Raw genomic sequence first — 57,671 nt, forward strand, 5'->3', positions numbered from 1 at the left:
CTCACCTGAGTCTCGGGAATCATTACGGCACTTGCACCACTGGCAATCGCAGAATCTAAGGCAATAAAACCAGAATCTCTTCCCATAACCTCTACAAAGAATAATCTTTTATGTGAGTTTCCAGTATCACGAATTTTATCTATTGCCTCCACTACGGTATTTCTTGCGGTGTCAAATCCTAAAGTAAAATCAGTTCCTGCTAAATCATTGTCAATTGTTCCGGGTATTCCCATACTTGGGATTCCAAATTCCTTGTAGAATACAGAAAGTCCTTTAAAAGTTCCATCTCCACCAATAGCCACTAAAGCATCTATTTTGTTTTCTTGACAATTTTTATATGCTTTTTCTCGTCCTTCTTGAGTCCTAAAACGCGTAGATCGAGAAGACCTCAAAATGGTTCCTCCTCTATGTAAAATATTCCCAACATCTCTATTGGTAAGTTCTGAAAATTGATTATCAATAATCCCCTCATAACCATCATAGAACCCCAAAACTCGAATCTGATAATAACTTGCAATTCTTACTAAAGCACGAACTGCAGCATTCATTCCAGGGGCATCTCCTCCAGAGGTAAAAATTCCGATGGTCTTGATTTTATTTTCTGATAATGTTGATTTCTCCATTTTTCATCAATTTTATAATAGTAGATGCTTTACTTTTTTCTTTAAGATCTTGCTTGTGTGCTACTATATAATCTACCTGAGATTTTATTTTCTCATCAATACTATCAAAGTATTTCGGACTTGCATTTCCGCTCACATTTGCCGATGTAGAAAGAATGGGTTGTTTCAATTTCTGAATTAAAAACTGACAAAATTTATCCTTAACTAATCGAACAGCAACCGTATTGTCTTTTGCTACCAAGTGCGCAGGAATTCCTTTAGGACCTTCGAGGATCAGCGTAAGAGGCGTATCATAACAGTCCATAAGCTCCCAAGCCACTTCTGGTATTTCTTCAAAATGACGTTCTAGTTGTATTTCACTAAAAAATAACAAAATACATTTTTTATCTAAATCTCTGCTTTTAATTTGGTAAAGTTTTTCGAAAGCTTTTGTACTTTCCATAGCACAACCTAATCCCCAAATGGTATCTGTTGGGTATAAAATAACTCCGTCTTCTTGACAGGTTTTTACGGCTTTCGCCAAATCTTCTTTTTCAAATCTTCTCTCCATTCAGTATTATTTCCAATAAAGGTTCTACTTCCCATCCATCGGATTTCCAATGAATCTTTGCTTGTTGATATTGTTCTTTTCTCGAACACAATAGTTTTCTGGCTCCTGCCCAAACCTTTTCTATATCATTTGATAATAAAGGACGACTTGCGTGGATTTTAGACACTTGCTTTTCTAAAAAATCTTCACTTCTATCTAGATAAACCGTGGTAATTTCATCCTTTAAAAGTGATTTCTGATTTTCTTCAAAACAAAAAGTTCCTCCTCCTAAAGCCAAAACACAGTGCTCTTTTTGCGCTAAAACATGAGTTAAATAAGCTGTTTCAAGTGCCCGAAAATAATGCTCGCTATCTTGAATGAGAAGTGAGATTGGCTTTCCTTCATACTCTTCTATAATCTCATCTAGATCTATAAAAAGAACCTCAAGTTTTTCAGCCAAAGCTTTCCCCAGAGTGGTTTTTCCCGCACCCATAAATCCTACCAGCACTATTTTTTTTAAATTCCTCATCATTTCTTTAACAAAAGTACGTTTTTAATAACGAAATATCACAGAGTAAACTGATCATTCCGTTTACTTACTAATCACTTATTTGCAATGATATTTAGTAAACCATACATTCACTTTCAATACCATTTTTTTCCTTTGCTCATCAAAAAAAATACAAGAACTGACAAAGAGAGACAAATCATCGAAAGGAAAAACAATTTCAAAATGAATAAAATATATTTGTAAAAAATTTGAAACCGATGAGAAAAACCATTTTATCTGTAGTTACATTTTTTGTAATCGTTTCTTCCATTATTCTTTATTTTCATTTTAATGCTGTAAGTGTAATTTTCTTTGCTGTGAGTATCATTGTGGCTATAATGGCTTATTATGATGCATTTCAGAAAAAACATTCTCTTTTACGTACTTACCCTCTCATGGCAAGGCTACGCTGGGTTTTTGAAGCAGAAAGAGATAAAATAAAGCAATATTTTATTGAATCAGACTTAGATGGAACACCTATAAATAGAGAAAAAAGATCTATTGTTTATCAACGTTCTAAACAGCAATTAGAAACAGTTCCTTTTGGGACTCAGCATGATGTTTATTCCAAAGGATACGAATTTGTAGAGCATTCATTATTCCCAAAAAATCATCATGATATAAAAGGTCAGCGAGTGAAATTTGGCTCAGATAAATGCACACAGCCTTATGAGGCATCTATTATGAATATTTCTGCCATGTCCTTTGGTTCGCTAAGCAAAAACGCTATTATGGCACTCAACCAAGGAGCTAAAATGGGAAGTTTTGCACACAACACGGGAGAAGGAGGAATTTCCCCTTACCATCTTCAAGGTGGAGATCTTATTTTTCAGATCGGAACAGGATATTTTGGGGCAGGAAAAACGGTGGATGAAAAACGTGTTTTTGACGAAGAAATATTTGCTAAAAATGCACAGAAACCAGAAGTAAAAATGATAGAAATTAAGCTATCACAAGGTGCAAAACCAGGACATGGAGGAATTCTTCCTGCCAAGAAAAACACGGAGGAAATAGCGCATATTCGTTCTGTTAAACCATTTACTCGTGTAGATTCTCCCCCTTGTCATTCATCTTTTGAAGATTTTGATTCGATGATTGCCTTTATAGAGAAGGTGAGATCTTTGAGTAATGGAAAACCCGTTGGGATTAAATTTTGTGTAGGAAATCATGAGGAAATTGAAGAGATGATACAGTATTTTGCTCAACAGCAGAGTTACCCAGACTTTATCAGCGTAGATGGTGCAGAAGGAGGAACAGGTTCTGCCCCAATGGAATTCTCTAACTATGTGGGTACACCTCTTTTGGATGGATTAACCATGGTGGTTTCTACTTTAAAAAAATATGGTTTAAAAGATCAAATAAAAATTATTGCAGCAGGTAAAGCAGTAGATGCGTTTGATGTGGTAAAACTCCTCGCCCTAGGTGCCGATACGGTAAATATGGCAAGAAGTTTTATGCTTTCTCTTGGTTGTATTCAAGCTCGTGAATGCAATAGAGATACTTGCCCAGTGGGAGTTGCCACACAGGATGATAATCTCGTTAAGGCTCTTGTGGTAGAACGTAAAAATATTAGAGTAAAAAACTATCATCATAAAACCCTCTTTGCTATTGAAGAAATGGTAGCAGCAATGGGACTTTCCGATATCTCTTCTCTCCAACCGAAATACATTAAAAGAAGAACCAAAAAAGGGGAAATTGTCTCTTTAGATCAGGTTTATTTTGAAAATCATCAGAGAGTTTTAGTGGAATCTTAGGGAGAATCTACCTTGATATTTTCAGAGAAAGAAGAATGAAATTCTTAGAATATTTGGGAACTGAAAAACTGTTTACTTTTTGTTTTTCAGTTCCTTTTTTTTTTTAATCCTTTGAAATATCCCATTGATACCGATACACTCATTACATCAATAATACCCATTTATCAGTGAGTAAATATCAAGAAAAAGAAATAAAAACCTATGGGTGAATTAACATCGTAAATAGTATAATCATTCTTCAATTAACGCAAGAAAAAACCTTACAAACAAAAATTATATCCTAAATAAGATTCTGATAATTCATTGGTAACAATAGAGGTAAAACGGAATTTTACGATGACATCTCTATTAGCAAATACAAAAAAACGGAGTATTTCCTTGGTGAGTTCCTGAAAAAGTGCAATTTCTTCAAATTCTTTTGAATCCTCAAAAAGCAAAGTCACTTCAAGGTCTTCAAACTCACTATAAAGATTCCCTGTTAAACCAAGATTGATTCCTAAGATACCTTCATTAATTGCTCCAAAAATAGAACCATCCAATTCTTTGCGAGTATATTTTATCTCACAATTAACACCCAAAATTGATTGAACCAGTTTTTCTAACTCTGGAAGATTTTCTTTTAATTCCTCAGAATTACATAGATTTAGAAAGAGTTTATAGTATTGTTCTTTACTAAACCTTATTCTGTTTTGAATAAGAGTTCTGGCAATTCTAAAGATATTTCTTGTGGCGTCTTTATTGGTAAAAAGGTGAAGAAAACGATTTGTATATTTTACTTTTTCTTGAAACAAAAAGGTATCAAAAGGGATAAAAAACGCTAGATTTTGTTCTTCCAATTCCCTATTTTTTTTGATTGCCTCTACCACCTCTTTATTACTCATTGTGGGATCACTGATAACCAAGGGGTGAAAAAATATTTCGGGTAGCTGATGATATAGACTATTTCTACTCAACTCTATCAACACATCTTCCTTTAATTGATCTCCCGCTATAAAAGGAAAAGAACTATCAATAACATCTTGGGAAAAACTACGACTATTCATTCCACAGCATTGAATCCAAAATTGGTGATGCTCTCCTTCTTTTCCTAATAAATCTTGAAGTTCTTCATAATACACTTCTCCAATAAAATGAGGAAGTTTACTGGATTTTATTTCTTCTATTATTTCTTCCATTAGTTCGTCTTTTCCCAGATTAAACTATCCTGATCATAATGCAACAGCACCTCGTCGTTTTCTACAATATTCTGTGCAACAATCATTCTCGAAATCGCTTTTTTGATATAAGTTCTCACAACTCCAGCAATGGGTCTTGCTCCATATTTTTTAGAATATCCTTTGTCCGCCAAATAGGTAATTGCTTCGGGACTCAAGGATAGTTTGATGTCTTTTTCTTTTTCTAGCTGCTCCTGAAGTCTCGCAACATGCAATTTAAAAATCATCTCAGACACTGCTTTATTGATGGGTGCAAAAGGAACTACTTCTGTCAATCTTCCTAAAAATTCTGGTCGGAAATAAGGACTCATAATCTCTATTAACTGACTTGACTCTGGCTGTTTTCCTTTTTCAAATTCTTCTGCTATCCACTCACTACCAATATTGGAGGTGAAAATGATAATTGAATTCGAAAAATCCCCTTCTCTGTTTAATTTATCATGAATTTTCCCTTCATCCATTATTTGTAAAAAAACATCGTACACAGAACTATGTGCTTTTTCTATTTCATCAAAAAGAACTACCGAAAATGGTTTTTGGCGAATCTTGTTCACCAGCATTCCTCCTTCTTCATACCCAACATATCCTGGAGGAGCTCCGTAAAGTAAAGCAGCAGAATGCTCTTCTTTAAATTCCGACATATCAAAACGAATCATGGCATTTTCATCATCAAAAAGTAATTCGGCTAGGGATTTTGTGAGTTCTGTTTTCCCTGTTCCCGTTGGTCCCAAAAAGAAGAAAGATCCTATAGGTTGGTTGGGATTACTCAATCCACTTCTTGACTCAATAATTGCATCGGCTAAGGTAGCTATAGCATGATTTTGTCCTTTTACTCGCTCTTTTAAATGTTCTTCTATATGCAGAAGCTTATCTTTTTCTTCTGCCTGAATTTTTCCTATTGGAATTCCTGTAGTTTCTGCAACTATTGTGGCAATATCATTTTCGTTTATTTTTTTGATTGGGCTCAGATGATGTTCCTTTATTTCCGTCAATAAATGCTCTGTATTTTCTAGAATATCCTCGGCGTTTTCAAGTTCTTCTAATTCTTTCTTAGATTGAATTTTTGCCAGAATTACAGGGCTAATTTTATCTTTTATTTGATGATGAAGATATCGCAATGTTATATTCGCATCGATTTTTTTAAGATCTACTTTTTCCAATTCTTTTTCAAGGCTTTCTATCGTCTGAGAGAGTTGTCTATTACTTCTGCTGATGGAAGCCAAAGTTTGATCTAATAGGCTAATGGCTGTATTGGGAAGTTTTTGTTCTTTAAAATACCTCTTGGAAAAATGTACAGCTTGCTCTATGGCATTCTTCTCAATACCTATTTGATAATAAGCGGTCAGTTTTATTCGCTGATTTTCCATGCATTGACTAAGATACAAAGGTGATAATTCTGCAATTTGTATAGGAAGTATTTTATTCTGAATGCTATGATTTTCTATTTGTTGTCGATAGTAATCGGTACCTGTGATTGCTAAGAGTCTAACTTTTCCGAGCCTTAATTGGGCGGAAAGAAGATTGATAATGGCTTTACTATTTTGAATTCCTTCTGTAAGAATAGGTAAATCATCTATTACCAAAAGACAATTCTCAAGCTTAGAAACTTTATCAAAAATAGCACTCAGTTTTTTAGACAATTCAGCACTATTACCACTAGCTGCCAGTATTTTAGAACTTTCCACTCCAAGAATAATCATTTCTTTGTACAAAGGGTCTTTCGTAGTGGCAACAAAATGAATAAGTGCATGTATAATAGAAGTTTTACCTACTCCACTGTCTCCATAGATAAGAAAACCTTTATTTTCCCTTTGCTCAAGATTATCAAGTATTTGTCGCAATTCTTGGTCTCTTCCTACAATAATTTCTCCTTTTTCAATGAGTTTATTTTGCAACAGGTTTTCACAAAAAGGAATTTCTCCTACTCCTTCTTCACCTAGTTGAAATGTGTTTTTATATTGCGCTTGATCAATCGCATTGAAGTTTTTAAGAATCTCATTTTCGGTAATTTCCAAGGTGTTTAGTTGCTTGGCATCATATACTACTCCTACCCGTATAATGGAAAGAAAAACACATAATGCATCAATATGATCAGTTCCTAATTTTATCTGCGATCTTTCTGCTTCTTCCAGTACCTTTAATACTTCTTTATCAGCCTCTACACCTTCATTGTGACTATTTTGACTCTCGTACACCTCCATTCTTACCTCAAACCATTCTATTAGGTATCCTACATCATTATGAATACTACCTAGAATTTCTATCAAACCAGTGGGTTCTGTAAAAAGAGCATAAGCAAGGTGAGCTACTCCATAGGTTGTGTGATCTTTTTTGTGGGCTAATGCTTTTGCAACAGCAATTGCCGATTGTAAACTTAGGCTAATATCACTCATGGTATTTGGTATCATATTTTTTTTGTTTTTTTATACTCAACACAGCTCATTAAAGCCGCTTGAATTATGAAAATTCGAAATGTTTTATTCTGCTTAATCCTTTTAAAAAAGGCAGGAAGAATTGATTAAGCAATACAGATATGAAAAGGTAGATTGTGAACAGAACGATATTCCAGCTCCTTTTTTATAGACGCTGCAAGGCGTTTTTTGTTTTCATCATTAAAATCATTATTTTTTTCTAAAGTAATTTCCACTTTAGATACTCGGATAATTCCTTGTTTTTTCTCATGTGAAATCGCTACGCCCGAACTTACTTGAACATCTTCCACAATTTTACCTAGAAACATTTGCACAAAAGACTTTATATCCTCTTTGGACACGATTCTATCTTTGGAAATGAGTCCATAACGCAAACTATTAATTTTTTCTTTTGCAGTCGTTTTATACAAACCTCCACTAGAAATAGCAACCGTATGTATTTTTGGATTCTCCCCTACTTGTCTATATTGTTCTAGAGTTGTAAAAGCTGGAATTCCATTGGCTCTGTGTGCCAAGGTTGTCCAATAATTACATTCTAAGGTATTGGACTCTTTAAAAGGTATAGAAACTAGGTATTGAGAACCTCCTTTATTATCCACAGCTTCGAAACCAAGACCAATTTTTTGTTCTATTTGATCGAGTTTCTTGTTCAGATCATTCAAATAGGCATTCACTAAATCATAACCCATTGCAGAAAAAGCACTTCCCTCCTGTCTTACGGTTTGGATTACATGGTCTAAAACAGCTTTTGCACTTCGATCGTCAAATTGCTCTAGACCTCCAAAATAAAGCGCATAAGAACCTTGAAGATTCGAAATATCATTTTGCAAAGTATTTCTATAAATTTTACCATTGTTATCTGTTAGTGAATCGATATTCAAGAAATAGTGATCATCCGTTGGTAAAGAGATGATTTTCCCGTTTTTATTTAGCTGATGAACATTGGTTTCCAATTTCTTATTAACCACAGGAAAAGTATTTAAAAAACAAGAAATCCCCTCTATATCATTACGAGAAAACTCAGCGGGAAAAGAGAGTTTTATCCAAACCAATTCTTTAACGAAGTCTTCTTGATCTTCTTCAAAAATTTGTTGAGGAAACTGTTGAATTGCTGTGCTGGTTTTTTGTGTAAAGTCTATCTCTAACTGATAGAGTTGATTTTGATAATATCTAAATATTTCTTCTGAATAAAAATCCTTCTGTTCCTTAAATTGAATATTTTTTAGTTTAAAAGAAAGTTGATTTCCTTGAGAATCAAACGCCTCTGTTAATTTTAAATACGGAAGAAGATCGGCATTTTGGGGCTGAATTGTAAAATCGATGATTTGCTTCTTTTTCGTTTTCACTTCCGTTATATCCAAACCGAGCCACAGGCAATATTCCTCAATTTCTTCTGGGATTTCTGGAGACAATTCTAAAGTCGTCTCTCTTGTGGACTCAAATAGTTTTATTTGAGTTTTAGAAACAGTGGTGGAAATATATGTTTGAACAAGATCTTGCTGAAAGAGTGGTGTAAAAATCACATCAATGTTCTCTTCACCATATATTCTTTTTTTATAAAAGAACATATCATCAGATTCTAATTGGTACTCAGAATTTGGTGGGTAAATTCTAACCAAAGAGTGAGCAGGTTTTGGCGAAGACCAACTTTCGTGCACCAATATTTTCGAAATACGTTCTAATAATTTGGCATCAGATATTCTGATTTCTTGCTCTAGAGTGGCAAATTCAAAGGCAAAAACATCTAAAAGTAATAAAATAATAGGATCTAGATGTTCTTTCTCTTTTATGTCCAAAAAATCAATGACTCTATCAGTAAGTTGTTTTTTTATTTTCGAAAAATCTTTCATAGTATTTATAATAATTATTGAGCTAAAGGACTAATGTATAAACTCATTCCAAACTGAAAATCTTGACTGTTTTCTAGAATCAATCCAGCAATATGAATATCGGCTTTTCTACGCACTTGAGAGTAGCCTTTATTCTTAAATTCATAATCCACTTCTGTCAAAGAAATTTTTACCTCAACGTCTTTTAATCGTTTTTCATTGATCAAAATACTCTTTTCCAAAGAACTTTTTACTTGCTCTTCCCATTTGTGAGTTTTGACCAATTGATTAAACTCTAATTCCCAAATATCGCAACCAAAGGTGTTATTTCCACTCACCTCTCCATAGCGACTTGTTATGAGTAAATACAAATGTTGAGCAATGGATTCCTCCATAGAACAAGATGGTGTTTTTGCACCTTTTGCAATGTTGTAAAAGTTAATTGGTAATTTTATATATTTCACAATATTAAGTATTTAGATGACCAATTTAACAAAAAAAGTTCAAAAAAATATTTTTGATTTTCTTCTTTTTTCCCTTATATTTACCCTATCAAAATATTGAAATTATAAAAGTGTTATAAGCAACACTTGCTTTTTAAAACATGAGATAATTATAAATTTTCCTCTTTCTCTTCCAAATAATTTTCCACTCAACAAAGGCTATTAAACACAGTAAAAAAAGACGTTTTTTATTCACTTTTTAGTTTGTCTATTTTGAGATTCATTTATGCTTTTTATGAGAAACAAGTTCTCCTTATTTATAATCTCATTAGGCTGAATTGAATGATTAGAAAAGTAACATTTAACCATTAAACCCAAATAAACATGTCAATTTACGAATATGGAATTGGAGGGAACGAAGTAAAAGTCGATGCAAATGAAGCCATCGCTGATATCCCCTCAAATCGAACACTACTGGTTCAAAAACTCACCAAAGATGCACCGATCACCCCTGAGGCTGTATATGGCTTAAAAACCATTGATGAGGTTTTTGAAAACTTCAAGCCAGAGGTAGAAGTGGAATTTCAAGATGAAAACGGAGCCGATGTAAAAGAATCCATCGCTTTTAAAAACCTTGGAGATTTCGGGATGAAATCCATCAAAGAAAATAGTGATTTCTTAAATATGCTGAATATTGAGCAAAACCAAAATGTAAAAATTGCCAAGCAACTTACTTCTAATAAAGCATTAAGAAAAGCACTAGAAGATCCTGAAGCAAGGGCTGCAATTGTTGCATTGATAGAAAACTCAATTAAGGAATTAGATTCAATTAAATAATAGTTTAAAAAAATTACAAAATGGCTGAAGCAAAAAAACAACAAAAAAGTCAAAGTTCCCAGCAAGGAGCCCAAGGACAATCTTATGATGCCCTCTCAGAATACGGAGGTTTTACCTTTGTAGAAAATATTATTGACGGATTCTCTAACCTGAACCCAAAAAGAAAAGCCAGAAGGAAAATCTTTATGTCAGATGAGCAATGGGAAGGAGAGCGACAAACGCTTAAAAACCGACTCAATGTTTGGCTGAATCTACTGAACAACGGGAAAGACATTGAGTCTATGAGAGATTTAGCAAACGAAAAGGCTGATAAAGCAGAAAAAGTGCTCAACAGAAACTTAAAAATTGCTCTAGACAAAACACGTGAGTTGGAAACTTCTTACCGTTCGGTTGCTTATTTTTTCAAAAATACAGAAAGTGATAAAGTAAAGAACCTTACGATTATCAATGCAGAATTAGATCAACTAAAAGATCTAGATAACCCCTTATTTGCCAATTATATTGCGAATGAACTTAAACAAAATTTTGATCGATTAGATTTAAGAAACAACTACGGAATCATGGTTTTACCAGGATATTTGGGATCCAATGCGGTACTAGATAAATGGTCTAAAATAGCCCACGATAACAAAGCTGTTCTATTAACTGATTTTAGAGATCTAGAATCTCCAGACGATGTGATCGATTTCTTCGACAATGCAAATCATACTGGTGGCGAAGTATTTAAGTCAAATACTTTAATGACTTGTAATTGGTTATTAGGAAGAAATAAAGAAGCATCTGTAGGAGAGGAAGAAAACCTTTATGTACCGCCATCATCTGCACTGGCAGGAAAAATATATGGTACGTTGATGTCTCAAGTAGTTGCTGGGAAAAAATTTGGAGGCTTAAATGAAGTTGAAAGCGTACATTTTGATCTTAAAAAGAGTGAAATCTCAGAACTAGAGAAAAAAGGATTGGTTCCAATGGTAAATGAATATAGTAAGGTAATGGCATTTTCTGCCAAAACATTATTCAACGGAGACAATTTAGGACTACAAACCTATTCTGTTGTAAGAGTTTTTGATCATATTACCAAAGTGCTTTTCGATTTCTTAAATAGAAGAGCTTTTGAAAACTGGAATACAAGAACAGAAGCAGATTTACGATCACAAATTGTTAAGTTTTTAGATGGAATTCAAGGACCTTCAAAACTTATCGAAAAATTTAAGGTGGTAAGAATCATGCAAGATCCAAATCAAAAAGATCGTGTGTTACTAGATATCCATATTACGCCATATTTCCCTGCAAAATCATTTGTAATCCAACTCGATGGTCACAAAGGAGATGGACCCGAAAATGCGGTTTGGAATAGTGAATATGTTCAGCAATAATAGTTCAAGATCCTATTAACAAATAGAATTTTAGATATTAAGCTTTCTTAAATTTTAGTAAGAAGCGAAGATAAAAAAAGCCCATGAAAATTATATTTCATTGGGCTTTTTTTAAGGCTTGTTAATACAATTATTTTTAATAATCGTAAGTCATTCTGATAAAAGATCCTATTTGAGCTTTCATATTTTTTCTATCAACAATAAAGTCTAAGAAACCATGTTCTTTTACGAATTCAGCAGTCTGAAATCCTTCTGGTAAATCTTTTCCAATTGTTTCTTTTACTACACGAGGTCCTGCAAAACCAATTAAGGCACCAGGCTCGGCAATATTAATATCTCCAAGCATTGCAAAAGAAGCAGTAACACCACCCGTTGTAGGATCTGACAATACAGAAATATAAGGAATTCCTTTTTCTGAAAGCTGTGTTAATCTAGCTGAGGTTTTAGCCATCTGCATAAGAGAAAATGCGGCTTCCATCATCCTTGCTCCACCTGATTTTGAAATCATGATAAAAGGCTGATCGTTTTTGATAGAGTGTTCAATAGCTCTTGCGATCTTCTCTCCTACCACAGATCCCATAGAACCTCCAATAAAGTTAAAGTTCATACAGGCAATAGTTACAGGATTCCCAAATAAATTCCCCGATCCTGATGTCAAAGCATCTTTTAGGTTCGTTTTCTTTTGAGTTGCCGAAATTCTATCAGTATATTTCTTGGTATCTTCAAATCCAAGTGGATCACCTGAAGTCAAATTTGCATCCAATTCTGTAAATTTCCCATCATCAAAAAGTAATTCGAAATATTCTTCGGAATTAATTCTTTCATGATGATTACAGTTTTTACAAACGTAAAGATTACTTACAAAATCTTCTTTATCTGTTACAACTTTACACTTAGGACATTTATACCACAATCCTTCTGGAGTTTCCATTTTGTCCTCCGAACGGGTAAATATCTTTTGTGATTGTCTTTTAAACCATCCCATAGGCTCTAGTTAAGAGTGTTTACATTGTTCAAGTCAGCGAATGATCTTTCTAATCTTTCGCTAAAAGTACCTTCTGCCAAGCGAATATATTTTCTTGGATCATAATATTTTTTGTTTGGAATATCATCTCCTTCAGGGTTTCCAATCTGACGTGCAACATACTCCTTTTTATCCAAGATATAATCTCTAATTCCTTCTGTAAAAGCATATTGAAGATCTGTATCAATATTCATTTTGATTACTCCATAAGAAATTGCCTCGCGAATTTCTTCAAGTGTACTACCTGATCCTCCGTGGAATACGAAATCAATTGGATTATTTTCAGCAATCCCATGCTTGTCTTTAATATATTCTTGAGAATCTTTTAAGATAGTAGGTGTAAGCTTTACATTTCCTGGCTTATATACTCCGTGTACATTTCCAAATGCAGCAGCTACAGTAAATCTTGGAGATATTTTAGAAAGCTCTTGGTAGGCATAATCTACGTGCTCTGGCTGTGTGTAAAGACGAGATTCATCTACATCAGTATTATCTACTCCATCTTCTTCACCTCCTGTGATTCCCAATTCAATTTCTAAAGTCATTCCCATTTTCTCCATACGCTCAAGGTATGGCTTACAAATAGCAATATTCTCCTCTAAAGATTCTTCAGAAAGGTCAATCATATGTGATGAAAACAAAGGCTTCCCAGTTTCTTTAAAGAATTTTTCACCTTCATCAAGAAGTCCGTCTATCCAAGGTAACCATTTTTTCTGACAATGATCTGTATGCATAATAACGGTAGCTCCGTAAAGTTCCGCTAAATGATGAACATGCTTTGCTCCTGCTACACAACCTGCTATAGCCGCTTTTTCGTCTGTATTATCCAATCCTTTTCCTGCAAAGAATTGTCCTCCACCCTTAGAAAACTGAATAATAACAGGTGCATTAAGTTTTGCAGCCGTTTCCATTACAGCATTTACGGTTGGTGATGATGTTACATTGACAGCTGGCAAAGCAAAATTGTTTTCTTTTGCCAGTTTAAATATGGCTTGAACGTCGTCTCCAAAGACAACACCTGGTTTTATTTTTGTAGTATTCATAGTTCTGGTTTGTGAAAATATATGCAAATCTAAAAAAATTATCTTGTACTATCCTTTTTGACTAAGAGTTATTCATGATCTAATTGATATTTTTTGACAATTTACTTTTCATTATTCATTAGTTATCAGAAATTTTAGCTTTCAACATTTCGATAAATGCGTCTTCCATTTCTTTTTAAAATTTCAAATTTTAAACCTGAGTATCTATTTCCTAAGTAAATTCGTAGTTTTGTAAAATTCAGGAAAAAACAAAATCTTTATTCTTTAAGGTTAAAATATATGTTTGAAAATTTATCAGATAAGCTCGACAAGGCCTTTAGTATTCTAAAAGGACACGGAAAAATTACGGAAATCAATGTAGCAGAAACGCTCAAGGAAGTCCGTAGAGCCCTTTTGGATGCCGATGTGAGTTTTAAAACTGCCAAAGACTTTACAAAATCTGTAAAGAAGAAGGCTTTAGGTCAAAATGTACTCACCAGTCTTCAGCCCGGTCAAGTAATGGTTAAAATCGTTCATGACGAATTAGCCGAACTTATGGGTGGTGAAACGAGTGAAATAAACCTTCAAAAAGATCTTACCATTGTTTTGATGGCAGGTCTGCAAGGTTCTGGTAAAACCACTTTTTCTGGTAAACTAGCCCATTTTCTTAAAAATAAGAAAAGTAAAAAGCCTCTTTTAGTTGCTTGTGATGTTTATCGTCCTGCTGCCATAGATCAGCTTACCGTGCTTTCTGAGCAAATTGGAGTTGATATTTTCAAACAGCCTGAATCTAAAGATCCAATTGCTATTGCAAAAGATGCAGTTGCTTATGCAAAATCTAATGGAAACCATGTAGTAATTATCGATACGGCAGGTCGTTTAGCCATTGATGAACAGATGATGAATGAGATTGCTTCTATTAAAGAAGCTGTAAACCCTCATGAAACATTATTTGTTGTAGATTCTATGACAGGGCAAGATGCTGTAAATACAGCAAAAGCCTTTAATGATCGTTTAGATTTTAATGGTGTTGTACTTACTAAGCTCGATGGTGATACTCGTGGTGGGGCCGCACTTACCATTAAAACAGTGGTAAACAAACCGATTAAATTTATCGGAACGGGTGAAAAAATGGAAGCAATTGATGTTTTCCACCCAAATCGTATGGCGGATCGTATCTTGGGAATGGGAGACGTTGTGTCTCTTGTAGAAAAAGCTCAAGAACAATTTGATGAAGCAGAGGCAAGAAAGCTTCAAAAGAAAATTGCCAAAAACCAGTTTGACTTTAACGATTTCTTATCCCAAATTTCTCAAATTAAAAAAATGGGAAATATCAAAGATCTTATGGGAATGATCCCAGGAATGGGAAAAGCTTTGAAAAATGTGGATGTTGACGATGATGCATTTAAAGGTATTGAAGCTATTATCCACTCAATGACACCAGAGGAAAGAGCAAACCCTTCTTTAATCAACGGATCTAGAAGAAGAAGAATTGCTAAAGGTTCTGGAAATAAAGTTGAAGATGTAAATCGTTTGATGAAGCAATTTGCAGATATGAGTAAAATGATGAAAATGATGCAAGGTGGTGGAATGAAATCTCTTATGGGGAAAATGCCTAAAATGCCAAAGATGTAGTATTCTACAACCTATATAATTTTAAAACTGCTGTTTCCAAATCTATGGATTTAGCAGTTTTTTTTTGTGATAAATAAAACAATATTCCCTATAAAAATACATACCTTAGTATTCACTAAAAATCAAAAAAAATGAGCCAATATTCTTATCAAAAAGAGGTGAATATCAAACCACCAAAAAAACTAATAATAACCATAGCTATTGCTGTTGGTTTAATCTTTTTCTTACTTAGAGCCACAATAACTATAGATGCAGGTACCGCTGGTGTTCTTTATAAAACTTTTGGAGACGGTGTTGTAACAGATGAACCACCGTTAGGAGAGGGATTTCATCTGGTTGCACCATGGAATAAAGTAATTGTTTACGAAGTAAGACAGCAAGAAGTCTTTGAGAAAATGAATGTTTTATCATCAAATGGACTAGAAATTACTTTAGAAGTTTCTGCTTGGTATCAGCCAGAGTATGAAAATTTAGGGAAATTACACAAAGAAAAGGGGGCAACTTATGTTACCAGAATTCTTCGTCCTGCAATAAGATCAGCCGCCAGAAGTGTGGTAGGAAGATACACACCAGAGCAACTTTACTCAACTAAAAGAGATGCAATTCAAGAAGAGATTTTGATTGAAACTAAAAAAATCTTAAAAAATCAGTTTACTCAGCTAAACGAAATCTTAGTAAGAGATGTAGAACTCCCAAGAACCATTAAAGAGGCTATTGAACGTAAGTTAAAGCAAGAGCAAGAGTCTTTAGAGTATGAGTTTAGACTTTCTAAAGCCCAAAAAGAAGCAGAAAGACAAAAAATAGAAGCAGAAGGAAAGGCAAATGCCAATAAAATTCTTAGTGCCTCTTTAACAGATAGAATTCTTCAAGAAAAAGGAATTGAAGCAACCTTAAAATTATCTGAATCGCAAAACTCAAAAGTCATAGTGGTAGGTGGAAAAGATGGCTTACCGATTATTCTTGGAAACCAATAAACCAGTGAGTAAATTAATACCATAATGGATGGTATCAATTGAAAATCTTATACAAAAAAATCCGAGGAAAATTCCTCGGATTTTTTTCTAAAAAGTTTCACAATTCTTACAGAGATCAATTTCTTTTTTTCTCCCCAAGAATAATAATTCTAGCCATTTTTTTCGTTTTGGAGAAAAATAAATATCAAAAAGACTCGAATCCTTTATATTCCCCATCACACCACGAGAATTCAAGTCGGTACAACAGACATTGATATCTCCATTAGGGAGTAATACTAATTGATGCATTAATTGTCCACAACCTATTTTATGTGGCTTTTTTCTGTGATTAGTAGAGTCTCCATCTATTTCCACTTCACCAGCCCAAGTATGAGGGTGCCTTAATTCATAAGTATCAATTTTATTATAAATATCTTGAAAAACTGGCGACATCCATTTTGTATTAAGCGGTTTACCGGGATCCAAAACAGAAATAATATGTGTTTTAATCGGTTGGTTTAGTTTTTTATTTTCTTCTAAAAAGTAACTTATATTTTTGAAAAAGAGATTCCATTTTGCCCGTATTCTCACCTCTTCAAATCGCTCTTCTCCTCCTCCATCCATACTAAAACGGATAATGTCTATTGCCTCACTTTCAATAATTTCTTTGGTTTTTTTCTTGTTTAAAGGAGTTCCGTTTGTCAACAAAGTAACTACCGGGAATTTTTGGCTTTTCTCTTTTGCCAAACGCTTGTATTTATTGAGTACTCCCAACATTTCACCTATCTGATTGTGCAACAAAGTTTCTCCTCCATTATGTAAATGGATATATTCTACGCCTCTAAATCTATGATCCTCAATAAGGTTTTTCATAAATTTTTCTAAGACCTCTGGCTTCAGAAGAATTTTGGGTTTAAGATGGTCTAAGGAACAAAATGCACAACGCAAATTACAAGCACTAGAAAATTCAATATTGATTTCTTTTGTAGTCGTACTGTTCTTTATCCAACCCCATTTATAATAGAAAAGGTAATTTTTGGCATATAAAAGACCTTGAATCGTTTCTAGAATTTTCCACACAAACGATCCTTTTTTTAAATTTCTAACAAAATAATCCCTGATGGCTATTAACATACTTTTTGTGTTTATTGATGAATAAAAAGTCTGTAATTGCTGTTCAGGTCCGGACATAAAAAAACAATTTACTTTTCAAAAGTATTCAATTCTTTACGCTGTTTTTGTCATCATTTTATAGGAATTTCATACAGTTGCATCCACACAAAGCTTAGATTTAAGTAATTTTAATACTTCAATTGATATTAACCAAAAAGCGATCAGGAATGAATGATTTTCAGGTAAAACTTAAACACGCGTATCCATATTTCTCCCCAAATCTTATAGAGTTAATGGAATTAGAAGGCATGATAAAAGAAATACCAAAAAATCAAGAAATTTTAAGCCAAGGAAAATATATCAAAGTAATACCCATCGTTCTTAAAGGATTGCTCAAAGTGTATAACCCCTATCAAGAAAAAGATCTATTACTCTATTATATTCAAGAAAATGAAAGTTGTGTGATGTCATTTTCTTCGGGTTTAAAGAATGAACCTAGTATGGTTTCTGCGGTTTCTCTACAAGACTCAACCCTACTACTGCTTCCTATAGATAAAGTACAGAAATGGATAAAAGAATACCCTGAATTTAACACTTTGTTTTTTAACCAATACAATAAAAGGTATCAGGATATGCTCTCCACGATAAATCATGTTTTGTTTGATAAACTCGATCATCGTTTATATGATTACCTAAAAGAAAAAGCTAGAATAAATAACTCTACCGAAATTAAAATTTCTCATAGAGAAATTGCTTCAGACTTAGGAACCGCAAGAGAAGTTATTAGTAGAGTGATGAAAAAACTGGAAAATCAAGGTTTTGTAAAACAATCTCATCAAAGCATTAAATTTTTAGGTAAGTAGTGACCCTAGTCACTGCTCAGGTTTTAAATGGTTTATAGTTTTGAGAAATCATTCAGACTTTATTTATAACAACTCTAAAAAAAAATACTATGAAGAAAAATATGGGATCTACCGACAAAATCATTAGAATTATCATTGCCATTTTACTTGTTGGTTTATATTATAATGGAACGCTTTCGGGAACTATTGGAATAGTAGCTGTTATTTTATCTATCGTTTTTGTATTAACAAGTTTAATCAGCTTTTGCCCTTTGTATCTCCCTTTTGGGATAAAGACTTGTAAGAAAAATTAGATTATAATAATCGGTTTTGTAAATGTATAATAACTTTTGGATTTTATAAAAAAACTCCATAACCTCTGTAAAACCAAAAACGGCTTCTTTGGAGAAACTCAGAAGCCGTTAAAAACAAAATATAATTACATTGTATTAGATAAAACTCTAACTTCATTAAATATAACACTAATTGAAGAGTAAAAAAGAGGAGTTTTATAAACGAATAATCAATTAAAACTTATTACCTATCCAAACAGTTTCGTTATTAGAATCTACAAGAATCAATTTACCTTCATTCGTCAGTACTAAACTAGAATTCTTGGTACACTGATTCGCTTTAGTGAATAATGTCCAATGATACCCACCTTTTGCATTTGTAATTTTTAGATTTCCATCATTTTGCATTAAAAGCCCCTTACCATGAAGAAAGTTTCTTTTATCATTTAATATTCTTTGAGCATACACATACATATTCCATACATGTTTGTTATCCTTTGTGTAGATAACTAAGTTTCCATCTTTTGCTTGGAAAATAACGTAAAAATTCTTGTTAGCAGAATAATACTTCTTATCAGCCACAATTTTAGCTCCTGGCTTAAGTATAACAGTGTTTTTTGTATCTATACTCCCTCCACCTTCTCTTTCGTTTTGAGGAATCCAGTACATGCGCTCAACATGTCCCATTGGAGAGGTATATTTAACTACTACCCTATTTTTCATATCTCTAACTACAGTTTGCACAACAGTTTGCAACAAACAACCGTACCAACCCTTTTTTACTTCCAATGGATGCTCTTTAGTAATGGATTCAGTTTTAGATTCCGAACCTCCCCAAGAGTGTGAGTAAGACCCTTCAACGCTTACTGAGCCATTAACCGTTGCTTTTCCTAAGAAATCCCATCCAGCTTCAAATCCAGCACTAATTCCAACAGCGATACCTAGACTATTATCATAATTACTTTCCGTTGACATTTCAGTTGAAACTGATATGGTTAAGGATTCGTCTTTCGCTTTTGCCTCCAAACCATCCAAAAATTTGTATTTGGTTGTTTTAGTTACATAATAAACTGGATTCTTTTGAAATTGCTCTATTTGAGAATCATAATTTTTATCTTGAACAGCAAAAAATGGAATAGTATCCTTGACAATTTCTTGAAAACTACTTAACCAACTTGGAGATGGTTGTTCAGGTCTATCAAGGTATTTGGGGAGTCTTTTTTTGATTTTGGTATTCTTTTTTATACCTTTAAATTGCAAATTTATTGCGAAAGCATCCCCATCTGGAAAACTTCCGTGACTGTCATCACCAGTATTTGCAAAAAAGGTGTTTGGGGTAAGGCAAGCTGTATTTTCATCAGCAGGAGGAGATGTCATAATTGGCTTCCACATAGAAATATCTACTTTAGCATCTGAAAGGGCATCATCCCAAAAGGCTAATTTCTTTTTTGGATTATTGGATAGATCTTGGTAATCTGCTTTGGTCACTATAGAAACAGTCTCACCTCTGTTTTGAAAAACCTCTTTTACACATCTAAAATTAGGATCGTGGAATTTTGAACTACTTGAAGCAACCATTCCTAAAGCTACATATCCAGATTTACAATTGGCTTTAAAAATATTAACACCTTTGTCTGCTCCAGAACCAGCGTCATCCCAAATTTTCGTAAAACTATTAGGTTTAGAAAATAAATGCTCATAACCTCTTTTTGGCTTCAAAGTTATTGTTACAGGCTTCTTGTTGCTTGGATAGTTATATTTTCTAGAAATTATATGTCCAAAATGAAAGTATCCAGATGAAGTTACAGGCTTCCAAATAGCTACATATCTTCGAGAACCACTTCCTGAATCATTCCAAATAGAAGTGGATTTATTCTGAATCTTTATTTCAAAATAATCCGAGCTCAGACCTTGAGCACTAATAGTATCACAAGCAGTAAAAGACAAACCAGCTAGTAATAAAAAGTTTTTAAGTTTCATGTTTTTTTTTCAATAATACCATAAAATAAATAACTATTGTTATAATATAAACAAGAAAGTTACGAAGTGTAAGATATATGTTACGAATGGTAAATGAGAGATCAAAATATTGGTTTAGGGCTTGATAAAAGCTTTTATGTATATTGTGAAATAAAACAACTTTATGAAATCAAATTATACCTTCTTAACCCTATTTCTGTTCATATTTTCATGCGAAAATTATGAAAAAACAACCGTAAAAACATTCCAAGAACCTAAATACGCTCTTGTTTTGCACGGTGGTGCTGGTTATATAACACCTGAAAATTTATCCGAAGAAAAACAAAAAAGTTATAAAAATGCTTTAGATTCAGCAGTTAGTATTGGTGAAAATATCCTAAAAAACAATGGAGCAGCCCTAGATGCTGTAGTAGAAACTATTTCCTATTTAGAAAACAATCCCCTATTTAATGCAGGACGAGGTGCTGTTTTTACTCACGAAGGGAAGAATGAACTTGACGCTTCCATCATGCTCGGTTCCAATAAAAATGCTGGTGCCGTTGGAGGAGTCACTAAGGTGAAAAATCCTATTAAAGCAGCCAAAGCTGTTATGCTTCAATCTCCACATGTAATGCTAGTAGGTAAAGGTGCCGATCAATTTTCACTGGAGCATAATTTGGATACCGTTTCTCAAGAATATTTTTATACGGAAAGAAGTTGGCAAGCTTTACAAAATCGTTTACAAAAAGAACAAACAGCCGCTTTAGAGGATCAAAACCCAGATTGGAAATACGGTACTGTTGGTTGTGTAGCTCTAGATTACAAGGGAAATATTGTAGCTGGAACTTCCACTGGTGGAATGACGAATAAGCGTTGGAATAGAATTGGTGATTCGCCAATAATAGGTGCCGCTACTTATGCCGATAATCATACTTGTGGCGTATCTGCAACAGGACATGGTGAGTATTTTATACGGTATGCAGTGGCTCATGATATTGCTGCTCAAATGGAGTATGCTCAAAAATCATTGGAAGAATCTGCTCAGAACACCATCAATAATAAACTTGTAAAAGCTAAAGGAGACGGAGGGATTGTCGCTTTAGATAAAAATGGAAATATTTCTATGGTTTTTAATACTCCAGGTATGTTTAGAGCCTATGCAAAACCCAATGAAAAGAAAATATTGATGTTTCAATAGAAAAAAAAGGAATTTGATTAATCAAATTCCTTTTTAGCATCTTGTATTTTTTGCCAGAGCTTGTCTTTTAACTCACTCAACCCTTGTTGTACCACCGAGGAAATAAACAGAGTTTCGATTCCATCGGGAATTTCTTCTTTCATTTCTTCCATGAGTTCTTCATCAAGCATATCAGACTTAGTAATAGCCAGTAATGCATGCTTCTGCAATAATTCCTTCTTGTATTTAAAAAGTTCATTTTTAAGAACTTCAAATTCTTTTTGGATATCTTTTGAATCTGCAGGAATCATAAAAAGTAATACGGCATTTCTTTCTATATGTCTTAGGAAACGATAACCTAATCCTCTTCCTTCACTTGCACCCTCGATGATTCCAGGAATATCAGCCATCACAAAAGAGTGTAATCCTTCTCGGTATTTTATTACGCCCAAATTTGGTGTTAAGGTAGTAAATTCATAGTTAGCAATCTTTGGTTTTGCAGCTGAAACTACACTCAAAAGTGTTGATTTACCAGCATTTGGAAAACCTACTAATCCTACATCCGCCAGTACTTTTAGTTCAAGAATATTCCATCCTTTTTCCCCAGAAGTACCTGGTTGAGAATATCTTGGAGCACGATTTGTGGGACTTTTAAAATGGTCGTTTCCTCGTCCTCCAAGACCTCCATAACGCAATATTTGCATTTCTCCATCTTCTTGAACTTCAAAAATTACCTGACCCGTTTCCTCGTCTTTAGCAATTGTTCCTAAGGGAACATCGATTACTTCGTCCCAACCATCTGCACCATGCTTACGGTTTGACCCTCCATTTTCTCCTTGCCCTGCTTTTATATGCTTTCTGAATTTAAGAGGCAACAAGGTGTACATCTGCTTGTTTCCTCTCAAAATAATGTGACCACCACGTCCTCCATCACCTCCATCGGGTCCACCTTTGGAGTCTTCTTTTGAACGCATAAAATGAGTAGAACCTGCTCCCCCATTCCCTGCGGCACAGTATATTTTGACGTAGTCAATAAAATTTGAACCTTCTGAAGACATGCTTTCGTATTAAGCGTTTATTTTTTCAATTTTGGAAACAAGGCGATTGGTTATTTCTTCAATAGATCCAATACCTTCAATACCAGCGTATTTATTCTGAGCTTCATAAAAATCTTTTACAATAGCTGTTTCTTTGTTATAAACACTGATTCTGTTTTTGATGATTTCTTCATTGGTATCATCTGCTCTACCACTCGTTTTTCCTCTTTCTAGGAGTCTTTTTACAAGTTCTTCTTCTGGAACTTCAAGTGCCAACATCATAGAAATTCCTGAATCTTTTGTTGCCAAAAATTTATCCAAGGCTTCTGCTTGTGCCGTTGTTCTTGGGAAACCGTCAAAGATGAATCCTTTTGCATCAGCGTTTTGATTTACCTGATCTTCAAGCATTCCGATAGTAATTTCATCAGGCACCAAATTTCCTTTGTCTATAAAAGCCTTGGCTTTAAGACCCAGTTCTGTTTCATTTTTGATATTATATCTAAAAATATCTCCTGTAGAAAGATGTTTTAATTCAAATGCTTCTACCAATTTTTCAGATTGTGTTCCTTTTCCTGCTCCTGGAGGTCCAAAAAGTACAATATTTAACATCGTGTTTTTATTTAGTTGGTAAATATCATTAAGATTTCTACCTTTTTGTTGATAATCTAATCCATATCCTACAACAAATAAAGGGTCTATTTCTTTCACCACATATTTCACAGGATATTCAAAGGAATAACATTCAGGTTTGAGTAATAAAGTAGCTATTTCAACACGCTTGACATCCATTTTTTGTAATTCTGGGATCAAAGCTCCAATGGTGTTACCAGTATCTACTATGTCTTCTAAAATAATTACAGTTTTCCCAGCAATTATAGATTTATTAGGTAGTAGATCAAAACGCACTTCTTCTTGATTCAAATTTCCATGATAGGAACTTGCTTTTGCAAAATACCACTCAGATTCAAGATCAATTGTTTTCATTAAATCTGAAGCAAAACGAATAGCTCCACCCAAAACAACTAAAAAAATAGGAGATTCTTCATCTCTAAAATCTTTTTGTATCTGATTAGCTAAAGCTTTTATTCCTGCTTGAATTTCTTGGGAACTCAAATAGGGTTTAAAAAAAAGGTCGTTTATACGAATGTGATTCATCATGCGAATTTAACCCAAATAATGCAATAGAATCATCAGATATCAGCTAAATGTTTGTCAATCTTTAAGAAAAAATTAAAAATGGCTTCTTATACCTTACAGATTTAGGTATATTTGATGTCATGAATAAGAATTTATTTAAAGGCTCACTTCAAACCATTATCCTTAAATTATTAGAAAAAGAAGGAAAAATGTATGGTTATCAGCTTTCTAAAAAAGCCACTGAAATTTCGGATGGAAAAGTAACCATTACTGAGGGAGCTCTATACACTACACTTCACAGAATGGAAGCTGATGATATTATTGAAAGTGAAATTCTAGAAGTAGCAGGTAGAAAAAGAAAATATTATAAACTCACTTCCCGTGGAAAGAAAGAAGTTGTGAACAAAACTGATGAGCTCCTTGCTTTTATTCAAAATATGAATGTTTTTTTAAAAATGAATTAAATAATGAGAACCGTAAACCGAGAAGAAATCCAGAAAATTGAAGCTTTTTTGGAGAAAAAGGACATTGTCTATTATGATCTAAAGATTGAATTGATTGATCATATTTGTCAGGTAATAGAATCAAAATGGGAGAAAAATCCCGAAATAACATTTGAACATGCTTTTCATGAGGTGTATAAATCATTTGGAATATTTGGTTTTTCAGAAATCCTTGAAGAAAGAGAAAAAGCACTAAAAAAGCACTACTGGAAAATTACTTTCAAAGAATTATTAAAATGGTTTAGAATACCACAAATTTCTTTAGTTTTTCTGGTTGGTTTTGCTATTTTTCAAATTCTAAAAAGTCCCATTAAAGTTCCTTTTATTCAGTATGGAATTCCCATTCTGTTTCTTTTCAGTTTGTATAAAATGTATCTGTTCAGAAAAGAATCCAAAAGAAATAATAAACAAATTGTCATGGATCGAGTTATCCTCAATTCTATGAGTATTCCGAATTATCTGGCAATTCAGTTATTAGTACTTCACCCGCCAAGTCGCCTAATAGGATATATACTCTTTACGCTTATTTTTACTGTTTATTTATTTCTTAATTACCACCAACTTTTCGTGTTACCTAAAAAGAAAGAGCAACTTTTCAAAAAACAATATCACCAGCTTTACAAATTAACTTAAACAAATAACAATACTTCAACGTTTATATCAAAAAAAATATAGCTTTGTCTAAGCTGAAATTATATTACATTATTAACACCCATAATTATGAAAAAAATTATTTTTCTAAGTCTAACTTTGAGTTTAGGAATTCAATTACAAGCCCAAGAGATTTATCAAGGTCCTCTAAAAAAAATTACCCAAAAGGAGTATTGTGGATCTTATGATTTGATGGAACATATTGATAAAAAAAATCCCTCATTTATTGAAAAATCAAATAAAGTATTGACCAGCATTCCTCAAGGAGATGTACAACTTAAAAGTTCTGCTAATCAATATATTTACACCATTCCTGTGGTTTTTCATGTTGTTTATAATAATGCAGAAGAAAACCTCCCTGACTCAGTGATTCACAATCAGTTGAAAATATTAAACAAAGCATATTCAAGAACTAATACTACGGCTGCCAATACCCGAAGTGAATTTTTAAACTATGTGGGTGACACCAAAATTCGTTTTGAACTAGCAACAACAGATCCTAATGGAAACCCTACGAATGGAATCAACCGTGTAAGTACTTCTATTACAGAATTTGGAGGAACAATGCCTTATGCTCTGAATCAAACAGCAGAAATTATTAATTGGGTGAATGATAGCCTTTTTCACAATATTGCAAGAATCACACAAACTAGTAAAGGTGGTTCAGATCCTTGGAACCCTGAAAAATATTTAAATCTCTATTCTGGGGATATCAGAATATTGGAACCTCAAATAAACAATACCAGAGAAATTTTTCTTTTAGGAATTGCCACTCCTCCATTGTTTCATTCTAATTTTCCTAGCGATATACTGGATCAACTCGGAGGATTTAATCAGGCAGCCTTAGTACATTTTGCGGGTATAGGGAGCAATAATCCTGTTGGTTTCGAAGCTCCGTATAACATTTATAATACAACAGCTGGTGAAGGTCTGGCGGCAGTTCATGAGGTAGGACATTACCTAGGACTTCGTCATATTTGGGGAGATGGTAATTGTAGTGCAGATGATTATGTGGATGATACTCCTTTAATGTCTGCAAATAGTCAATTTGATTGTAGTCATACAAAGAATAGCTGCGTAGATACTCTTTTTGGTGTTGATTTTCCTGATATGGTTGAAAATTATATGGATTATTCCAGCCAAACTTGTCAAAATGCATTTTCAAAAGGACAAGGTCTAATTATGCGTCATACTTTGGATAATTATAGAACACAACTTGCCACAAAAACCATCGATCCTATTGGATTAGATGAATGGGAAAGTACTTTCGATATTTATCCAAATCCAAGCAATGGGACTATTCATATAGAATCACAAAACTTGGAACTAAAAAATACCTTTGTAAAAATAACCAATCTTCAAGGGCAGACTCTTTTACTAAAAGAGATGAATGCTCAAAAAACCACAATAGAGCTACCAGAGACAAATGGTCTTTATTTGATTCATGTGTTTAATCAGAACAGGAAAAACACTTATAAGGTTCTAAAGATATAACCTTTATATTATCTCCAAAACATCAAAGGTGTTTCCGTTTACCACAGCGGATTCACCTTTTTTCTTTCCTAAAAGTATTTTACCGAGAGGTGCTGATGCAGAAATTAAAAATATCTTTGTTCCATCAAAATTGATATTTCCTATTCCAACAGAGAGTAAGAGCCAATTCTTTGAAGTCTTTACTAAACTTCCTCTTTGAACAGAATCTTGAAATTCTTGAAAATCAATTTGTAAAAACTGACTTTGGATAAGTTGTTTTTCTTGAATTTGCTTACCGAGCTTTTCCATTTCTAATTGCAAATGAGCCCTTCCTGTTTCGTGCTTATCCCCTGCTGAAGATTTTGATTCATTCTGCAAAGAAGATTTTACTTTTTGAATTTGTTCATCCAGTAAATTAATCTGATTTTGTATGTGTTGATTACAAAATTCTATAAACGCTTTTTTATCAATCATACTCTATCCTCTTTTGTTAGCAAAAAAAGACTGAAGAAGTTCTTGGCACTCCTTTGCCATAACCCCTACCTGAATATCCGATTTAGGATGAAAAAGCTGAGGATCTTTTGAGTATGCTCCTCTTTTTGGGTCTGAAGCTCCAATAACAATTTTTCCAATTTTTGTATGGTAAGAAGCTCCACAACACATAACACATGGCTCTAGGGTTACATAAAGCGTACATTCATTAAGGTATTTTCCTCCAAGATAATCTGAAGCCGCTGTGAATGCCAACATTTCAGCATGAGCAGTAAAGTCATTCAGTCTTTCAGTTTGGTTATGCGCTTTAGCGATAATAGTATCTTGAGCCACTATGACTGCTCCAATGGGAACTTCGCCAGCCTCAAAAGCCTTCTTCGCCTCTTTTAAGGCTTCGTTCATAAAATATTCATCAGAAAATAGCTCCATTTTTATAATGTGTTGGTATTATTCTTTTAAGTACAAAAATTCTAAAATCACCTGACCTACAGCTTTTAAAGTATTTTTATCAATCTGATTCATTTGATCTTCCTGCTGGTGCCATTGGGGAAAATAACTCTTTGTTTTTGAGCGATAATCTGTAATTAATAAAGTGGGAATGTTTCCTCTAGAATTATTATTGATAAAGTAGTGATCATCAATCAATAAATGAGTGATATTTTGGGCAGGAAAATAAGCTTGTAAATCTTTTTTCTTAGCCACTTGCCAAATTTTTTCTTGAATATCTCCACAGAAAAACCCAGAAAACTCTTCTTTTACAAATGTAGCATTCTTATTTCCTACTTTGTTGATGACAATTCCATACTCGTATTGTTGAGTGTTTTCTTGTACCCAAGCTTGTGATCCTACTCCATAAGTGCTCATCAAATTATCTTGTCCTTGATCATTTCCATCAAAGAAAATAAAATCGATACCAAAAGGCAAAGAATCTGTGGCTATCTGACTTGCCAATTCCATAATCATAGCAACTCCAGAACCACTATTATTAGCTGCATCATTAGGAAATTTTGAGTTTGTACTCTCAAATCTGCTATCATAATGCGTTGCCAAAAATATTCGTTTTTTAGCGGTAGGATTATACGTTCCGATGATATTATAAATTTCGGTAAGCCCTTGTGCTGTTTGTTTTAGATGATGAGAAATTTGTGGTTTTAAGTCCAAAGCAATCAAGTGATTTCGGATATAATCTTGACAGTTTTTATGTGCCAAAGATCCTGGGATCCTATACCCCATAGAAACCTGATTTCTAATATGGTGATAAGCTGAAACCTCATTAAACTCGGGTCTAAATGTTGCCAAATCCCATCTCTTTTCTTTTGTAGGCATTTCGCATGCCATCAAAGAAAACATCATTCCCAAAAACAATAAATATCTTCCTACTCTTTGCTCCAAGTTGTTCCTTCCTTACTATCTTTCAACACAATTCCTATTTCCTGTAACTGATTTCTAATCAAGTCAGCTTTTTCCCAATTTCTTTCTTCCTTTGCTTCTTGACGCATTTGCATGAGCATTTTCACTAGGGCATCTTCGCTATTTTCTTTATTACTTTCGGTAGTTATAGTAGACCATTCGACCCCTAAGATATCATTAACAAAAGCATCCATGGTTTCTATAAAGAAGATTCTTGAGGCTTCATCTAAAGCTTCTTCTCCTTTGGCTATTTTTACCAATTCATGAATATGAGAAATAAAAAGTGGTGTATTAAAATCATCATTCAAGGCCTCCAAGGCTTTGTTTTTAACGTTTTCTAATGCCTCTTTTTCATTTCTAGTTCCTGCTTCTTTTTCGGAAATATCTTGGTATATTTTTTCAATTTTCTGAAAAGCATTTACCGCAGATTCCATTGAGTCTTTAGAAAAATCTAAATTTGATCGATAATGTGCAGAAAGTATGAAAAAACGAATAATATTGGGTGTAAAACCTGTTTCGAAGAAATCATTATTTCCAGTGACCAACTCCATAGGAAGAATAGAATTACCCGTAGATTTACTCATTTTTGCACCATTAAGTGTAAGCATATTGGCATGCATCCAGTAATTTACAGGACTTTCATCATGAGCTACGGTACATTGTGCAATTTCACATTCATGATGCGGGAATTTCAAATCCATTCCACCTCCATGGATATCAAATTTTTCACCTAAGTATTTACTACTCATTACAGAACACTCTAAATGCCACCCTGGAAAACCAACTCCCCATGGAGAATTCCAACGCATAATATGAGTTGGACTGGCTTTTTTCCAAAGTGCAAAATCCAATGGATTTCTCTTTTCTTCTTGTCCATCAAGATCTCTAGTTCCTGAGATCATATCTTCTACTTTTCTTCCAGAAAGAGATCCGTAATGGTATTTTTCATGATATTTTAATACATCAAAGTATACAGAGCCATTTACTTCATAAGCGTATCCTTTTTTGATGATGTCTTCTATCATGTCTATTTGTTCCACGATATGCCCTGTGGCTGTTGGCTCAATAGATGGAGGAAATGCATTAAACATACGCATTATATCATGAAAATTGAGCGTATATTTTTGCACAATTTCCATAGGCTCCAATTGTTCCAATTTGGCTCTTTGAGCTATTTTATCTTCTCCAGTATCGGCATCACTTTCAAGGTGTCCAGCATCTGTTATATTTCTAACATAACGCACTTTATATCCTAGATATTTAAGATAACGAAACACTAAATCAAAATTGATAAAGGTTCTACAATTCCCTAGATGTACTTCGTTGTAAACCGTAGGTCCACAAACATAAAGTCCTACTCTACCCTCATGGATAGGTTTGAAAATTTCTTTCTTTCGTGAATGAGAATTGTAAATCTGAAGTTGATTCATGGTTTTATGGTAATGTATCTTATTAGTATTTTTTCTTTAAGTTCTTTAGCATATCTTGGGTCATGGAAGTTATATCATACTTTGGATTCCATCCCCAATCTTCTTGAGCACGAATATCATCTATAGAAGAAGGCCAAGAATCGGCTATTTCTTGACGATAATCTGGTTGATAAGCGATTTGGAAATCAGTTATTTCCTTTTTAATTTCGGCAGCCAATTCTTTAGGTGAAAAAGAAATTCCTCCTAGATTATATGAAGATCGGATTTTTACCTGATCAACAGGTGCCTCCATCAATTCTATGGTAGCTCTAATGGCATCTGGCATATACATCATTGGCAAATAAGTATCTTCACTCAAAAAAGAAGTATATCTTCCAGATTTTAATGCTTCATGATAAATATCTACGGCATAATCTGTAGTTCCACCTCCTGGCATACTTTTATACCCTATGAGTCCTGGATAACGAATAGAACGAACATCTACGCCAAATTTTTGATGATAATATTCACACCATCTTTCTCCAGCCAACTTACTGATTCCATATACTGTGGTAGGCTCGGTAACTGTTACTTGCGGAGTCATTTCTCTAGGCGTTGTAGGTCCAAAAACAGCAATAGAACTTGGCCAATAGAGTTTTTTAATTTTTCCAAAACGTGCTAAATCTAAAACATGTGATAGTGATCTCATATTGAGTCTCCATCCAAGCTCTATATTTCTTTCGGCAGTTGCAGATAAAATAGCAGCTAATAAATATACTTGAGTAATTTCATATTCTCTTACCACAGCGTTGAGTTTTACCTCATCCATGATGTCGAGATTTATAAAAGGTCCACCTTCCATTACTTCTAATGAAGCATCTTTGATATCTGAGGCAACCACCTGATCATTTCCGTATATTTTTCTGAGCTCCAATACCAATTCAGATCCAATTTGACCCGAAGCTCCTATCACTAAAATTTTATCTTTTATCATCCTCTTTCGTCTTTTAAAATAAGTAAGACAAAGATACTTTTTTATAAGGAAGAATTAAATAAGACCCTTACAAAATCTTCTAAACCAAAATTTATTCAATTCTTATCTCTATTCTACAATTTCAGGAACACAGAAAAATGCGTATGTTAGTACCACACAAAATCAAAAAATAGATGAATATTCCTTTTGACAATCCACTTTTTTTAATTCCCTCATTTACTGGGATTATTTTAATTATTGCAGGTTTAATCATGTTCAAATTCCCTCCTAAAAAAATCAATACATTCTATGGATATCGATCAAAAAACTCTATGAAAAACCAAGAGCGTTGGAATTTTTCTCAAACTTATGCTGCCATTGAAATGATGAAATATGGAGGAATCATGAGTTTATCAGGAATTATTGGGTTACTTTTTAAGCCAAATAACCATCTTTTGGGTCTAGTTTTAGGTCTTGGAATCATGATTTTGATAATCGTTTTTTTTGTTCTTCGTGTAGAAAAAGTGATCAAAAAAAGATTTGACGCTAAGTAATGTTTTCCAAATAATGAAATAAAGATTTCGAAAATCTTTCATGTATTTTTCATGAATATAAAAACTGAATATTCCTTATCTTTGATGAAAAATATTTCAAATGAAAAAAACACTTTGGATCGCAGGATTATTTACCATTTTCTTGTCTTGTCAAAATAACGAAACAAACAATCGTTCGAAATCTGATAATAACTCAGCAACTACTAAGACTGAGCAGAAAAAAGCAGAGACAAAAGCACCCAAAAAGAATTCAAATTCGACCCTAAAACTCAAAAAATTCGATCAGAAAATTTTGGCATTCTATAATGTGGAAAACCTTTTTGATACCCATAATAACCCCAAAACATTAGATGACGATTTTTTACCAAAAGGAAAGCTTTCTTGGACAAAAGAACGTTATCATAAAAAGCTCAATAACCTCGCAAGGGTAATTGATGATATTCCTGGAGAACTCCCTATATTCTTGGGAATGGTAGAAGTGGAAAATCGTAAAGTTTTAGAAGATCTAACTCAAAAAACTACACTCAAAAAAGGAAATTACGGTATTTCACATTTTCAATCTCTTGACAAAAGAGGAATCGATAATGCATTAGTTTACCGAAAAGATTTTGCAAAATTATTAGAAGAGGAAGCTATCACACCAGAGATTCCTAGAACTTTAACTAGAGATATTTTGTATTCTAAATTTCAGCTAATTGATGGAAAAATCTTACACACTTTTGTAAACCATTGGCCTAGTAGAAGAGAAGGAGAACAAGCTTCTTCTTACAAAAGAGAAGCTGCCGCTAAAACACTTAAAAAATTGGTGGATAGAATTCTTACTAAAGATAGAAATGCCAATATTGTTATCATGGGAGACTTTAATGACTACCCTACCAATAAAAGTATCCAAAAAGTACTTCAAGCAACAAAATCAACAAAAGGTCTATATAATTTTGCCCTAGAATGGCAAGAAAATGCGCCTAAAACAAAACAAGGATCACATTCTTATAGAGGAAAATGGGGAATGCTGGATCAAATAATTGTATCGCCAAATATGATGAATCCAAAGGGTGAATTTGCTTTAAAGCAAAAAGACTTTAATGTATTTAGAAAGGATTATATGGTCTTTAAGCATCCAAAATACGGAACTTACTCTCCTAGCAGAACGTATGCAGGACCTAAATATATTGGAGATTATTCTGATCACCTTCCTATTTATTTGAGTCTTTAATATTTATTTATGAGTAATAGCTTCGGTTCACTTTTTAAACTTACCACCTATGGAGAATCCCATGGGGAACAAATTGGAGGAATTATTGATGGTTGTCCAGCGAATATCACTTTGGATTTAGATTTTATTCAAAGTGAATTAGACAGAAGAAAACCAGGACAATCTTCATTGACTACCACTAGAAAAGAAAGTGATATTGTTCATTTTCATTCTGGAATTTTTGAAGGAAAAACTACAGGAACACCTATTGCTTTTAGTATAAAAAATAAAGATCAGCGATCAAAAGATTATTCCAATATCAAAGAGGTGTTTCGTCCGTCTCATGCCGATTTTACTTACCAAAAAAAGTATGGAATCCGAGATTATAGAGGCGGTGGACGTTCTTCTGCAAGAGAAACCGCTTGTAGAGTGGTTGCAGGAGCGGTGGCAAAATGTATTCTACAAAAATCTGGAATTCAAATTAGAGCTTGTGTAGATAGTGTTTACCAATACCGAATAACTGATTTGAACCAGATTAACTGGGAAAGCGTTGAGCAATTTGACACCAGAGCAGGAAACCAAAAGTATAACCAATATTTTCGAGAAGCTATTCTGGAAGCCCAAAGGGAAGGAAATAGTTTGGGTGGAAGTGTTTATACAGAAGTTTTGGGTTTACCCGTAGGCTTAGGAGAACCCGTATTTGATAAGTTTCAAGCTCGGCTCGGCTATGCCCTTTTGGGAATAAATGCTGTAAAAGGTTTTGAAATTGGTAAAGGCTTTCTGGCAACAGAAATGAAAGGAAGTGAACACAACGACGCTTTTGAAAAAAAAGGCGAAAACATTCATACTAAAACAAACCACGCAGGAGGTGTACTTGGTGGAATCACAAACGGAGAGAAAGTCTATTTCCGAACGGCTTTTAAACCTACTGCAACTATCCTGAAGGAACAGAATAGTGTAAACACAGAAAACGAATCCATAAAATTCACCGCAAAAGGAAGGCATGACGCTTGTGTACTTCCCAGAGCTGTTGTGATTGTAGAGGCTATGGCAGCCTTGGTTTGTATGGATTTTTTATTATTAGAACAAAGTAGAAAAACAACATTATGATAAACAAAGAATCACTCATTAACAGATTTGTTTCTTATGTACAAATAGATACCGAATCTGATCCAAATTCCCCTACTTGTCCATCTACGGAAAAGCAAAAGGACTTATCTAGAAAGTTAGTAGAAGAATTGAAATCTTTCGGTCTAGAAGATGCTGAGATGGATAAGCATGGTTATGTATATGCCACTTTACCTTCAAATTCTGAAAAAGAAAATATTCCAAGTATTTGTTTTTGTGCCCATGTAGATACTTCTCCTGATGCTTCAGGAAAAGATGTAAAACCTATTGTTCACAGAAATTATGATGGGAAAGACATTATTCTTCCAGATGATCAAGAAATTATTATTTCCCCTTCAAAACACAGAGAATTAGGAAAAAAAGAAGGGCAAACGGTAATTACAGCAAGTGGTAAAACATTACTAGGAGCAGATGATAAAGCTGGAGTTGCCGAGATTATGTCGGCCATACAATTTTATCATGAAAATCCAGATGTAAAACATGGAACTATTAAGATTCTTTTTACTCCTGATGAAGAAATTGGACGAGGAGCAGATCTTGTAGATATCAAAAAACTCGATGCCGATTTTGGATACACCATGGATGGTTCTACCTTGGGACATTTTGAGGATGAAACTTTTTCTGCCGATGGTGTTACCATTAATATTAAAGGGGTAGTGATACACCCTGGTTTTGCAAAAGGACGCTTAGAGAATGCATTAAAAATAGCATCTGAAATTGTGGCAGCACTTCCAAAAGACAAATTATCGCCAGAAACAACAGAAAAAAGAGAACCATTTTTACATCCTGTACACATAGAGGGTGGATCAGAAACGGCTTCTATTCAATTTATTGTTAGATCTTTTAAAACAGAAGAACTTCAAGAAATGGAAGCACAATTGGCTGATATTTGTAAAGATGTTCTTAAAAACTATCCAAATTCAGATTTCGAATTTATTATCAAAGAGCAATATCGAAATATGAAAGAAATTGTTGAAAAAAATCCTGAAATATCAGATTACGCTATCGAAGCCATCGAAAGAGCTGGAATAGATGCTGTAAAAGGAAGTATTCGAGGAGGAACAGATGGTTCTCGCCTTTCTTTTATGGGATTGCCTTGTCCTAATATTTTTGCAGGTGGGCACGCTTTTCATAGTAAAGAAGAATGGGTTTGTGCAGAAGACATGGTAAAAGCTTCTGAAACAATTGTTCATATTCTTTCAATATTTGAAGAAAGAGCTTAATCATCAAATTTTTGAAAATATACTTAACTGTATATTATACCATTTAAGGGTATTATTAAACGATAAAAAACTGGTAAAATCTATTCAATAGATCTTACCAGTTTTTGTTTTATGCTACCCTCCAAAAAAGTGTGTCCAATAAAAAAGTTTTCAATGGAATAACCTTCTGTCTTTTCTAAGGAAAAAGAAAAAGGATACCGCCTCTATCGGGGCTAGGGAGATCGTGCAGGGGAAGATAAGTCCAACGAAATCTAATAACAATAGCCGTATATTATTCGAATAGTATACGGATAATTATTCGTTTATCTTTCCTTCATTAAATTGTTTTTTTGTACCTTAGTCTTATGATATTCAAAAATATAAATAGAACTTCTAAATTCACCTCCAAAACCTGTATTTACTGGTGTTTTTGTGTTTTTGATTATGACAGAAAAAGTATAAACGTATAGGGCGTATAAACGCACCTATGTTATGCAAGGGTGTGTTTATACGGTTGTTGGCTACAACTTAAAAAAACAACATTCAATGAAAAATGAAATTAGGATAATCCTGCAAGACGAAAAAGCAAATAAATTAAAAGGGAATTGTTTTGAAGACTTGGTAAGAAACCTACTTTCAATTCATCATTTTGAAATTCGTGGGAATATTAACTTCTCAGGAATGGAAATAGATTTAGTCGCCAATCATAAACACACAAATGAATCTTTATATGTCGAATGTAAAGCTAAGGAGAAAGTAAAATCGGATGAACTTTCGAAATTTGCATTTAACGTTGGATTTAAAGAAATTGACAAGGGTTATTTCTTTAGAACTAGGGAATTAGAAAGTCAAGCAGGAGCTTTATTAATTGAAATTAAACAAAAGGAAAGGTATAAAAACTTAACCTTTTTTGAACCAGTTGAAATCATTACAATGCTCGAAGACGCTAAAATGATTTTTGAGCCTAAATCAAATTTAGCAAACTTCATAATTTCCAAAAAAATATTAGCTGTAACATATTTCGGTGATTTCTTTATTTACTTAATCAACGAGTCAAATGCTTTACCAACAAGTTTCATTGTTGTAAACGCCATAAAAAACTCAGAGCAAGTTACAAAAGAAGAAATTGAAATATTACAATCCAGAATTTCAGAAATCAAAGAATTAACCTTGATTGAAAATTATTCTGATTATAAGGCTTCGACACACATTACAGAAGAAAAAGAGATTGAGACAATTTCGGAAGTTCAAGAGAGTGAAAATTGGTTTGATTATCTTCCTGCATCATCTGAAAACAATCATTTTGTTGGAAGAGATGAAATTAGAACTCAAATACTTGGCTATTTCAAAGAAATTAAAGAAGATAAATCTAAAAAAAGAATATTTTATTTAAATGGAAAATCAGGTTGGGGAAAAAGTTCATTAGTGCTTGAAATTAAAGAGAGAACGAAAAATAAATATTATCGAAATCAATTTTATACACTAGCAATAGACACAAGAAGTGCTATATCTGACAATTTCGTGGCATTATCATTTAAAAAACTAATTAACCAAGCTATAATAGACGGTTTTATAAAAAAAGATATCTTTTTTAAAGATGTAGTTTTCACCTCAAATACTGATTTATTATCCTCGGAAACAGTCATTAGATTTTTCGAAAAACTAAAGAATGAAAATAAATTTTTAGTTCTAATCTTTGACCAATTCGAAGATGTGTTTAGAAAAAAAGATTATTTCAAAACATTCTATAAATTTTTGACTGATGTAACTGACAAAAAACCTAATTTGATAGTTGGGTTTTCTTGGAAAACTGATTTCTTTATTCATAGTGCAGACCCGTCATATCATATATGGCAACAAGCTAAAGAACAATCACGAGAATTCAACATAAGTGAATTTGGAGAAAAAGAAATTGATGGTGTAATAAAACAATTAGAAGGCTCTGTTGGTAAATTAAGCAAAAGTATTAAAGATAGAATTATAGAAAGTTCTCAAGGTTTACCTTGGTTAACAAAGAAACTTTGTATTCATATTTTTGACCAAATAGAATCAGGATTAGCAAAAGAAAATCTTGTCGAATCAAATCTTAATATTCTAGATTTATTTCAAAAAGACGAAGAAAGATTAGACGCACCAGAACTAAAGGCATTAAAACTAATTGCAAAAAAAGCATACGAAGGTAATTTCTTTGATGAATCAGAAGTTGGTGACTTAATAAGCGGTGAAACAATATCTTCTTTGCTTCACAAAAGACTTATAATACGTTCAGGTGCAAATTACAACATCTATTGGGATATCTATAGAGATTATCTTGTAACGGGAGATATACCAACTATTGGAGAAAGTTATTTACTTAGACAAGGAGTAAATCTGTGTCTTGAAGTATTCCTACTCTTTGAATCTAATAAAAAAGTATCTATTGATGATTTGCTGACAAAACACTCAAAGGATATAGGAACAGAGACATTAAATAATATTTTAATTGAGTTAAGAAATCTTGGTATAATACAAAAAAGTGGTGAATATTATTCTACAACTTCAAATATCGAAATTTCAAAAGAAGGGTTTATTGATTTTACAACACTAAAGTTTCAAAACTATACACCTTACTTAGCTTTAAAGAAATTAAATCAAAATTCAATTTCTAAAAATGATATAATTTCAACACTAAAAATCATTTTCAAACAAGATTATCAAGACAATACTTGGGATGCTTATGCTAAAAACCTTATACATTGGTTTATGCTTTCAAATCTTGACATTAAAGACAAGTTGGTCATTCCAAGAAAAGGAAGAGGGAAAAGTATTCAAAAAATAACACAAAAAGACTTAAAAAACTTTTTACCAAAAAGTTCTCTTAAAGACATTCTTCAAACTCTACCACTTTTACTAATTGATAAAAGTTCAATTAGCAGTAGATTTTATAGAGACTTATTACTTCTTAACATTATAGATGAGAATAGAAACCTGACTAGTTTCGGTAAAGAAATTATTTTTAAAGAAGAAGCTGAGTGGAAATCATTACTTAAAGAGAAATGTATGAATTTACCTAAAATGCAAGTTCTGAAAAAAGTATTAGAAAATAAACCTAAAATAAAAGCTAAAGAATTGATTACTATGCAAGATGCCGACTTCTTTGAAGGTAGTAAGGAAAGTTCAAAAATAATCTATGCATCAAAAGCAATGACTTGGTTGAAATAAAAAGCAGTTGCCAATAACTAAGTCTTCGGATTGCTCGCAGAGCAAAATCTGAAGACAATAGCCTGTCCCGAAACATCGGGATTGACTAAAACCCACGCTGTTGCTTGCGTTTCGAAAAACATTTCAAGACACTATGGGTTTTGCGACAAATAAGTTTAGGTTATACAAATCCATTTTTCAGGACTTAAGAAGATAAAGAGAAGACTTTTGAGTAATCAAAGGTCTTTTTTTGGTGAGAAAATATCGGTTTGTTGTTCGTTTTTTTTACCTACAGGCTTTGTCTACTAAAAGTTCTCTTTTTTTTCATAATCCGTAATTTTAACTTTCTTAAAATTAGAGAATTTTGTAGTTTTAGGTACTATTGAGAAAAAGCTACCCGTGAAACGGGTTTAGTTCAACAACGCCTATACCCAATACGGGGGTTTGGTTCTTAGACCAAGGGGTTTGATTGTCCGCAACGCTCGCAAATTTTATATCTTAGTTCATTAAAAATAACAAACATAAAAAGTGGCTCGCTAGGTTCGCGGCTAAAGGCGCTAGTTACTTCCTTTCTATTCCCGTACTGTGCATAGCCAAGCCCGTTGGGCTTAATTAAAAAAGGCGTATATTGACATATGAATCTACCTGAAATAAAAAATAGTGAGGTGGTTGTATTCAAACCACAAGGAGGACAGACTGAGTTCCAGGTAGTGATTGACGGTGAAAAAGATACCGTTTGGGTGACTGAACAACAGATCATGGAGTTGTTCGGTAAAGCAAGAAGAACAATTGGAGAACACATCAAGAATATATATAAAGAAGGTGAACTCGACAAAGAATCAACTTGGCGGGAATTCCGCCAAGTTCAAAAAGAAGGAAATCGAGAAGTGTCCAGAAAAATATCAATCTACAATTTGGATATTATCATTTCAGTTGGATATCGAGTAAAATCTCAGGTAGGTACAGAGTTCAGAAAATGGGCAACTCAAAGACTGAAAGAATATTTGCTCAAAGGATACTCCATTAATCAAAAATTGCTTCAAACCGAACAAAAAAAAGTAGAAACATTACAAAAGGAAATCAATCAACTCAACGAGGCGCTATTTCAAACTCAGAAAGCATTAACTGATGGACTACTTTCAATAATCGAACACTATTCAAAATCATTTGAGTTACTTGATAAATACGACAAGGACGAACTATCATCAGAAAACCTGAACAAGGATTTAATTTATGTCATAAACTATGATGATGTTAAAAATGCGATTCAGCAGCTCAAATCTAATTTGATTTCCAAAGGAGAAGCCAGCGAACTATTTGGTAATGAAAAAGATGATTATTTTCAAGGAATCTTAGGGAGCATCTCTCAAACTGTTTTCGGAGAACTTGCATATCCAACTATAGAAGAACAGGCTGTGCAACTGCTATACTCAATCATTAAAGGCCATCCTTTTAGTGATGGAAATAAAAGGATTGGTTCATTTATGTTTGTGTGGTTTCTTGAGCAAAACGGACACCACCTGAATGAAAATGGTGAGCGAAAGATAAATGACAACACTCTTGTAACATTAGCACTTACTGTTGCTCAAAGTTCACCAGAGCAAAGAGAAACTGTTCTGAAATTAATAATGAACCTAATAAAAAACTAAGCCCAATAACTAAGTCTTCGGATTGCTCGCAGAGCAAAATCTGAAGACAATGTTGACTAAAACCCACGCTGTTGCTACGTTTCGAAAAACATTTCAAAACACTATGGGTTTTGCGACAAATAAGTTTAGGCTATACAAATCCATTTTTCAGGACTTAAGAAGATAAAGAGAAGACTTTTGAGCAATCAAAGGTCTTTTTTTGGTAGGAAAAGATCGGTTTGTTGTTTGTTTTTTGGTAAAACCTCACGACAAGACATAGCGATCCCATAGTGTAGGTAAAATTGTGCATCACTTAGCAAAAAAAGCCAATATTCCCCAAAAAGTTACTCCTCATATGCTACGCCATAGTTTCGCAACACATTTGCTAGAAAGTGGAACCAACCTAAGAACCATTCAAATCCTTTTAGGACATACATCCCTAAAAACAACCGAAATTTATACGCATATAGCAAAAAATCAACTCATTGATTTGATAAACCCATTGGATTCATTAGATTTGGGTAAACAAAATATATAGGGCGTATAAACACACCTATGTTATACAAGGGAGTGTTTATACAGTTGTTATATGGCATTTAAAAACAATCTGAATGTTTAAGAAAATAAGAATTAATACTTGGAGACAATATGAAAATATTGATATCGATTTTCATCCGAGGTTAACAATAATCACTGGAGCAAATGGAGCTGGAAAGACAACTATTCTTGGGCTTTTAAATAGGCATTTTGGTTGGCCAAGTCAGCTTGTTGGTACACCTAAGAAAGACAAAAAGACTGGAAGATTAAAATTCTTTAGTGATTTTGGGAAAGACCTTTTTAGCTCAGAATCATCAAATGTTAATAGGAATAATCAAAACGTAGTCGGTAATATAAGTTACATCAATGGTACAAACACCAATATTATGGTACCTACGCAAGTTGGTTCAACATATGGAATACAATTTTCATCTCAACAACCTATTTCAGGTTTTCATATTCCTTCACACAGACCAATTTACAAATATCAAAATGTACCTAACATTTCCACCCAAGCCATATCTAAACAAATGGCTTATCAAAATTATAGAAGTGTTAAGCATCAGAGATATCAAGGGTCTTCTAGCATACCCAAATCCGAAACTTACTTTATCAAAGAAACTCTAATTTCCCTAGCAACTTTTGGCTATGGAAATCAAATTGTTAGCAGAAATGATGAGGCTGTTAGAATTTTTGAAGGCTTTCAAGACGTTTTGAAAAATGTTTTGCCACCAAAACTTGGCTTTGAGAAAATATCAATCAGGATTCCAGAAGTTATTTTGGAAACAAAATCGGGTGAATTTGCTATGGATGCTGTATCGGGTGGTATTGCATCAATCATAGATTTAGCTTGGCAAATATTTATGTTTGAAAATAATAATCAACCATTTTGCGTAACGTTTGATGAACCAGAAAACCATCTGCATCCTGAAATGCAAAAGTCGTTGCTTCCAAACTTCTTAAAAGCATTCCCACGTGCCCAATTTATAATTGCATCTCATAATCCATTTATTATTAGTTCTGTGCCAGACTCAAAAGTGTACGTGCTGAATTACAACGAGAATAATAAAGTAAGTTCAATCCTTCTTGATAATATAGAGAAATCAGGAAGTGCTAACGATATACTGAGAGATGTTCTAGGAATTGAATCTACTAAACCTGAATGGGTAAATAATCAGATAGATGAGATTTTAAACAAATACTCTGAAAAAGGTATAACACCTGAAAATATAGAACAATTTAAGTCAGAGTTAAAGCGTGTTGGTCTTGAAAAATTTGTTCACACTTCGGTAGCAGATTTAATCCAAAAAAGCAAAGAAAAATGATTCAACTAAAAGAACTTGATAAACCTCAAGTTTTAGTTGACAATGCGTTAAATTGGACTAAAACTGTGATGGAATACATTAATAAGGGTCAAGCAGTACCCACAAATGACAAAAATAGATACAATCACCCTCAGGTAAAAAGTCAAGTTAAATTAGAGACTAAAGAAAAGTGCGCTTACTGCGAAAGTCAAGTAACACATCAATATCCTGGAGATATCGAACATATTATACCAAAAGCTGTTTACCCTAGATTGTCGTTCAATTGGTCTAATCTAACTTTTGCTTGCTATTGGTGTAATAACAGTAAAAGAAATTATGTCGGAAAGGGCGAATCTAAATTGATAAACCCTTTCAAAGATAATATCACCAAACATCTTTCTTTTTTTGGACCTTTAATAATGCATATTAATGACAGCAAAAGAGGAGAAATAACTTGGAAAACAATTGAATTGAATAGGAAAGAACTGATTGAGAGAAGAACGGAAAAAATTAAAGAACTTCAAAGTTTAATTGACAAATACGAAAGAGAACCAATTCAAGCTCTTAAAGACATTTTAATGAATGAAATAATGGAATTTAGTGGTAAAGAAAATGAATTTAGCTATATGTGTATGTGCTATCTTCAAGACAAAGGAATAGTGTAAAAGCGCCATATAATAACTAAGTCTTCGGATTGCTCGCAGAGCAAAATCTGAAGACAATGTTGACTAAAACCCACGCTGTTGCTTGCGTTTCGAAAAACATTTCAAAACACTATGGGTTTTGCGACAAATAAATTTAGGTTATACAAATCCATTTTTCAGGACTTAAGAAGATAAAGAGAAGACTTTTGAGTAATCAAAGGTCTTTTTTCATAATCGGTAATTTTAACTTTCTTAAAATTAGAGAATTTTGTAGTTTTAAGTAATTTTGGGAAAAAACTACCCGTGAAACGGGTTTAGTTCAACAATGTGTATAAGTAATAGCGGTTTAAGTGATAAATATAAAACACAGGTCAGTACAAAACCGAAAGGTTTGTGAGTAGAAATCTGCTACTACTCATACACGAGACCGTTCATCTCATTCAAACAAGATTAGTAGTCGATATTATATTTAATTACTCATAGTTTTAGTTTATTTTTCGGGGGTGTTTACTTGGTGTAATACCGTTTACGGTGTTAATTTACCAATAAGTTCTAGCTTCTTTTTCGGATGCGTTTACTTGGTATAACATCCCCCTGCCCCCTTCAAATAGCTTGTCCGACATTTCGGGAGGGCTTAAACAGTGAGTAAATTAACAACGTAAGCGGTAAACATCCCCCCTTCCCCCTTCAAAAGGGGGCATATATCAGTATGTAAATTAACAACGTAAGGTATTAAATAGTTTCCCACCAATGATTTTCTTTCAAATGATCTGTAGAATCTTTCACCAAAATTTCGGCTCCAATTTCTGGACTAATCATTGGTAAATTAAGTTCCTTTGCTTTTGTTTTCACTCGTTTTATTGGATCAGTCCATTCATGAAGTGCCAGCTTGAATCCAGCCCAGTGAATTGGCATCATTTTTTTTGCCCGTACATCTACTCCAGCAAGTGCAGTTTCCTCGGGCATCATGTGAATATCAGCCCATTTTTTATCATATTGCCCACACTCCATAAGTGCAATATCAAATGGTCCATACTTTTCTCCAATTTCTTTGAAGTGATCTCCATAACCACTATCTCCACTAAAGAAAATCTTTTCTTCTTTATTTTGGATAACCCAAGAACTCCATAAAGTACTCATACGGTTATTCATTTTTCTTCCAGAAAAATGCTGAGCTGGGGTACAAACAAGCTTCAAGCCTTTAAAATTGGTTTCCTCCCACCAGTCCATTTCTTTTATTTTTTCTGATGGAATTCCCCATTTTTCTAAATGAACGCCTACTCCATAAGGAACAAAAAACATCTTTACTTTTTCCTTAATTTTCAGGATACTTTTATAATCCAAATGATCATAGTGATCATGAGAGATAATAACGGCATCCATTTGCTCTATTTTTTCAAGATCTAAAGGGTGATATTTATTAAATCTTTTTCCACTTAAAAATGGTAGAGGAGCAGGAACTTCTCCAAGCATTGGATCTAAAAAGATATTCAAGCCCTGAATTTGAAGTAAAAAACTTGAATGCCCATACCAAAAGAGTCTCGCATCACCTTGATAATTGGCAACTGAAGCCGAATCTAATTTTTGAACTTCCAAATCGGTGTTTGGTCTAGGATTATTTGTTTTAGTGGTAAAAAAATAATAAGCCATTTGTATGGTTTCTCCAAAATTTAAATCTTTTGGTGCTTTGATTACATTTTTAAACACTCCCTCTTTAAACTGACTAGAATTTTGGTATCGTTTTTTTCTTTCTTCGGAAATATCTCCTCCAAAATCTGGAACAAAATTTACAACAAGAATATAGGCGATAATAAAAAGCCCAATAATAGTGAATAAAGTAATAAGCATTTTCTTAAAAATTGATTTCATGAAAGTTGGAAATTTGACTCTACAAAATAAAGCATAAAAAAAACGAAAAGTAAATACAAATCGACGGAGTTTAAACACTTTTTACTGAATTTCTTATTTTAAGGATATTTTTTTGACAATAAGAATCTATAAATGATTGTCTACTAAAAAGAATACAATAAGTGGATAGAAACATCGTTTGCAAACATATATTTAGAATTAACCTATGAAAAAATTTCATCAAAAACTTCAAGAAATCCAAAGCCATCTAAATTCTAATGATATTTCTTTGGCATTTAGAAAACTAGTAGATTGTGTTTTGGATGCTAAAAGAAGACAAATTTCTGAGAAAATAATTCCACTGGCTGATATTTTTTATTTCCAAAAAGAAGATGCTGAAAAATTTAAACAACAGGCTCAAAAGATTATTGAAGAACTCAAAGAAGTAGAATTTGTTATACAGAATCAACATCAACTACTTAAAGCTAAAGATATTTGTAAAAAATTCACAAATTTCCAGCTAGAGGAAATCAATCTTTCTCTTTCAAAGGGAGAAATTATTGGTCTTGTGGGTGAAAACGGTAACGGAAAGACCACACTTTTACGCATTCTTGCTCAAGATTTGAATATTTCTTCGGGAATGCTCTCCTACCCTTTTTCTGATGCCAAAGATTACAAACTAAGAACAGAACTGGTTTATATTCCTCAAAGAACACCAAAAAGTTATGGTGCCATTAAAACAAATCTCAAATATATTGCGAGTCAAAATGGTGTGTTTGCAGAGGATAACGAGCTCCTTGTTAATTTATATATGATTCGTTTTGATCTTTGGAAATTTAAGGACATGAAATGGGCTGAGCTTTCATCGGGTTATAAAATGCGATTTGAACTCGCAAAAACAATGTTGAGAAAACCAAAAATTCTCTTATTAGATGAGCCACTTGCAAATCTTGACATTCTTAATCAACAATTGGTTCTCGAGGATCTCAAATCAATCTCAGAAAGTCTTTCTAATCCTATAGGAATCATTTTAAGTTCTCAACAACTTTATGAAGTAGAAAAGATAGCAGATCATATAATTTTTCTAAAAAATGGTAAACCCACTTATCTACATCAGCAAAATGAAGAAAAAAATGATAATCAAGTGGTTATTGAACTAGAAATAGACGCATCCACCGATGATATTAAAAAACTATTTAAAGAAGAAACTCTTCAAGAAATACACTATAACGGAGGCTATTATATTATTCATTTTAATAAAATCAACTTCTCCGAAGTATTAAAAGTGTTTGCAGAACAAAGTCAAGCCATTCGTTATATTCGAGATATTTCTCAATCTTCAAGACGTTTCTTCCAACAATAAAATGATTATGAAAAAATTTAAAAAATACCTTCTTGAAAACTACCCGCTTGTTTTTGAAACTCGATTTTTTGAGTTTGTTGCAATGGGGATTGCTTTATGGATTTTTGCTTTTATATCTGGTTACGCATTATGGAATCTTGATTTGGCAAACGATCTACATTTCACTAGATTTTATGAAAATAATGGAATCTATACTTTTCACCTCTTTTTTGCAATTTTAATTGTGGCTCTTTGGTCTATTCGTTTTTATAAACTAGGAGCAATAAGGAATTATTACCCTATTACTAAAGGCTATTTTACAAAGATGCTTTTTTTATTACTGCTGCCTTTTTTTATACTTGTCAGTGCCTATATCCCATTCACCGCAGGTGCCAAGATAAAAAATAAAACTATTATCACAGAGCAATTTCATCACGATTATATCAAAGTATTGGAAGCGCAACCTTTTTTGGTTTCAGAAATTAATAATCATCTTTTGGATCCTAGCTTAGTAAGCCCCCATCATAATGTTTTATTTTGGAATCCAAATTCTTTAAAAATCAAAAATAAAAACCTTCTTGAGCGTAGGATGGAACTAGATAAAGGAGCATTAGATCCTGAGCTATTATACCAAAATACACATACGTTTACTGATGGCGTATATTCATTTCTATACTATAAATCCAAACTTGAGTACTTAGATCTTGATTCTTGTAGAAATAAGACTATTTTTGATGCTTTCTTTTCTCCAGAAAACAAAGAAAAAATTCATTTTACATCAATTTATAACTTTGTAAACAGACCGAATTATTTATCTAGATTTCAGAGACTCACCTACAACGAAAGAAACAACTCTGAAGATAAAGAGCTATATAACAGTATTTTAAAAGAATCTAAAAGTAAGATTGAAAATATTATAGCCCAAAAAGATTATAAAAAATTGCAAGAAATTATCGAAGGATTTGTTGGTGTATTAGATAAATACCAAATCAATTATGATATTTCTGTAAAAGAAATTATAAAGTATCATAAAACTTATCAATTCAAAAATTACCCCATTGCCTTAATTAGTTCCGACTCCTATTTCAACGCAAATGACGAAGACCTTTATAATACCGTATCTACGGAGTGTCATTATTTATATGACAGCAACCCCAATGCTTATTACACTCCAGAAAAACGATATTATGAGGAAAGAAATTGGGATAATTTAACGGGGAATTACCGACACCAAAAAATCATAAAATTGGAATCTATTATGGGGCTTTTGCTTCTGAGTCTTTTACTCTCAGTTTTCTTTATGATTTTTAAATGGACAGAAATTTTAAACTTCCTTATTTCTATTCCAGTAGCAGGTGCGCTCATGATTTTATTTGGAATACTAAATGTTTTTATTGACATTCCCCATAAATTCCAGTCACTTGCACTACTTTTTTATGTTCTATTAATCATCATGATAAGTTTGTATATCATTCAAAAAGAGCAAATTTCTCGTAAACTAAAATCTATTTCCATTAATATTCTCTTACCAGCAATGGTAATGATTTTACCTATACTCTATTTCGCCATCTCAGAAAATTGGACCTATGAGAAAATTTCACCATGCTCATATACTCCGCAAGAGATAAAATATCTTCCTCGTGGTATAGAGATTTACAGTATATTTTTGGGATGTTTTATAGGTATTTTAGTATTCCAAAGTTTTATTAAAAAATGGAAAGCATCAAAGTACTAATAGATTCAAGCCTCTTTTTAGAGGCTTTTTGTTTTTTGATGCTCAATTTCACGATTTAGCGTAAATTGCCCGATATTTTGATACCACAGATGAGCCAAGAAAAAGATCAGATACAATATATTGAAAGACAAAGTAAAAAGGTTTTAACAGAAGAAGTTCCTAGCGGAGGAATGATTCGTTTTTTATACGGGCAAAATCCTTTAGGTAAAATTTTGTTACATCAGCTATTCAAAAGAAAATGGATTTCTTCTTTTGTAGGAAAACACATGGACTCCAAAAGATCTATTAAAAGAATTCAAGCTTTTATTGATCAATTTCAAATGAAAATGGATGACTATATTATTCCTTCAACAGGTTTTCAATCCTTTAATGATTTTTTCTATAGAAAAATAAAACCCGAAGCACGCCCTATAGCCGAAGGAATTATCTCACCTGCCGATGGTAAAATTTTAGTTTTCCCTACCCTTGAAGCCAGTCAACAATTTTTTATAAAAGGTAGTTTGTTTGATATCCATCGATTCATTCAGAACAAAAAAGTATCTGAAAAATATCTTGACGGTGGAATGGCAATTATTCGCTTAGCACCTGTAGATTATCACCGTTATCATTTCCCTACAGCCGGTGTTGTGGGTGAGAATATTAAAATAAAAGGCGATTATTATTCAGTTTCTCCATTGGCTCTGAAGAAAAATTTGGAAATTTTTTTAGAGAATAAAAGAGAATACGTGGAAGTAGAACATCCAAAGTCTGGGAAATATCTCATTTGTGATGTAGGGGCTACCATGACAGGAAGTATCATCCAAACACACCAAGCCAATACTACTGTTGAAAAAGGACAAGAAAAAGGGTATTTTGCTTTTGGAGGCTCTACTTTGGTGCTTCTTTTTCAAAAAAACACCATGCATTTTGCAGAAGATTTAATAGAAAACACTCAAAATCATTTTGAAACCACCATAAAAATGGGTGAAAACATCGGTTTCTTTATAGAAAAATAAGGTACAAACAATTGACTATGGTAGATTTATGAGTTTTACAGAAACCTTCTACCGTATTATACCAACAAGTAAATTGAATAGGAGTATGAGTTTTTAGTAACTTTGCTCCTATTTTTATTTCAAAAAAACCTTTTTATGAAAAAGCCATTGATTGCCCCATCGGTATTGGCAGCTGATTTTGCCAATCTTCAAAGAGATATCGAAATGATTAACGAAAGTCAAGCAGACTGGTTTCATATTGATATAATGGATGGAGTTTTTGTTCCTAATATTTCATTTGGAATGCCCGTTTTGGATGCAATTTCAAAACATGCAAAAAAAACAATCGATGTTCATTTAATGATCGTAGATCCTGATAGATATACAGAAACCTTCGCAAAACTCGGAGCCAATTATCTAACAGTACATTACGAAGCTTGCAACCATCTTCATAGAAGCTTACAGAATATAAAAGCCCATGGTATGAAAGCCGGAGTTGCTCTCAATCCTCACACACCTGTATCTGTATTAAGTGAGGTAATTCAAGACCTCGATTTAGTTTGTATTATGTCTGTAAACCCTGGTTTTGGAGGTCAAAAATTCATTGAAAACACCTATTCTAAAGTAAAAGAACTTGTGGCATTACGTACCGAAAAAGGTGGAGATTTCTTAATTGAAATAGATGGTGGTGTTGGCTTAGGAAATTATAAAGAACTGACTGCAGCAGGTGCAGATGTTTTAGTGGCTGGTTCTTCTGTTTTTAGAGCAGAAAATCCTGTTCAAATGGTAGAAGATTTAAAGAAGGTATAAGAAAGTTATGAAAGAACAATCAGAAGAAAATTACGAACACGAAAACCTAATTGTGGAGCCTGGTGCAGAAAGTATTAGAATAGACAAATACATTCTCAATCATATTTCTAGGGAAAAATACTCTAGAACTAAGCTCCAACAGATGTGTGAAAACGGTTTGATAACGGTAAATGATCAAAACGTAAAATCCAACTATAAGGTAAGACCTAATGATGTCATTTCTATTTCTAAGCCTTATCCTGTGTTTAGCAATGAGCTTATTGCCGAAGATATTCCATTGGATATTATTTATGAAGATGATGACCTTGTTGTAGTCAACAAACCAGCAGGAATGGTCGTTCATCCTTCCTACGGTCATTACTCTGGAACACTCGTAAATGCTTTATTGTTTCATATAAATCAGCTTGCCACTCCACGAGAAGAAGGAAGACCAGGCTTGGTTCACAGAATCGATAAACTTACTTCAGGATTATTGGTTGTAGCCAAAACTGATGCTGCTTTAGCTTATTTATCTGAACAATTTGCAGAGAAAACTTCCAAAAGAAAATATCTTGCCCTTGTTTGGGGAGATGTCATTGAAGACGAAGGAACAATTGTAGGACATATTGGTAGATCTCGAAAAAACAGACAATTACGTTATGTTTTTGAAGATGGATCTGAAGGAAAACATGCCGTTACACACTACAAAGTAGTTGAGCGTTTTGGCTACACAACCCTAGTTGAGTGCCAGTTAGAAACAGGAAGAACACATCAAATTCGTGTACATTTCCAATATCTCGGTCATCCACTTTTTGGAGATCCAGAATATGGTGGAGACAAAATACTCAAAGGAACTACTTTTACAAAATATCGACAATTTGTAAATAATTGTTTTGCCCTAGCTCCTAGGCAAAACCTACATGCAAAGACACTTGGTTTTGAGCATCCAACTACAAAAGAATGGATGAGTTTCGACTCAGAATTGGCAGATGACATGAAAGAAGTCATTGAAAAATGGCGTAGCTACGCTTATCAAAAATCTCTGAAAAACTAATTTTGGATAAACTCAAAAGTCTTTCTATTCCCATGATGGCAATAATGATGTCCTTGGTAGCTCTTACCATTGATATCATGTTGCCAGCTTTTCCTCAAATGAGCCAAGATTTACAGTTGGAAAATGAAAATCAAATTCAACTGATTATTTCCATGGTATTTTTAGGAATGGCAATAGGACAAATTTTCTATGGTCCTATTTCTGATGCATTAGGTAGGAAACCAGCCATTTTCATTGGTTTTTGGGTTTTTGTTTTAGGTTCTTTTCTCTGTCTTTTTACAGAAGATATCTATTGGATGAGTGCTGGTAGAATGCTACAAGGAATTGGTCTTTCTGCCAATAGAATTGTATGTGTGGCGATTATTAGAGATCAATTTAAAGGAGAAGAAATGGCAAAGGTAATGTCTTTAATTATGTCATTTTTTATTATCGTTCCTGCCCTCGCCCCTAGTTTAGGCGATATTTTATTAGAAATAATTAACTGGAAAGGAATCTTTTTGCTCATTTTGATTGTGGCTTCTGCTACCACACTTTGGTTTTATCTAAGACAGAAAGAAACTTTAGCCGAAACTCATAGAATTCCTTTAAGTTTTAGAAATAGTTTTAAAGCTTTAAAAGAAATTTATGCCCACAAAAAATCGAGATACTTCACCATTATTTCAGGCTTCATTTTAGGTTTATTTTTAGGATACTTAAACTCTATTCAGCAAATAGTTGACAAAGTATATCATCAAGAAAAGTATTTTGCAATATGGTTTGGCGTTTTCGCTCTTTTCATTGGTACTGCTTCCTTCTTAAATAGAAAATTAGTGACACTTTTTGGAATGGAGAATCTTGTCAAACGAGCTTTAACTCTTTTAGCAATAAGCTCTGGAATTGTTGCCTTAGTGATTGCATTTGACCCTTCACTTATCATCTTTCCTGTTTTTGTGTTTCTTGTGGGTTGGATGTTGTTTCTCGTTGGAATTATTTTTGGAAATACAAATGCCATTATTCTCGAACCTTTAGGACATATAGCAGGAATTGCCACTTCTGTTGTTGGTGCATTTTCTACATTTATATCCATTCCTTTAGGAATACTTGTTGGGCAAAATTTTGATAACAATATTCTGCCCATGTTTTTAGGAATCTTTGTTTACTCGGCAATTTCTTGGATTATTTATCATCTTTTGGTGAAAAAAAGTACTACTGCTTTGTCCATTTAGAACGATAGTAATTCTTATTTGTTTTTATCTCAACAAAATAGACTCCCGCGGGTAAGTCATCCACAGAAATAATGTTTTCTTCTCCTTCGATGAATTTCAATTCAAATCCTAATGCATTTCTAAAACGGAGGAAATGTATCTGTTCTTCATTAGGCAAATTTGAATATAGCTGAACAAAATCTCGTCCTGGATTAGGCACTAAGCTAAAAACAGTATTTTTATGATATTCTTTAATGGATAAATCTGGATAAAGCATTAGCTCCAATGAGTCTAGACAATTTCCACTTTGCATATATACCACCACTTTATTAGAATCTCCATTGGCTATAAAGTATGCCTCATTCCCTTCTTGTAAAGTACTGTTATCTATTTTCCATGTAATGGAATCTGATGGTTCTGAATTAGAAATTAAAACGACCGAGTCACCTACAGAATAATGACTAGGAGAAACGGAAATTGATGAAATTTCGGGGCAAATTTTCTGTAAATAAACACGGAAATTTCTTTTATCAATCATATCCATAAATCCATCGGCATTGTAGTCAGCAAAATAATAGTTTTGAATTCCTTCATTAAGTATTGCATCATTAATTTCATAAGAATCGTGATAATTTCCATCGAAATCAGAAAGATATAAGTGATGTTTACCATTTTGCAAGACTAAATAATCAATAAAACCGTCATGATTAATCATTCCCACATTTTCAATGATCATATTATTTGCAGTATCAAAAGGAAGACTCTGTAGAGTATCAAAATCATCAACACCATCATATCTATGCCATCCGTATTTTAATACAATATCATCAAAACCATCTTGATCAACATCTACAAGACCTTTATAAAAAGTGGTAAAACTTTTGGAAAATTTTGTAAAGCTTCCGTTGCTATTTTGGGTGTAGAAATAATATCGATATACATAAGGGGCTGTTTGTTTTTTTATTCTCGTAAAACAAACAATATCATTCAAGTTATCATTATTGATATCCAAAACTTCAATGGAGGTAATTCTCAAATTATTCAAATATGGATCCACCATTACATCACTAAGTGTTGAGTCTATTCCTGTTTGATTGTAATGAATTTTTAGATCAAAACTGGTATTAAAACTTACTAAATCTACTTTACCGTCGTGGTTTAAATCTCCAATTCCTGTTGCCTTTATCTGGCTCATTTGTCCGTGATTCATTTTAGGCTGATAATAGGCATTTGTTGTACTATCTATTAAGAAAAAATTACCACTATAATTAAAGTAGTATGGTGCCGTATGATTTTTGTCGGCATCTTGTTTAAATGCTAACCAAAAAGGAATATTTGCTGTATCTGCTTGGGCAACTACCGATTTTTTAAAACCCTCATTTTTATTCTCTTGTACAATAATATTTCCATCTGCCAATGCCATTAACTCAACAAAATCGCCATCATGAGTATTCGTCGCAGAATAATTTAAAGGCTGAGCTGGATTTGAAAGTATTTGAGCTTGATTGTTTAAATATAAACTAAAAGTATATTCTGTAGGCGTAGTAGAAGGATACACTGTTTTATACCCCACTCTTAGTGTGTCAACTATTCCATTATTATCAAAATCGGAATATTCTAATTTTACATATTGCTTTCTAGTTAGAAAGAAGCTCGTTTCCTTAGGGAAATAGGTGGTTGCATAAGTTTGTGGATCTTTATAAAAGTGAAACTCAATTGGAAATCCAGAAAACGTTGCACCAACTGATGCCATTCCATAAATATCCATTATTGAATCATTATTTAAATCTTGAAACCCACATTCATATTCTACTTGACTATTTATATAGATAAAAGTATCTTGTTTTTGTACCCACTCATTTTCTAAAGCATATATTGCAAATCGATTCCAATTGTTTTTATAGTTAATTAAAATTTGCTTAGTCGTGTCCTTTGAGTTTGGTTTAGGATTATATACTGCTAGCTCATTTACTGAATACGTCCAAGTGAATGATGGCCAATTGGGATTTGGATAAATAATCCCTATAATGGTATCTACTGCAGTAGTTTGAGCAACAAATCCCGAAGAATTCCCTGCATTATATTGTAGTATTCCTATGGAGTCTGAAACTATCGCAAAAGAAACTGCATCTTGAATTTGATCGCCGTTCATATCCAACAATGCGAGGTTTTTATTGGATTGAGATTCCAAAACTTGTTGAGTAAAATTTCCCGTACCATCGTTTGACAATAATCTTAGTCCCGCACTGGTTCCCACCAATATATCTTGATCACTATCTTGATCAAAATCTGCTATTTCTAATGCCGTTTTTTTGGTATAAACCCCTAAAAACTGCTTTGTTAAATTATTCTGATTATCTGAAAATAGAATATATAAATTTGAATCAATAATTGAAATGAAGTCCAAATTTGAATCCCCGTTAAAATCAGAGGCTTTTAAAACAATCTCTGTATTTAATATATGATAATACCTATGTGGTTTAAAGAAATTTGCACCTCTATTTTCATAATAAACTATCGAATTTTCACCGGTAATTACTAAATCAATCTCACCATCGGAATTGACATCTTCATGTACGGCATATCGAATTGTATCTCCTTTAAAATCAGGATTCAAAATATCAAAATCAATATTTTGAGCAATAAGGCTTATTGGAAAGATAAACAATAAAAAGAAAAATAATCTAAACATACTAAAAGAATAAAAATGATTAAAACAGCTCTAATATAGAGATATTAACCTTAATTTACTCTTGGATAATTATTTTAATTCTTAAAAAATGTTAATACAGAGGATTATCCTTTGTTTTTGGGTGTGTTTTAATGTAAGTGGGAAGTTCTCGATACAATTTCTTTTTCGTTTCTCTACAAAGAAATCACTCGAACTGACAGAGATATAAAAATTGCATCAACTCTGTCAGTTCGAGTGGTTTTTGATGGAAAGCAATGGAATCAAAAATTGTATCGAGAACTCTTTTCCGTTTCTCTACAGAGAAATCACTTCCCGATGGGTCGGGACAGGCTGAACTGACAGAGATATAAAAATTGTATCAACTCTGTCAGTTCGAGTGGTTTTTGATGGAAAGCAATGGAATCAAAAATTGTATCGAGAACTCTTTTCCGTTTCTCTACAGAGAAATCACTTCCCGATGGGTCGGGACAGGCTGAACTGACAAAACAATAAAAATTTATTCGTTAGTTTACGATAAAACTCCTGCCTTTTTATAGAGTTCTACAAGTTTTTCAACGGCATAATCTACTTCTTCTACTGTAGAAAATTTTGAAAAAGAAAATCTTACCGCTGGTCTATTCATATCTGCTTTAATTCCTTCCAAAACATGAGAGCCTTTATCTGACCCAGATGAACAGGCAGAACCTCCAGAACAACAGATTCCCAAGATATCTAGATGAAATAATAACATGGCTGCATTTGGTGTTTCGGGAAGTGAAACATTTAAAACAGTATATAAGCTTCTATCTAAATTTGCCGAATCTCCATTAAAATACACGCCAGGAAGCTTTTCCTCCAATTGACTAATCATATGTTTTTTTACTGATTCAATATGATTTTTATGTCCTTCGAGGTCTTCATAAGCAACATCCATTGCTTTTGAAAGACCTACAATTCCCGCAAGATTTTCTGTTCCTCCACGGAATCCTCTTTCCTGTGCACCTCCATGAATCATTGGTGCAACCTTTACATCTTTATTGATATATAGAAAACCGATTCCTTTTGGACCATGAAATTTATGGGCAGCACAAGTGATAAAGTCTACATCGAAATCTTCTAAATCATAGGCATAATGAGCCATAGACTGAACGGTATCTGTATGAAAATAAGCACCATGCTTTCTACAAATAGTAGAAACTTCTTTAGCTGGAAGTAGGTTTCCGATCTCATTATTGGCGTACATAAGCGAAACCAAAGTTTTTTCAGGATTGTCTGACAACAGTTGCTCTAGATGATCTAAATCAACATGTCCTTTTTTATCTACGCTAACATAAGATAATTTTATTCCTTCAATATCCTTGATATTCTCTGCTGTATGCCCTACAGCATGATGTTCTAATTCAGAGGTTATGATATGTTTAACATCTAAATGCCTTACAGAACAATTGATTGCCATATTGTCGGCTTCGGTACCTCCAGAAGTGAAAACGATTTCTGAGGGAAGACAATTGAGATGTTTCGCCACATTTTTTCTTGATGACTCTATTAGACCCTTACTTTTTCTTCCCAAAAAATGGGTAGATGATGGGTTTCCAAAATAGTTCTTTAGAACATCTGCCATAGCATCCACTACTTGTGAATCCATGGGCGTAGTAGCGGCATTGTCTAGGTACACTCTCATATTGTTAGTTTTATATAAGTTCTTTAATTTCTCCAATGAAACGATCTGCTAAATTATTTGCGGATTGTTCATTTGAAGATTCTGCATAGATTCTGATAATTGGCTCAGTATTAGATTTTCTCATGTGAACCCATTCTTTCTCTATATATATCTTTACACCATCAATGGTGTTAACCTCATAGTTATTGCGATACTTTTCTTCCATTGAAGACAAAATTGCATCTACATTTATTTGAGGTGTTAGTTGTATTTTCTTTTTTGCAATAGTATAAGACGGGTATTGGTCTCTAAACTCCGTCATACTTTTGTCTGTATTTACAAAATGATTTAAAAATAAAGCCGTTCCCACCATAGCATCTCTTCCTGCGTGAAGTGTTGGGTAAATAACTCCACCATTACCTTCTCCTCCAATAATAGCGTCTTCTTTTTTCATCATTTCTACAACATTTACTTCCCCTACGGCAGAACTAAAAGCTTTGTATGCTGTTTTTTCTTCGGTAATATCTCTTAGGGCTCTTGTAGAGGACATATTAGAAACTGTGTTTCCTGGTGTGTGATCCAAAATATAGTCTGCAACAGCTACTAATGTATATTCTTCTCCAAACATAGATCCATCTTCACATACAAAAGCTAAACGATCTACATCAGGATCTACCACGATTCCCAAATCGGCTTTTGTTTCTATAATTCGATCAGATAATGCTTTTAAATGATCTTTTAAAGGCTCTGGGTTATGCTCAAAATCTCCGTGCATCTCAGAGAACATCACTTCAACGTCTGTATATCCTAGCGCTTCCAATGTTTTCGGAATGGCAATTGCTCCAGTTGAGTTGATGGCATCTACAATAATCTTTAAAGGCTTTTTCTTATTCAAATCACCATTTACTAGAGGTAAATCCATGATTTTTTCTATATGCAAATCAATTGCATTTTCAACAGTTTTTATGCTACCTAAATCACCAACTTTAGCAAAATCAAAACTTTCTTCTGATGCTATATCTAAAATTCTTTGTCCATCTGCTGCCGAAATAAATTCTCCTTTTTCATTTAATAGTTTCAACGCATTCCATTGTTTTGGGTTATGACTTGCCGTAAGGATGATTCCTCCTTGGGCTGATTCCCAAACCACTGCCATTTCTACCGTTGGTGTTGTGGATAAATCTAAGTTGATTACATCAATTCCCATCATTTGAAGAGAAGAGATTACTAAAGATTGTACTAATGGACCTGAAATTCTTGCATCTCGTCCAATAACTATTTTAATTTTTCCATTATGACGATCTTGTAACCATTTCCCATAGCTACAAGCAAATTTTACAATATCTATTGGGGTAAGTGCATCATTTACCTTCCCTCCTATTTCTCCTCGGATACCCGAGATGGATTTTATTAAAGTCATGCTTATTTTGTCTTTTTATTCGAAAAACAAATATAGGAAAATCAATTTTTCATTTGGTAATTTGAATGGCTTTTTTCAAGGAAAACTATAGGTTTCCAATATTGAATAAGACTCTTGGTAAATAAGTGTTCATACAATTCGTAAAAAAATCAAATATCAAATTTTCAAGCACAAAAAAAAGAGATGATAAAATCATCTCTTTACAAGATACAAAAGAGGACTCGCACAAACCTTTTTGTATCTTTCTTGTTAAATTTTAAATTATAATGGATCATTATCTCTTATCTCAAAACTACTGGAATTTTCAGGTGAAATAGGCTTTTTTTGATCACCTTGTTAAGTTTTAATCAGTATTTGGGATTTTTTCAAATTAAATGTCTGATTTCTTAATCAGAATAGTATTATTTACATAAAAAATCACCTTATAATAAAACAACATACTGTTTTAATAATTTCATGATACACACAAATATATATAAAAAAATACAACACAATAAACACAAAATAAACTATATAGAATACATTACACCCTATTTTAATAACGATGTAATTTTCACATAAATAGGATAATAAATTTAACCCATGTTACACAGTACTCATTTAAAACCATTCCCTTCTTTACCAAAGAACTTATCTATAATATACTATTGAGATGCGTGTGATTAATCTCACCCAAAAGAGTTATAAATAAAAAAACAAACAACAGTGGTTTTATGTTCTTCTTTATATCTGCATTCATATTGATTCAATATCTTTACCAAAGAATCATTTTAGCTAAAATTTCTAATGAGAATAGTTATTATTGGACCAGCACATCCTTTTAGAGGTGGAATTGCTACATATAACGAAAGACTTGCAAAGGCTTTTCAAGCTGACGGACACGAAGTAGATATTGTTACTTTTACCAAACAATATCCTAAGTTTTTATTCCCTGGTAA

The 57,671-nt window shown here is 33.2% G+C and carries 48 protein-coding genes and 1 pseudogene (2 of these 49 cut by a window edge); 27 read left to right on the forward strand and 22 right to left on the reverse strand.

The features are described from left to right. The 3 genes in view from pfkA to N4A45_13265 are tightly spaced (each overlapping or abutting the next) and all read right to left on the reverse strand, a layout consistent with a single transcriptional unit that may run on beyond the window. A protein-coding gene (pfkA, locus tag N4A45_13255) for a 6-phosphofructokinase (protein MCT4666186.1) crosses the window boundary here: on the reverse strand, positions 1–623 show its 5' portion. The gene continues 379 nt to the left of window position 1, outside the view; the window shows 623 of its 1,002 coding nt (coding positions 1–623); it begins with the start codon at positions 621–623; its stop codon lies beyond the left edge, outside the window. Further along, a complete protein-coding gene (locus tag N4A45_13260; GenBank protein MCT4666187.1) occupies positions 595–1,173 on the reverse strand; it encodes an L-threonylcarbamoyladenylate synthase in 579 nt (192 codons plus the stop codon). The genes pfkA and N4A45_13260 overlap by 29 nt, the downstream gene beginning before the upstream one ends. Beyond that, positions 1,157–1,684, reverse strand: coding sequence for a shikimate kinase (locus tag N4A45_13265; protein MCT4666188.1), 528 nt, complete (start codon positions 1,682–1,684; stop codon positions 1,157–1,159). The genes N4A45_13260 and N4A45_13265 overlap by 17 nt, the downstream gene beginning before the upstream one ends. A gap of 236 nt (positions 1,685–1,920) precedes the next feature. Here N4A45_13265 and N4A45_13270 point away from each other — a divergent pair, with 236 nt between their 5' ends. After that, entirely contained in the window at positions 1,921–3,456 is a 1,536-nt protein-coding gene (locus tag N4A45_13270; protein MCT4666189.1) for an FMN-binding glutamate synthase family protein, read from the forward strand. Positions 3,457–3,716: 260 nt separating this feature from the next. On the opposite strand, the gene N4A45_13275 is transcribed toward N4A45_13270, so the two are convergent. From N4A45_13275 to N4A45_13290, 4 genes are all read right to left on the reverse strand, one after another. Continuing rightward, on the reverse strand, positions 3,717–4,631 hold the full coding sequence (locus N4A45_13275) for a hypothetical protein (GenBank protein ID MCT4666190.1): 915 nt from the start codon (positions 4,629–4,631) through the stop codon (positions 3,717–3,719). After that, positions 4,631–7,078: an ATP-dependent Clp protease ATP-binding subunit gene (locus tag N4A45_13280; protein MCT4666191.1), complete on the reverse strand. Its 2,448-nt coding sequence runs from the start codon at positions 7,076–7,078 to the stop codon at positions 4,631–4,633. Before N4A45_13280 ends, N4A45_13275 begins: the two co-directional genes overlap by 1 nt. 110 nt (positions 7,079–7,188) lie before the next feature. Beyond that, positions 7,189–8,952, reverse strand: a complete 1,764-nt coding sequence (locus N4A45_13285) for a hypothetical protein (protein MCT4666192.1) — start codon at positions 8,950–8,952, stop codon at positions 7,189–7,191. Between the two features lie 14 nt (positions 8,953–8,966). Continuing rightward, positions 8,967–9,395, reverse strand: coding sequence for a GPW/gp25 family protein (locus N4A45_13290; protein ID MCT4666193.1), 429 nt, complete (start codon positions 9,393–9,395; stop codon positions 8,967–8,969). A gap of 363 nt (positions 9,396–9,758) precedes the next feature. Here N4A45_13290 and N4A45_13295 point away from each other — a divergent pair, with 363 nt between their 5' ends. Both N4A45_13295 and N4A45_13300 read left to right on the forward strand, forming a co-directional pair. Further along, complete coding sequence (locus N4A45_13295; protein MCT4666194.1) at positions 9,759–10,211, forward strand: hypothetical protein; 453 nt, start codon at positions 9,759–9,761, stop codon at positions 10,209–10,211. Between the two features lie 20 nt (positions 10,212–10,231). After that, a complete protein-coding gene (locus N4A45_13300; GenBank protein ID MCT4666195.1) occupies positions 10,232–11,584 on the forward strand; it encodes a DUF5458 family protein in 1,353 nt (450 codons plus the stop codon). Positions 11,585–11,720: 136 nt separating this feature from the next. On the opposite strand, the gene accD is transcribed toward N4A45_13300, so the two are convergent. Both accD and fbaA read right to left on the reverse strand, forming a co-directional pair. Beyond that, a complete protein-coding gene (gene accD / locus N4A45_13305) occupies positions 11,721–12,569 on the reverse strand; it encodes an acetyl-CoA carboxylase, carboxyltransferase subunit beta (GenBank protein MCT4666196.1) in 849 nt (282 codons plus the stop codon). 5 nt (positions 12,570–12,574) lie between these two features. Continuing rightward, complete coding sequence (gene fbaA / locus N4A45_13310; GenBank protein ID MCT4666197.1) at positions 12,575–13,651, reverse strand: class II fructose-bisphosphate aldolase; 1,077 nt, start codon at positions 13,649–13,651, stop codon at positions 12,575–12,577. Positions 13,652–13,930: 279 nt separating this feature from the next. Between fbaA and ffh the strand changes: the two genes are divergently transcribed. Together ffh and N4A45_13320 are read left to right on the forward strand one after the other, a co-directional pair. Beyond that, positions 13,931–15,265, forward strand: a complete 1,335-nt coding sequence (ffh, locus tag N4A45_13315; protein MCT4666198.1) for a signal recognition particle protein — start codon at positions 13,931–13,933, stop codon at positions 15,263–15,265. A gap of 131 nt (positions 15,266–15,396) precedes the next feature. After that, complete coding sequence (locus N4A45_13320; GenBank protein MCT4666199.1) at positions 15,397–16,239, forward strand: prohibitin family protein; 843 nt, start codon at positions 15,397–15,399, stop codon at positions 16,237–16,239. 87 nt (positions 16,240–16,326) lie between these two features. On the opposite strand, the gene N4A45_13325 is transcribed toward N4A45_13320, so the two are convergent. Beyond that, positions 16,327–17,298, reverse strand: a complete 972-nt coding sequence (locus N4A45_13325; protein ID MCT4666200.1) for a radical SAM protein — start codon at positions 17,296–17,298, stop codon at positions 16,327–16,329. A gap of 260 nt (positions 17,299–17,558) precedes the next feature. Between N4A45_13325 and N4A45_13330 the strand changes: the two genes are divergently transcribed. Together N4A45_13330 and N4A45_13335 are read left to right on the forward strand one after the other, a co-directional pair. Then, positions 17,559–18,194 (forward strand): Crp/Fnr family transcriptional regulator, encoded by a 636-nt coding sequence (locus tag N4A45_13330; protein ID MCT4666201.1) that lies wholly within the window; start codon positions 17,559–17,561, stop codon positions 18,192–18,194. Positions 18,195–18,283: 89 nt separating this feature from the next. Beyond that, positions 18,284–18,487, forward strand: coding sequence for a DUF2892 domain-containing protein (locus N4A45_13335; GenBank protein MCT4666202.1), 204 nt, complete (start codon positions 18,284–18,286; stop codon positions 18,485–18,487). 213 nt (positions 18,488–18,700) lie between these two features. On the opposite strand, the gene N4A45_13340 is transcribed toward N4A45_13335, so the two are convergent. Then, positions 18,701–20,446, reverse strand: coding sequence for a hypothetical protein (locus N4A45_13340; GenBank protein MCT4666203.1), 1,746 nt, complete (start codon positions 20,444–20,446; stop codon positions 18,701–18,703). Between the two features lie 163 nt (positions 20,447–20,609). Here N4A45_13340 and N4A45_13345 point away from each other — a divergent pair, with 163 nt between their 5' ends. Continuing rightward, positions 20,610–21,623 carry an isoaspartyl peptidase/L-asparaginase gene (locus N4A45_13345; protein MCT4666204.1) on the forward strand — a complete coding sequence of 338 codons (1,014 nt, stop codon included), beginning with the start codon at positions 20,610–20,612 and terminating at the stop codon, positions 21,621–21,623. Positions 21,624–21,640: 17 nt separating this feature from the next. Here the strand turns inward: N4A45_13345 and obgE are convergent, their stop codons facing one another. After that, complete coding sequence (obgE, locus tag N4A45_13350; GenBank protein MCT4666205.1) at positions 21,641–22,660, reverse strand: GTPase ObgE; 1,020 nt, start codon at positions 22,658–22,660, stop codon at positions 21,641–21,643. A gap of 9 nt (positions 22,661–22,669) precedes the next feature. After that, positions 22,670–23,794, reverse strand: coding sequence for an adenylate kinase (locus N4A45_13355; protein ID MCT4666206.1), 1,125 nt, complete (start codon positions 23,792–23,794; stop codon positions 22,670–22,672). Between the two features lie 122 nt (positions 23,795–23,916). Between N4A45_13355 and N4A45_13360 the strand changes: the two genes are divergently transcribed. The 3 genes from N4A45_13360 to N4A45_13370 all read left to right on the forward strand — a co-directional run bounded on the left by N4A45_13360 (position 23,917) and on the right by N4A45_13370 (position 26,424). Then, positions 23,917–24,240 carry a PadR family transcriptional regulator gene (locus N4A45_13360; GenBank protein MCT4666207.1) on the forward strand — a complete coding sequence of 108 codons (324 nt, stop codon included), beginning with the start codon at positions 23,917–23,919 and terminating at the stop codon, positions 24,238–24,240. A 3-nt stretch (positions 24,241–24,243) separates the two neighbouring features. Further along, positions 24,244–24,912 (forward strand): hypothetical protein, encoded by a 669-nt coding sequence (locus N4A45_13365; GenBank protein ID MCT4666208.1) that lies wholly within the window; start codon positions 24,244–24,246, stop codon positions 24,910–24,912. Between the two features lie 87 nt (positions 24,913–24,999). Then, entirely contained in the window at positions 25,000–26,424 is a 1,425-nt protein-coding gene (locus N4A45_13370; GenBank protein ID MCT4666209.1) for a zinc-dependent metalloprotease, read from the forward strand. Between the two features lie 3 nt (positions 26,425–26,427). Here N4A45_13370 and N4A45_13375 read toward each other — a convergent pair whose 3' ends face one another. Genes N4A45_13375 through N4A45_13395 form a run of 5 tightly spaced genes read right to left on the reverse strand, consistent with a single transcriptional unit; the run spans position 26,428 to position 30,705 of the window. Further along, entirely contained in the window at positions 26,428–26,877 is a 450-nt protein-coding gene (locus N4A45_13375) for a GreA/GreB family elongation factor (GenBank protein MCT4666210.1), read from the reverse strand. A 3-nt stretch (positions 26,878–26,880) separates the two neighbouring features. Beyond that, positions 26,881–27,324, reverse strand: a complete 444-nt coding sequence (locus N4A45_13380) for a nucleoside deaminase (GenBank protein ID MCT4666211.1) — start codon at positions 27,322–27,324, stop codon at positions 26,881–26,883. A gap of 18 nt (positions 27,325–27,342) precedes the next feature. Beyond that, positions 27,343–28,287, reverse strand: a complete 945-nt coding sequence (locus N4A45_13385) for a M28 family peptidase (protein ID MCT4666212.1) — start codon at positions 28,285–28,287, stop codon at positions 27,343–27,345. Next, the gene (cysS, locus tag N4A45_13390; protein ID MCT4666213.1) at positions 28,272–29,735 is read right to left on the reverse strand and encodes a cysteine--tRNA ligase; all 1,464 of its coding nucleotides are present in this window, start codon (positions 29,733–29,735) and stop codon (positions 28,272–28,274) included. The genes N4A45_13385 and cysS overlap by 16 nt, the downstream gene beginning before the upstream one ends. Positions 29,736–29,757: 22 nt before the next feature. Next, complete coding sequence (locus N4A45_13395; protein ID MCT4666214.1) at positions 29,758–30,705, reverse strand: NAD-dependent epimerase/dehydratase family protein; 948 nt, start codon at positions 30,703–30,705, stop codon at positions 29,758–29,760. Positions 30,706–30,881: 176 nt separating this feature from the next. On the opposite strand from N4A45_13395, the gene N4A45_13400 reads away from it, so the two are divergent. The 9 genes and pseudogenes from N4A45_13400 to N4A45_13440 all read left to right on the forward strand — a co-directional run bounded on the left by N4A45_13400 (position 30,882) and on the right by N4A45_13440 (position 42,077). Continuing rightward, a complete protein-coding gene (locus tag N4A45_13400) occupies positions 30,882–31,241 on the forward strand; it encodes an SdpI family protein (protein MCT4666215.1) in 360 nt (119 codons plus the stop codon). Positions 31,242–31,341: 100 nt separating this feature from the next. Then, positions 31,342–32,454 carry an endonuclease gene (locus N4A45_13405; GenBank protein ID MCT4666216.1) on the forward strand — a complete coding sequence of 371 codons (1,113 nt, stop codon included), beginning with the start codon at positions 31,342–31,344 and terminating at the stop codon, positions 32,452–32,454. 9 nt (positions 32,455–32,463) lie between these two features. Next, positions 32,464–33,543: a chorismate synthase gene (gene aroC / locus N4A45_13410; protein ID MCT4666217.1), complete on the forward strand. Its 1,080-nt coding sequence runs from the start codon at positions 32,464–32,466 to the stop codon at positions 33,541–33,543. Next, a complete protein-coding gene (gene pepT, locus N4A45_13415) occupies positions 33,540–34,784 on the forward strand; it encodes a peptidase T (GenBank protein MCT4666218.1) in 1,245 nt (414 codons plus the stop codon). Before aroC ends, pepT begins: the two co-directional genes overlap by 4 nt. A gap of 525 nt (positions 34,785–35,309) precedes the next feature. Then, positions 35,310–37,964, forward strand: coding sequence for an ATP-binding protein (locus N4A45_13420; protein MCT4666219.1), 2,655 nt, complete (start codon positions 35,310–35,312; stop codon positions 37,962–37,964). A 614-nt stretch (positions 37,965–38,578) separates the two neighbouring features. Beyond that, the gene (locus tag N4A45_13425; protein ID MCT4666220.1) at positions 38,579–39,592 is read left to right on the forward strand and encodes a type II toxin-antitoxin system death-on-curing family toxin; all 1,014 of its coding nucleotides are present in this window, start codon (positions 38,579–38,581) and stop codon (positions 39,590–39,592) included. A 322-nt stretch (positions 39,593–39,914) separates the two neighbouring features. Then, positions 39,915–40,109, forward strand: a pseudogene (locus N4A45_13430) (tyrosine-type recombinase/integrase). 73 nt (positions 40,110–40,182) lie between these two features. Then, complete coding sequence (locus N4A45_13435) at positions 40,183–41,433, forward strand: AAA family ATPase (GenBank protein MCT4666221.1); 1,251 nt, start codon at positions 40,183–40,185, stop codon at positions 41,431–41,433. Continuing rightward, positions 41,430–42,077, forward strand: coding sequence for an HNH endonuclease (locus tag N4A45_13440; GenBank protein MCT4666222.1), 648 nt, complete (start codon positions 41,430–41,432; stop codon positions 42,075–42,077). Before N4A45_13435 ends, N4A45_13440 begins: the two co-directional genes overlap by 4 nt. Before the next feature lie 711 nt (positions 42,078–42,788). Here N4A45_13440 and N4A45_13445 read toward each other — a convergent pair. Beyond that, the gene (locus tag N4A45_13445; GenBank protein MCT4666223.1) at positions 42,789–43,925 is read right to left on the reverse strand and encodes an MBL fold metallo-hydrolase; all 1,137 of its coding nucleotides are present in this window, start codon (positions 43,923–43,925) and stop codon (positions 42,789–42,791) included. Between the two features lie 205 nt (positions 43,926–44,130). On the opposite strand from N4A45_13445, the gene N4A45_13450 reads away from it, so the two are divergent. From N4A45_13450 to N4A45_13475, 6 genes are all read left to right on the forward strand, one after another. After that, positions 44,131–45,267: an ABC transporter ATP-binding protein gene (locus N4A45_13450; protein ID MCT4666224.1), complete on the forward strand. Its 1,137-nt coding sequence runs from the start codon at positions 44,131–44,133 to the stop codon at positions 45,265–45,267. Between the two features lie 7 nt (positions 45,268–45,274). Continuing rightward, on the forward strand, positions 45,275–46,981 hold the full coding sequence (locus tag N4A45_13455) for a hypothetical protein (protein ID MCT4666225.1): 1,707 nt from the start codon (positions 45,275–45,277) through the stop codon (positions 46,979–46,981). A gap of 89 nt (positions 46,982–47,070) precedes the next feature. Beyond that, positions 47,071–47,976, forward strand: coding sequence for an archaetidylserine decarboxylase (gene asd / locus N4A45_13460; protein ID MCT4666226.1), 906 nt, complete (start codon positions 47,071–47,073; stop codon positions 47,974–47,976). A 135-nt stretch (positions 47,977–48,111) separates the two neighbouring features. After that, positions 48,112–48,765, forward strand: a complete 654-nt coding sequence (gene rpe, locus N4A45_13465; protein ID MCT4666227.1) for a ribulose-phosphate 3-epimerase — start codon at positions 48,112–48,114, stop codon at positions 48,763–48,765. Between the two features lie 7 nt (positions 48,766–48,772). Further along, positions 48,773–49,798, forward strand: a complete 1,026-nt coding sequence (locus N4A45_13470) for an RluA family pseudouridine synthase (GenBank protein MCT4666228.1) — start codon at positions 48,773–48,775, stop codon at positions 49,796–49,798. Between the two features lie 2 nt (positions 49,799–49,800). Then, on the forward strand, positions 49,801–51,003 hold the full coding sequence (locus N4A45_13475; GenBank protein ID MCT4666229.1) for a multidrug effflux MFS transporter: 1,203 nt from the start codon (positions 49,801–49,803) through the stop codon (positions 51,001–51,003). On the opposite strand, the gene N4A45_13480 is transcribed toward N4A45_13475, so the two are convergent. From N4A45_13480 to glmM, 3 genes are all read right to left on the reverse strand, one after another. Then, entirely contained in the window at positions 50,984–53,674 is a 2,691-nt protein-coding gene (locus tag N4A45_13480; GenBank protein ID MCT4666230.1) for a T9SS type A sorting domain-containing protein, read from the reverse strand. The genes N4A45_13475 and N4A45_13480 overlap by 20 nt on opposite strands. A 508-nt stretch (positions 53,675–54,182) precedes the next feature. Continuing rightward, positions 54,183–55,334, reverse strand: coding sequence for a cysteine desulfurase (locus N4A45_13485; protein MCT4666231.1), 1,152 nt, complete (start codon positions 55,332–55,334; stop codon positions 54,183–54,185). A 10-nt stretch (positions 55,335–55,344) separates the two neighbouring features. Further along, the gene (gene glmM / locus N4A45_13490) at positions 55,345–56,733 is read right to left on the reverse strand and encodes a phosphoglucosamine mutase (protein MCT4666232.1); all 1,389 of its coding nucleotides are present in this window, start codon (positions 56,731–56,733) and stop codon (positions 55,345–55,347) included. Positions 56,734–57,519: 786 nt separating this feature from the next. Here glmM and N4A45_13495 point away from each other — a divergent pair. Next, positions 57,520–57,671: the beginning of a glycosyltransferase gene (locus tag N4A45_13495; protein MCT4666233.1), read on the forward strand. 979 nt of this gene lie beyond the right edge of the window; the window shows 152 of its 1,131 coding nt (coding positions 1–152); the start codon lies at positions 57,520–57,522; its stop codon lies beyond the right edge, outside the window.

The organism is Flavobacteriales bacterium, assembly GCA_025210805.1.
Lineage (GTDB): Bacteria > Bacteroidota > Bacteroidia > Flavobacteriales > CAJXXR01 > JAOAQX01.

Bases quoted from the DNA above. Each gene is read 5' to 3' on its own strand.
- N4A45_13260 (MCT4666187.1), bottom strand. From the start codon at position 1,173: ATGGAGAGAAGATTTGAAAAAGAAGATTTGGCGAAAGCCGTAAAAACC.
- N4A45_13265 (MCT4666188.1), bottom strand. From the start codon at position 1,684: ATGATGAGGAATTTAAAAAAAATAGTGCTGGTAGGATTTATGGGTGCG.
- N4A45_13270 (MCT4666189.1), top strand. From the start codon at position 1,921: ATGAGAAAAACCATTTTATCTGTAGTTACATTTTTTGTAATCGTTTCT.
- N4A45_13275 (MCT4666190.1), bottom strand. From the start codon at position 4,631: ATGGAAGAAATAATAGAAGAAATAAAATCCAGTAAACTTCCTCATTTT.
- N4A45_13280 (MCT4666191.1), bottom strand. From the start codon at position 7,078: ATGATACCAAATACCATGAGTGATATTAGCCTAAGTTTACAATCGGCA.
- N4A45_13285 (MCT4666192.1), bottom strand. From the start codon at position 8,952: ATGAAAGATTTTTCGAAAATAAAAAAACAACTTACTGATAGAGTCATT.
- N4A45_13295 (MCT4666194.1), top strand. From the start codon at position 9,759: ATGTCAATTTACGAATATGGAATTGGAGGGAACGAAGTAAAAGTCGAT.
- N4A45_13300 (MCT4666195.1), top strand. From the start codon at position 10,232: ATGGCTGAAGCAAAAAAACAACAAAAAAGTCAAAGTTCCCAGCAAGGA.
- accD (MCT4666196.1), bottom strand. From the start codon at position 12,569: ATGGGATGGTTTAAAAGACAATCACAAAAGATATTTACCCGTTCGGAG.
- fbaA (MCT4666197.1), bottom strand. From the start codon at position 13,651: ATGAATACTACAAAAATAAAACCAGGTGTTGTCTTTGGAGACGACGTT.
- ffh (MCT4666198.1), top strand. From the start codon at position 13,931: ATGTTTGAAAATTTATCAGATAAGCTCGACAAGGCCTTTAGTATTCTA.
- N4A45_13320 (MCT4666199.1), top strand. From the start codon at position 15,397: ATGAGCCAATATTCTTATCAAAAAGAGGTGAATATCAAACCACCAAAA.
- N4A45_13330 (MCT4666201.1), top strand. From the start codon at position 17,559: ATGAATGATTTTCAGGTAAAACTTAAACACGCGTATCCATATTTCTCC.
- N4A45_13335 (MCT4666202.1), top strand. From the start codon at position 18,284: ATGAAGAAAAATATGGGATCTACCGACAAAATCATTAGAATTATCATT.
- N4A45_13340 (MCT4666203.1), bottom strand. From the start codon at position 20,446: ATGAAACTTAAAAACTTTTTATTACTAGCTGGTTTGTCTTTTACTGCT.
- N4A45_13345 (MCT4666204.1), top strand. From the start codon at position 20,610: ATGAAATCAAATTATACCTTCTTAACCCTATTTCTGTTCATATTTTCA.
- obgE (MCT4666205.1), bottom strand. From the start codon at position 22,660: ATGTCTTCAGAAGGTTCAAATTTTATTGACTACGTCAAAATATACTGT.
- N4A45_13355 (MCT4666206.1), bottom strand. From the start codon at position 23,794: ATGAATCACATTCGTATAAACGACCTTTTTTTTAAACCCTATTTGAGT.
- N4A45_13360 (MCT4666207.1), top strand. From the start codon at position 23,917: ATGAATAAGAATTTATTTAAAGGCTCACTTCAAACCATTATCCTTAAA.
- N4A45_13365 (MCT4666208.1), top strand. From the start codon at position 24,244: ATGAGAACCGTAAACCGAGAAGAAATCCAGAAAATTGAAGCTTTTTTG.
- N4A45_13370 (MCT4666209.1), top strand. From the start codon at position 25,000: ATGAAAAAAATTATTTTTCTAAGTCTAACTTTGAGTTTAGGAATTCAA.
- N4A45_13375 (MCT4666210.1), bottom strand. From the start codon at position 26,877: ATGATTGATAAAAAAGCGTTTATAGAATTTTGTAATCAACACATACAA.
- N4A45_13380 (MCT4666211.1), bottom strand. From the start codon at position 27,324: ATGGAGCTATTTTCTGATGAATATTTTATGAACGAAGCCTTAAAAGAG.
- cysS (MCT4666213.1), bottom strand. From the start codon at position 29,735: ATGAATCAACTTCAGATTTACAATTCTCATTCACGAAAGAAAGAAATT.
- N4A45_13400 (MCT4666215.1), top strand. From the start codon at position 30,882: ATGAATATTCCTTTTGACAATCCACTTTTTTTAATTCCCTCATTTACT.
- N4A45_13405 (MCT4666216.1), top strand. From the start codon at position 31,342: ATGAAAAAAACACTTTGGATCGCAGGATTATTTACCATTTTCTTGTCT.
- aroC (MCT4666217.1), top strand. From the start codon at position 32,464: ATGAGTAATAGCTTCGGTTCACTTTTTAAACTTACCACCTATGGAGAA.
- pepT (MCT4666218.1), top strand. From the start codon at position 33,540: ATGATAAACAAAGAATCACTCATTAACAGATTTGTTTCTTATGTACAA.
- N4A45_13420 (MCT4666219.1), top strand. From the start codon at position 35,310: ATGAAAAATGAAATTAGGATAATCCTGCAAGACGAAAAAGCAAATAAA.
- N4A45_13425 (MCT4666220.1), top strand. From the start codon at position 38,579: ATGAATCTACCTGAAATAAAAAATAGTGAGGTGGTTGTATTCAAACCA.
- N4A45_13435 (MCT4666221.1), top strand. From the start codon at position 40,183: ATGTTTAAGAAAATAAGAATTAATACTTGGAGACAATATGAAAATATT.
- N4A45_13440 (MCT4666222.1), top strand. From the start codon at position 41,430: ATGATTCAACTAAAAGAACTTGATAAACCTCAAGTTTTAGTTGACAAT.
- N4A45_13445 (MCT4666223.1), bottom strand. From the start codon at position 43,925: ATGAAATCAATTTTTAAGAAAATGCTTATTACTTTATTCACTATTATT.
- N4A45_13450 (MCT4666224.1), top strand. From the start codon at position 44,131: ATGAAAAAATTTCATCAAAAACTTCAAGAAATCCAAAGCCATCTAAAT.
- N4A45_13455 (MCT4666225.1), top strand. From the start codon at position 45,275: ATGAAAAAATTTAAAAAATACCTTCTTGAAAACTACCCGCTTGTTTTT.
- asd (MCT4666226.1), top strand. From the start codon at position 47,071: ATGAGCCAAGAAAAAGATCAGATACAATATATTGAAAGACAAAGTAAA.
- rpe (MCT4666227.1), top strand. From the start codon at position 48,112: ATGAAAAAGCCATTGATTGCCCCATCGGTATTGGCAGCTGATTTTGCC.
- N4A45_13470 (MCT4666228.1), top strand. From the start codon at position 48,773: ATGAAAGAACAATCAGAAGAAAATTACGAACACGAAAACCTAATTGTG.
- N4A45_13480 (MCT4666230.1), bottom strand. From the start codon at position 53,674: ATGTTTAGATTATTTTTCTTTTTATTGTTTATCTTTCCAATAAGCCTT.
- N4A45_13485 (MCT4666231.1), bottom strand. From the start codon at position 55,334: ATGAGAGTGTACCTAGACAATGCCGCTACTACGCCCATGGATTCACAA.
- glmM (MCT4666232.1), bottom strand. From the start codon at position 56,733: ATGACTTTAATAAAATCCATCTCGGGTATCCGAGGAGAAATAGGAGGG.